Source organism: Acidithiobacillus concretivorus (assembly GCF_018853445.1).
Lineage (GTDB): Bacteria > Pseudomonadota > Gammaproteobacteria > Acidithiobacillales > Acidithiobacillaceae > Acidithiobacillus > Acidithiobacillus concretivorus.
On sequence record NZ_JABELD010000051.1, the window covers coordinates 1 to 48,800 of the forward strand.

The 48,800-nt window shown below is 53.3% G+C and carries 58 protein-coding genes; 47 read left to right on the forward strand and 11 right to left on the reverse strand.

Annotated elements, in window-relative coordinates; all coding sequences use genetic code 11:
• Positions 1-121: 121 nt before the first annotated feature.
• The 4 genes from mutS to HJG40_RS06955 form a co-directional block, all read right to left on the reverse strand.
• Positions 122-2,452 (reverse strand): DNA mismatch repair protein MutS, encoded by a 2,331-nt coding sequence (mutS, locus tag HJG40_RS06940; protein WP_215863506.1) that lies wholly within the window; start codon positions 2,450-2,452, stop codon positions 122-124.
• A gap of 46 nt (positions 2,453-2,498) precedes the next feature.
• On the reverse strand, positions 2,499-3,467 hold the full coding sequence (locus HJG40_RS06945) for a tyrosine-type recombinase/integrase (protein ID WP_215863507.1): 969 nt from the start codon (positions 3,465-3,467) through the stop codon (positions 2,499-2,501).
• Positions 3,442-3,666 carry a DUF4224 domain-containing protein gene (locus tag HJG40_RS15375; RefSeq protein WP_226857277.1) on the reverse strand — a complete coding sequence of 75 codons (225 nt, stop codon included), beginning with the start codon at positions 3,664-3,666 and terminating at the stop codon, positions 3,442-3,444. The genes HJG40_RS06945 and HJG40_RS15375 overlap by 26 nt, the downstream gene beginning before the upstream one ends.
• A 132-nt stretch (positions 3,667-3,798) precedes the next feature.
• Positions 3,799-4,338, reverse strand: coding sequence for a helix-turn-helix domain-containing protein (locus HJG40_RS06955; RefSeq protein ID WP_368355904.1), 540 nt, complete (start codon positions 4,336-4,338; stop codon positions 3,799-3,801).
• Between HJG40_RS06955 and HJG40_RS06960 the strand changes: the two genes are divergently transcribed.
• Genes HJG40_RS06960 through topA form a run of 6 tightly spaced genes read left to right on the forward strand, consistent with a single transcriptional unit; the run spans position 4,259 to position 9,269 of the window.
• On the forward strand, positions 4,259-4,522 hold the full coding sequence (locus HJG40_RS06960; RefSeq protein WP_215863510.1) for a helix-turn-helix domain-containing protein: 264 nt from the start codon (positions 4,259-4,261) through the stop codon (positions 4,520-4,522). The genes HJG40_RS06955 and HJG40_RS06960 overlap by 80 nt on opposite strands.
• 14 nt (positions 4,523-4,536) lie before the next feature.
• Complete coding sequence (locus HJG40_RS06965) at positions 4,537-4,770, forward strand: hypothetical protein (RefSeq protein WP_215863511.1); 234 nt, start codon at positions 4,537-4,539, stop codon at positions 4,768-4,770.
• Between the two features lie 7 nt (positions 4,771-4,777).
• The gene (locus HJG40_RS06970) at positions 4,778-4,966 is read left to right on the forward strand and encodes a hypothetical protein (RefSeq protein WP_215863512.1); all 189 of its coding nucleotides are present in this window, start codon (positions 4,778-4,780) and stop codon (positions 4,964-4,966) included.
• Positions 4,963-6,375, forward strand: coding sequence for a DnaT-like ssDNA-binding domain-containing protein (locus HJG40_RS15380; protein ID WP_215863513.1), 1,413 nt, complete (start codon positions 4,963-4,965; stop codon positions 6,373-6,375). Before HJG40_RS06970 ends, HJG40_RS15380 begins: the two co-directional genes overlap by 4 nt.
• Positions 6,375-7,187: an ATP-binding protein gene (locus HJG40_RS06980; RefSeq protein ID WP_226857279.1), complete on the forward strand. Its 813-nt coding sequence runs from the start codon at positions 6,375-6,377 to the stop codon at positions 7,185-7,187. Before HJG40_RS15380 ends, HJG40_RS06980 begins: the two co-directional genes overlap by 1 nt.
• A gap of 18 nt (positions 7,188-7,205) precedes the next feature.
• Positions 7,206-9,269: a type I DNA topoisomerase gene (gene topA, locus HJG40_RS06985; protein WP_215863515.1), complete on the forward strand. Its 2,064-nt coding sequence runs from the start codon at positions 7,206-7,208 to the stop codon at positions 9,267-9,269.
• A 1-nt stretch (position 9,270) separates the two neighbouring features.
• On the opposite strand, the gene HJG40_RS06990 is transcribed toward topA, so the two are convergent.
• Both HJG40_RS06990 and HJG40_RS06995 read right to left on the reverse strand, forming a co-directional pair.
• Positions 9,271-9,684 carry a type II toxin-antitoxin system MqsA family antitoxin gene (locus tag HJG40_RS06990; protein ID WP_215863516.1) on the reverse strand — a complete coding sequence of 138 codons (414 nt, stop codon included), beginning with the start codon at positions 9,682-9,684 and terminating at the stop codon, positions 9,271-9,273.
• A gap of 1 nt (position 9,685) precedes the next feature.
• Complete coding sequence (locus HJG40_RS06995) at positions 9,686-9,988, reverse strand: type II toxin-antitoxin system MqsR family toxin (RefSeq protein WP_215863517.1); 303 nt, start codon at positions 9,986-9,988, stop codon at positions 9,686-9,688.
• Between the two features lie 74 nt (positions 9,989-10,062).
• Between HJG40_RS06995 and HJG40_RS07000 the strand changes: the two genes are divergently transcribed.
• The 6 genes from HJG40_RS07000 (at position 10,063) to HJG40_RS07025 (ending at position 13,265) form a co-directional block, all read left to right on the forward strand.
• Complete coding sequence (locus HJG40_RS07000) at positions 10,063-10,326, forward strand: hypothetical protein (RefSeq protein WP_215863518.1); 264 nt, start codon at positions 10,063-10,065, stop codon at positions 10,324-10,326.
• 90 nt (positions 10,327-10,416) lie between these two features.
• Positions 10,417-10,986, forward strand: a complete 570-nt coding sequence (locus HJG40_RS07005) for a lytic transglycosylase domain-containing protein (RefSeq protein ID WP_215863519.1) — start codon at positions 10,417-10,419, stop codon at positions 10,984-10,986.
• A 14-nt stretch (positions 10,987-11,000) separates the two neighbouring features.
• The gene (locus HJG40_RS07010) at positions 11,001-11,540 is read left to right on the forward strand and encodes a hypothetical protein (protein ID WP_215863520.1); all 540 of its coding nucleotides are present in this window, start codon (positions 11,001-11,003) and stop codon (positions 11,538-11,540) included.
• Between the two features lie 157 nt (positions 11,541-11,697).
• Entirely contained in the window at positions 11,698-12,012 is a 315-nt protein-coding gene (locus HJG40_RS07015; protein WP_215863521.1) for a M48 family metalloprotease, read from the forward strand.
• A 50-nt stretch (positions 12,013-12,062) separates the two neighbouring features.
• A complete protein-coding gene (locus HJG40_RS07020) occupies positions 12,063-12,404 on the forward strand; it encodes a hypothetical protein (protein ID WP_215863522.1) in 342 nt (113 codons plus the stop codon).
• A 234-nt stretch (positions 12,405-12,638) separates the two neighbouring features.
• Positions 12,639-13,265: a hypothetical protein gene (locus HJG40_RS07025; RefSeq protein ID WP_215863523.1), complete on the forward strand. Its 627-nt coding sequence runs from the start codon at positions 12,639-12,641 to the stop codon at positions 13,263-13,265.
• A 65-nt stretch (positions 13,266-13,330) separates the two neighbouring features.
• Here the strand turns inward: HJG40_RS07025 and HJG40_RS07030 are convergent, their stop codons facing one another.
• The 3 genes from HJG40_RS07030 to HJG40_RS07040 all read right to left on the reverse strand — a co-directional run bounded on the left by HJG40_RS07030 (position 13,331) and on the right by HJG40_RS07040 (position 15,113).
• Positions 13,331-13,501 carry a hypothetical protein gene (locus tag HJG40_RS07030; protein ID WP_215863524.1) on the reverse strand — a complete coding sequence of 57 codons (171 nt, stop codon included), beginning with the start codon at positions 13,499-13,501 and terminating at the stop codon, positions 13,331-13,333.
• Between the two features lie 80 nt (positions 13,502-13,581).
• On the reverse strand, positions 13,582-14,058 hold the full coding sequence (locus HJG40_RS07035; RefSeq protein WP_215863525.1) for a hypothetical protein: 477 nt from the start codon (positions 14,056-14,058) through the stop codon (positions 13,582-13,584).
• Positions 14,059-14,183: 125 nt separating this feature from the next.
• Positions 14,184-15,113 carry an AAA family ATPase gene (locus HJG40_RS07040; protein WP_215863526.1) on the reverse strand — a complete coding sequence of 310 codons (930 nt, stop codon included), beginning with the start codon at positions 15,111-15,113 and terminating at the stop codon, positions 14,184-14,186.
• 150 nt (positions 15,114-15,263) lie between these two features.
• Here HJG40_RS07040 and HJG40_RS07045 point away from each other — a divergent pair, with 150 nt between their 5' ends.
• The 21 genes from HJG40_RS07045 to HJG40_RS07145 all read left to right on the forward strand — a co-directional run bounded on the left by HJG40_RS07045 (position 15,264) and on the right by HJG40_RS07145 (position 34,139).
• Entirely contained in the window at positions 15,264-16,286 is a 1,023-nt protein-coding gene (locus tag HJG40_RS07045; protein ID WP_215863527.1) for a hypothetical protein, read from the forward strand.
• A 66-nt stretch (positions 16,287-16,352) separates the two neighbouring features.
• Positions 16,353-16,751, forward strand: a complete 399-nt coding sequence (locus HJG40_RS07050) for a hypothetical protein (RefSeq protein ID WP_215863528.1) — start codon at positions 16,353-16,355, stop codon at positions 16,749-16,751.
• Entirely contained in the window at positions 16,751-17,959 is a 1,209-nt protein-coding gene (locus HJG40_RS07055) for a hypothetical protein (protein ID WP_215863529.1), read from the forward strand. Before HJG40_RS07050 ends, HJG40_RS07055 begins: the two co-directional genes overlap by 1 nt.
• The gene (locus tag HJG40_RS07060) at positions 17,956-18,294 is read left to right on the forward strand and encodes a hypothetical protein (RefSeq protein WP_226857272.1); all 339 of its coding nucleotides are present in this window, start codon (positions 17,956-17,958) and stop codon (positions 18,292-18,294) included. The genes HJG40_RS07055 and HJG40_RS07060 overlap by 4 nt, the downstream gene beginning before the upstream one ends.
• A gap of 354 nt (positions 18,295-18,648) precedes the next feature.
• Positions 18,649-19,224: a hypothetical protein gene (locus tag HJG40_RS07065; protein WP_215863530.1), complete on the forward strand. Its 576-nt coding sequence runs from the start codon at positions 18,649-18,651 to the stop codon at positions 19,222-19,224.
• Positions 19,221-19,499 carry a type IV conjugative transfer system protein TraL gene (gene traL / locus HJG40_RS07070; protein WP_215863531.1) on the forward strand — a complete coding sequence of 93 codons (279 nt, stop codon included), beginning with the start codon at positions 19,221-19,223 and terminating at the stop codon, positions 19,497-19,499. Before HJG40_RS07065 ends, traL begins: the two co-directional genes overlap by 4 nt.
• Positions 19,499-20,113 carry a type IV conjugative transfer system protein TraE gene (gene traE, locus HJG40_RS07075; protein ID WP_215863532.1) on the forward strand — a complete coding sequence of 205 codons (615 nt, stop codon included), beginning with the start codon at positions 19,499-19,501 and terminating at the stop codon, positions 20,111-20,113. The genes traL and traE overlap by 1 nt, the downstream gene beginning before the upstream one ends.
• Before the next feature lie 5 nt (positions 20,114-20,118).
• Positions 20,119-21,291 carry a type-F conjugative transfer system secretin TraK gene (locus HJG40_RS07080; protein WP_368355914.1) on the forward strand — a complete coding sequence of 391 codons (1,173 nt, stop codon included), beginning with the start codon at positions 20,119-20,121 and terminating at the stop codon, positions 21,289-21,291.
• Positions 21,282-22,850 (forward strand): TraB/TrbI/VirB10 family type IV secretion system protein, encoded by a 1,569-nt coding sequence (locus HJG40_RS07085; protein ID WP_215863533.1) that lies wholly within the window; start codon positions 21,282-21,284, stop codon positions 22,848-22,850. The genes HJG40_RS07080 and HJG40_RS07085 overlap by 10 nt, the downstream gene beginning before the upstream one ends.
• The gene (traV, locus tag HJG40_RS07090) at positions 22,847-23,362 is read left to right on the forward strand and encodes a type IV conjugative transfer system lipoprotein TraV (protein WP_226857274.1); all 516 of its coding nucleotides are present in this window, start codon (positions 22,847-22,849) and stop codon (positions 23,360-23,362) included. The genes HJG40_RS07085 and traV overlap by 4 nt, the downstream gene beginning before the upstream one ends.
• A gap of 94 nt (positions 23,363-23,456) precedes the next feature.
• Positions 23,457-23,822 (forward strand): conjugal transfer protein TraA, encoded by a 366-nt coding sequence (locus HJG40_RS07095; RefSeq protein WP_226857275.1) that lies wholly within the window; start codon positions 23,457-23,459, stop codon positions 23,820-23,822.
• On the forward strand, positions 23,823-24,653 hold the full coding sequence (gene dsbG, locus HJG40_RS07100) for a thiol:disulfide interchange protein DsbG (RefSeq protein ID WP_215863534.1): 831 nt from the start codon (positions 23,823-23,825) through the stop codon (positions 24,651-24,653).
• 3 nt (positions 24,654-24,656) lie between these two features.
• Complete coding sequence (locus HJG40_RS07105) at positions 24,657-25,859, forward strand: GspE/PulE family protein (protein WP_215863535.1); 1,203 nt, start codon at positions 24,657-24,659, stop codon at positions 25,857-25,859.
• Entirely contained in the window at positions 25,846-26,577 is a 732-nt protein-coding gene (locus HJG40_RS07110) for a thioredoxin domain-containing protein (protein WP_215863536.1), read from the forward strand. The genes HJG40_RS07105 and HJG40_RS07110 overlap by 14 nt, the downstream gene beginning before the upstream one ends.
• Entirely contained in the window at positions 26,574-29,237 is a 2,664-nt protein-coding gene (gene traC, locus HJG40_RS07115; protein ID WP_215863537.1) for a type IV secretion system protein TraC, read from the forward strand. The genes HJG40_RS07110 and traC overlap by 4 nt, the downstream gene beginning before the upstream one ends.
• On the forward strand, positions 29,222-29,749 hold the full coding sequence (locus tag HJG40_RS07120; RefSeq protein ID WP_215863538.1) for a hypothetical protein: 528 nt from the start codon (positions 29,222-29,224) through the stop codon (positions 29,747-29,749). Before traC ends, HJG40_RS07120 begins: the two co-directional genes overlap by 16 nt.
• Positions 29,742-30,302: a signal peptidase I gene (gene lepB, locus HJG40_RS07125; protein WP_368355908.1), complete on the forward strand. Its 561-nt coding sequence runs from the start codon at positions 29,742-29,744 to the stop codon at positions 30,300-30,302. Before HJG40_RS07120 ends, lepB begins: the two co-directional genes overlap by 8 nt.
• 9 nt (positions 30,303-30,311) lie before the next feature.
• The gene (locus tag HJG40_RS07130; protein WP_215863539.1) at positions 30,312-31,367 is read left to right on the forward strand and encodes a hypothetical protein; all 1,056 of its coding nucleotides are present in this window, start codon (positions 30,312-30,314) and stop codon (positions 31,365-31,367) included.
• A 131-nt stretch (positions 31,368-31,498) separates the two neighbouring features.
• A complete protein-coding gene (locus HJG40_RS07135; RefSeq protein WP_215863540.1) occupies positions 31,499-32,278 on the forward strand; it encodes a hypothetical protein in 780 nt (259 codons plus the stop codon).
• A complete protein-coding gene (locus tag HJG40_RS07140) occupies positions 32,278-33,537 on the forward strand; it encodes a TrbC family F-type conjugative pilus assembly protein (protein WP_226857276.1) in 1,260 nt (419 codons plus the stop codon). Before HJG40_RS07135 ends, HJG40_RS07140 begins: the two co-directional genes overlap by 1 nt.
• A complete protein-coding gene (locus tag HJG40_RS07145; protein WP_215863542.1) occupies positions 33,534-34,139 on the forward strand; it encodes a hypothetical protein in 606 nt (201 codons plus the stop codon). Before HJG40_RS07140 ends, HJG40_RS07145 begins: the two co-directional genes overlap by 4 nt.
• A gap of 10 nt (positions 34,140-34,149) precedes the next feature.
• Here HJG40_RS07145 and HJG40_RS07150 read toward each other — a convergent pair whose 3' ends face one another.
• Positions 34,150-34,428, reverse strand: a complete 279-nt coding sequence (locus tag HJG40_RS07150; RefSeq protein ID WP_215863543.1) for a helix-turn-helix domain-containing transcriptional regulator — start codon at positions 34,426-34,428, stop codon at positions 34,150-34,152.
• Positions 34,429-34,528: 100 nt separating this feature from the next.
• On the opposite strand from HJG40_RS07150, the gene HJG40_RS07155 reads away from it, so the two are divergent.
• A complete protein-coding gene (locus tag HJG40_RS07155) occupies positions 34,529-34,966 on the forward strand; it encodes a hypothetical protein (protein WP_215863544.1) in 438 nt (145 codons plus the stop codon).
• Here the strand turns inward: HJG40_RS07155 and HJG40_RS07160 are convergent.
• Positions 34,933-35,709 carry a hypothetical protein gene (locus HJG40_RS07160; protein WP_215863545.1) on the reverse strand — a complete coding sequence of 259 codons (777 nt, stop codon included), beginning with the start codon at positions 35,707-35,709 and terminating at the stop codon, positions 34,933-34,935. The genes HJG40_RS07155 and HJG40_RS07160 overlap by 34 nt on opposite strands.
• Positions 35,710-35,739: 30 nt before the next feature.
• On the opposite strand from HJG40_RS07160, the gene HJG40_RS07165 reads away from it, so the two are divergent.
• Genes HJG40_RS07165 through HJG40_RS07225 form a run of 13 tightly spaced genes read left to right on the forward strand, consistent with a single transcriptional unit; the run spans position 35,740 to position 48,483 of the window.
• Positions 35,740-37,068 carry a TraU family protein gene (locus HJG40_RS07165; RefSeq protein WP_368355911.1) on the forward strand — a complete coding sequence of 443 codons (1,329 nt, stop codon included), beginning with the start codon at positions 35,740-35,742 and terminating at the stop codon, positions 37,066-37,068.
• The gene (gene traN / locus HJG40_RS07170; RefSeq protein WP_215863546.1) at positions 37,068-40,070 is read left to right on the forward strand and encodes a conjugal transfer protein TraN; all 3,003 of its coding nucleotides are present in this window, start codon (positions 37,068-37,070) and stop codon (positions 40,068-40,070) included. The genes HJG40_RS07165 and traN overlap by 1 nt, the downstream gene beginning before the upstream one ends.
• 9 nt (positions 40,071-40,079) lie before the next feature.
• Entirely contained in the window at positions 40,080-41,081 is a 1,002-nt protein-coding gene (locus HJG40_RS07175; RefSeq protein WP_215863547.1) for a hypothetical protein, read from the forward strand.
• Complete coding sequence (locus tag HJG40_RS07180) at positions 41,078-42,196, forward strand: hypothetical protein (protein WP_215863548.1); 1,119 nt, start codon at positions 41,078-41,080, stop codon at positions 42,194-42,196. Before HJG40_RS07175 ends, HJG40_RS07180 begins: the two co-directional genes overlap by 4 nt.
• Complete coding sequence (locus HJG40_RS07185; RefSeq protein ID WP_215863549.1) at positions 42,193-43,476, forward strand: hypothetical protein; 1,284 nt, start codon at positions 42,193-42,195, stop codon at positions 43,474-43,476. The genes HJG40_RS07180 and HJG40_RS07185 overlap by 4 nt, the downstream gene beginning before the upstream one ends.
• Positions 43,473-44,351, forward strand: coding sequence for a disulfide bond formation protein B (locus HJG40_RS07190; protein WP_215863550.1), 879 nt, complete (start codon positions 43,473-43,475; stop codon positions 44,349-44,351). Before HJG40_RS07185 ends, HJG40_RS07190 begins: the two co-directional genes overlap by 4 nt.
• Complete coding sequence (locus HJG40_RS07195; RefSeq protein ID WP_215863551.1) at positions 44,348-45,334, forward strand: phosphatase PAP2 family protein; 987 nt, start codon at positions 44,348-44,350, stop codon at positions 45,332-45,334. Before HJG40_RS07190 ends, HJG40_RS07195 begins: the two co-directional genes overlap by 4 nt.
• Complete coding sequence (locus HJG40_RS07200; protein ID WP_215863552.1) at positions 45,327-45,689, forward strand: hypothetical protein; 363 nt, start codon at positions 45,327-45,329, stop codon at positions 45,687-45,689. The genes HJG40_RS07195 and HJG40_RS07200 overlap by 8 nt, the downstream gene beginning before the upstream one ends.
• Positions 45,686-46,183, forward strand: coding sequence for a hypothetical protein (locus tag HJG40_RS07205; RefSeq protein WP_215863553.1), 498 nt, complete (start codon positions 45,686-45,688; stop codon positions 46,181-46,183). The genes HJG40_RS07200 and HJG40_RS07205 overlap by 4 nt, the downstream gene beginning before the upstream one ends.
• Positions 46,180-46,713, forward strand: coding sequence for a hypothetical protein (locus tag HJG40_RS07210; protein WP_215863554.1), 534 nt, complete (start codon positions 46,180-46,182; stop codon positions 46,711-46,713). The genes HJG40_RS07205 and HJG40_RS07210 overlap by 4 nt, the downstream gene beginning before the upstream one ends.
• Positions 46,710-47,036: a hypothetical protein gene (locus HJG40_RS07215; protein ID WP_215863555.1), complete on the forward strand. Its 327-nt coding sequence runs from the start codon at positions 46,710-46,712 to the stop codon at positions 47,034-47,036. The genes HJG40_RS07210 and HJG40_RS07215 overlap by 4 nt, the downstream gene beginning before the upstream one ends.
• Positions 47,036-47,806 carry a hypothetical protein gene (locus tag HJG40_RS07220; protein ID WP_215863556.1) on the forward strand — a complete coding sequence of 257 codons (771 nt, stop codon included), beginning with the start codon at positions 47,036-47,038 and terminating at the stop codon, positions 47,804-47,806. Before HJG40_RS07215 ends, HJG40_RS07220 begins: the two co-directional genes overlap by 1 nt.
• Entirely contained in the window at positions 47,803-48,483 is a 681-nt protein-coding gene (locus HJG40_RS07225; RefSeq protein ID WP_215863557.1) for a nuclease-related domain-containing protein, read from the forward strand. Before HJG40_RS07220 ends, HJG40_RS07225 begins: the two co-directional genes overlap by 4 nt.
• Positions 48,484-48,800 lie beyond the last annotated feature (317 nt).

Sequence of the window (48,800 nt, forward strand, 5' to 3'; positions counted from 1 at the left end):
CGTGCTCGAAAAGCTCCCCACTTGGCCCAACAAGCGGCTCCACGAACTCTTGCCGTGGAACTGGAAAAAAACCGCATTACCCTGATGGGCGCCAATCCGCAAGGGTGGGTTGGCTGAACGTTTACATACCGGCCAGGCTGGCTACGGCCAGGCCGTAACTCTGGGCGGCTGGACCTTCTTCGACACGGTGCAGAAAAATAACCTGATCGTTCTGGGCGACAGCATCCAGATGCAGATTGCTGAGTTTCGGGTTTTCCAGCTCGGTCAGTTCAAAATAGTGGGTGGCAAAAAGTGTAAATGCCCCGCGCTCCAGCAGGGCTTCTGCGGTGGCCCAGGCAATGGCGAGGCCATCATAGGTGGCGGTGCCGCGCCCGATTTCATCGAGAATGACCAGACTCTGCGCTGTGGCCAGATGCAATATGCGGGCTGTTTCGCTCATTTCGACCATGAAGGTCGAGCGCCCGCCCGCCAGATCGTCGGCGGCACCAATGCGGGTGAATATCTGGTCGATAGGCCCGATAATGGCTTCACGAGCGGGCACCCAGCTGCCGATATGAGCGAGTAGTACGATCAGTGCGCTCTGACGCATGTAGGTAGATTTACCGCCCATGTTGGGGCCGGTAATCAGGTGCATCCGCTGTTGTTCATCAAAATGAAGGTCGTTAGGCACAAACTGACTGCCCATTTGCGCTTCGACGACCGGGTGTCTGCCATCAAGAATGTGCAGACTGTTTTCTGCCACCAGTTGCGGTGCAGACCAATTTAGCGATAAGGCGCGTTCAGCCAGGGTGCTCAGGACATCCAGCTCTGCCACTGCGGTCATGGTGTTCTGCAGGGCTGCAACTTCCGGTATCAGGGTGTCCAGAAGCGTTGTGAACAGCAGACGTTCCCGGCTGAGCGCCAGACTTTCGGCGGAAAGCGCCTGATCTTCGATAAGCTTGAGGGCGTCATTGATGTAGCGTTCGGCATTTTTGGTGGTCTGGCGGCGGCGGTAATCGTCGGGAATTGGTCCCAGATAACTGCGGCTGATTTCAATATAAAAGCCGTGAACCCGATTGTACTGAATTTTGAGCTGGCTGATGCCGGTGCGTTGACGTTCTTCTTGTTCCAGATTACGCAGGACATCCTGAAGATTGTGACTCAGGGCTTGTAAACGATCCAGTTCAGTGTCATGGCCCGTTTGGATATAACCCCCCTCTCTTTGGGTCATGGGGGGCTGGTCGACAATGGCTTTTTCCAGCAGCAGGCGAGTTTCTGCGAATAACCCGATGCGTTTTTGATAGTCATGAAGCGGACTTTGTGCGAAGCGGTGCAGGCTTTCGTGCAGGGCGGGCAGGGCCTGGAGGGTGCTGCGCAATTGCGCCAAATCACGAGGATTAGCGCTGCGTAAGGCAATACGGGTGAGAATGCGCTCGGCGTCGGCGATGCCCTGCAAAGCCTTTTGCAGCGGCTCCGGACCCTGGCCGACTACCAGTGCGCTGACATGCTGCTGGCGCTGCAGCAAATCGGGTCCCTGACGCAAAGGACGTAGCAACCAGCGCCGCAAAAGCCGGGCACCCATGGGCGTGCGGGTTTTTTGCAGCAGAGACAGCAGGGTAGGGCCCTGTTCGTGCAGACTTTCAACAACTTCCAACGCACGAAAAGCGGTGGCATCCAGATACAGCTCATCTTCGGCGCGTTCAGGCTGCAGATGCTGGATCTGAGCCAGACTGCCCCGTAGTTGGGATTCGGCATAATGGAGAAGCGCTCCTGCAGCACGCAGGGCCAGTGGCCAGTCATTGCAGCCAAAACTGTCCAGGCGTTCGCCAAAATAGCGCTCCAGTACGGCTTGACTGCGCCGGGTCTGGAACAGGGTTTTATCCAGACTTTGGGCATGCTTGTTGTTCAGGCTGGTTTTGAGTGGCGAATCTTCGGGAAGAATGATTTCCGCTACAGGACGACGGGCCAGCAGGTCGGCCAAGCCTGTCTGGGGGATTTCCCTGAGCATCAGCCGCCCTCCGGCTGCATCCAGCCAGGCGAGGCCGCAACGAGCGCCTTCTGGACAAATGGCCAGCAGCAGGGGCTCCTGGTGACTATCCAGCAAGGCCCCATCGACAATGGTGCCGGGGGTCAAGACCCGGACAATGGCTCTTTCGACAGGACCTTTGCTGGTGGCAGGGTCACCAATTTGTTCGCCGATGGCGATTTTTTCGCCAAGTGCGACCAGTTTACCCAAATAACCATCGACGCTATGCACCGGAACCCCGGCCATGGGGATGGGTTCTCCGGCGCTGTGCCCCCGACTGGTGAGGGTAATACCCAGCAAGGCCGATGCTTTTTGCGCATCTTCGTAAAACAGTTCGTAAAAATCACCCATGCGGTAAAACAGCAGCGCATCTGGACATTCTGCTTTCAGTCCAAAATATTGCTGCATCATGGGGGTGTGGTTTTTAACTTTTTTAGAATCAATCATTTGTGGTCTATTGTCTAAAACTTGTCTAATTTGGGAACGGGGCTGTCTAAAACTCCGCCAGCTTTGGCGGTACCGCAACCACTGTATCATGTTGCCGAATATAACGTGCGGTCATGCGTGGGTCTGCATGTCCAGCCAGCGCCACAGGATCCAATCCTTGTCTTTTGGCATCCGTCAGACTCTTTGCCCGGAGATCATGCAGATGAGCATCCGGGATACCTGACCGCTCCACGGCGGTGGCCCACATATCCTGTACCGTGGCGTAGGTATAAGGCCGACCACCGCGCTTGACGCTGAACAGGCTCATTGAAGCGACAGATCGGTGCAGAGAGCGAGCAGCTTTGATGGCCCGTTCTAGGTCCGGCGTCATGGCGACGAGAACGCGGCTACCGGTTTTCTCCTGCTCAAAATAAATGCCATCCGCAGACACGTCGGATAGCTTTATTTTCAGCACATCACCAATCCGCTGGCCGGTAAGATAGGCCACCATGATGATTGGTTTAAGGTTTTCCGACGCTGCTGTGTATATGGAATGAAACTCTGCGTCTGTCAGGTAGCGACGGCGCTTGGATTCGGCGTGGCGTTTAATCCCGACGCAGGGATTATAATCCACCATGCCACGCTCCAGCGCGTAGTTGAAGACCAGCCGCAGATAAGACAGCAGCCGGTTCCCCATACTGGGGCGGTCTGCGTAAGCCGACTTGACGGTAGCCACGTCCGCGCCTCGCACTTGTTCTGGAGCGAATTCGGCCAGCATTTCCTTGAGTACCCGGCGGCATTGGTCGTATTGGCTAACGGTATTGGGACGCTTGTTTCGGATGATTTCGACGTGTGCGATTTCAATCAATGCGGGCATCCCGGAATTTGTCGGGGCGGCAAGGGCTGCATAGCGTTGTAGAGCTGTGGGTAAATCAGGAGCCAGGCGCGTCCATTTGCCTTCTTTGACGTACCAGTAGGCACCGTGTTTGGAATAGACGCACGGCGGGAGGTTACGATGGGTTTTGCGCGGTCGCATGTCCTTTGGGGATCCTCACTTGAGGTCTGGAATGTTGTACCGGAGCACCCAGTTTGGCAAGTACCGTTGCTGTCAGTACACGCGGCCTGCCATCTGCGCCAATCTCAAAGGGATACCCATTGGCACGGAGCCACGCGATCTGCTGCGGGCGTCTTTGATAGCCGGTAAGTTCGTAGAGATGATCCTTGCTCAGAAACATTTTCTTTGTCTGCAAATCTGAGTTCTGTTTTTCTGGGTTTTCCAGAGACAGGGACGGGGCAAGGAAGAGTCCTCCAAGTGGCGCGACTTCCTTGATAGTAAACCACAAGAACCACCAAAAGACAATATAAATTTACTTTAGGCGTTTATTCTTCTCTAGCATTTCCTGCATGATCATGTCGAAGAATTGTTTTTTATCCTGAAGAGACTGGAAAAATTCTTTCTTTATAGAATCTGGTAGTCCTTCGTACAAATCCAGTACGGCTTTCTGGTGCGGGGTCATTACCCGGTAAGGGTTGTCTTCCTCGGACATCTCTCCTTTGCCGAGAATGAGCCAATCTATTGATACATTAAGGGCATCCCTTATGGCAATGACATATTCCGGTCTGGGGTCTTTGATTTTTCCGTTTTCCCAAGACCAGACGAGTTGCTTGGAAACATTGATCCTGTGGGCAAGCTCGGACATGGTTAGTCCTGCTTTCTCGCGAGCTAATCTGATTCTGTCACCGGTTGTGGTAGTCATGCCCCATATTGCAATAACCATAAAAAATGTGGTAAATAATAAATTACCAAGAAAGTACAGGAGCATCGAAATGAAAAAATCGACAGCAATTAGAATGTTCGGTACCGGCACGAAGCTGGGCATGGCTATAAACCTGTCAAAACAGGCCATTTCAAATTGGCCTGAAGTGCTGAATACCAGACGAAGCGATGAAATAATCGGCGCGGCACTGCGATTGGGCGTGTCTATTCATGAAATTGGAATAGCCATAGCCGAACCTACAGAACCTTACACTCATGGAAAAAGAATAAACGAACAAAGAGGAAAAGATCAGATCCAGTCCATGAGCTGCTAAGTCAGGGAATGCCAATGACAACACACGCAAAACAACCGCAGCAAAAAAAATCCGGTAAATCCAGACCTTATCACATCTATGGTGTATCAGACACTTACGGGATGCGGCGCTGGCCGGGCAAAAATTTTGCCACTCGTAAGGCCGCAGAGGACGAACGCGAAGACTTGGGGTACATGCGGATCCCAGGGACCGTAGATGACATTGAGCGTTTTATTGTGGTTGACAGCCGTGAACCCGATAAACACTGAAAATCTCTTGAAAAACAAAACCCCCGACGACTGGCGAAGTCTTCGGGGGCTACATCTTTTGGCTGGGCAGCCTTGGTACGATCAGCGTTATGAGAGCAAAAAGAAGATGCTCAACAACAAGCTCAAAAAGGAGCACAACACGGAGCACAACACGGAGCACAACACGGAGCACAACACGGAGCACAACACAACGTGACCGATCTTACCGACACCATTATAGATTCTGGTAAGAACCGTTGCAAGTCTGATTCGATTCCAGAAAGCACCCAGGTCACATTGGATATGGGATGCCCGGATGCGCTTCCGCGCAAACGCTGGGTGCTCAATGATCTAGGCCTATCCCCGGATCTGTATATCCCCAATATTTTATCCCAACCGATGCTTACCCTGTATAGGCTGACGCGCTTAAAAATGACGGAGCGCGTTGTTTTACAGGCACTTTTATTGCACGCCCATTACACCAATCTGGCCGAGCCGGTATTCCCCAGCCTGGAGCGCATTGGTACGATGATTGGCCGGGGCGTCTGCACCGTCAGTACAGCACTCCGTCATCTGCAGCAATCTGGATACATCGTCCGGCAGGTGCGCCGCAAGGCCCATGGCCGTTTCCGTGGCGTCACCCATACTTATTTTACTCCCATGCTGGCAGATCTGGTGCAGATGCCCTATGAACCGCACCATGTCCGCCAAAAAAGCCTGTTTGAGCAAGCGATGTCGGGGTTCAAACAGGTTTGTGGTGTTGTCGCTGAAAAAATAGACCTGAAAAAATGGAGCGCCGCATGGATTCGGCAATGCGAATCGGTGGTGAACAGCCAGTTGTTGAAGAAACTGTCCCTGCCCGCTGAACTCCTGTTTTTGCTGGAAAGAGGCGTGCTGGCCAGTGATCTTTTTCGCTGGCAGAAACAGCTACGGAAAAACCGGTCATCACTGGATCTCACTGGCATTGTCACCCGTAAACGATTTGCGCTGGAGAAAGCCAAAAATGTCGGTGGATACCTCAGAACACTGGTCAGAAAAGTCCTGAACGGCGAGAAGATTCAGGATGGCTGGGAGTGGGAAGCGGATCAGCAGAAAGAATCGGAAGAACCATTGAATATCAACAGATACTATTCAACACCTGTCGCTATTTCAGCGGATTGGGAGCCTTCAAAAGTCTTTGTTGGTATCGCAAAGCGGGCAGGACTGAATGTGGACAGTCCGGACTATCCGAAGGCCTTGCAGGATTTTATCACCTACTGGTCATTCAAGCCCGACGAAACCCGCAGCCAGCATCGCTGGGAGAAGTCGCTGGTGTTCTCCTGGAAACGCTATCTGGCGCAGGAACACGAACCCGAAAAGCCCGAAAGAAAAAAACAGGTGTCCACGCGGCATGACTGGGGAGTGAGCACGAATTATGAAGCATTCATGCACGATGACGGAACCATCAACGATGAAGCACTGGACGCTTCCACAGGTGCAGGAATGTCGCCACCAGGCCATCTGGATGAAGCGGTGCTGATGCCGGATGGCACTTTTTTGCATCGTTATGAGTTGTCTGACGATAGCGAAGTAACGGAAAAGGACAAGGAAAAGGACAAGGAATACGAAGAAAAGGAGGTTTTGTGATGCAGAAATTATGTGTTAGCGGATCCATTATCGAAACTGAAGAACGCACCTGTGAAGTCCACGGGGCGTACACTGCCAAAAAGCTCTGCTTCGGCACCCGTGAAATCTGGTCCGGATGTGCAAAGTGCATGGAGGATGAGGCGCGGAAACAAACGCAGGAATTGGGCGAGCGCCGAAAAAAAGCCAGCATGGATGGGCTTCTCCATCGCGCCGCCATTCCGCCGCGATTCCGAGATTGTTCCTTCGACAGTTATAAGGTGGATGTTACCAATCCCAAGCAGCAGCGGGCGCTGGATTTTACACGGGATTATGCTGCGAGCTTTGAAGAAGCCGTGCGCTCAGGGCGCTCCATGATTCTTTTCGGGGATACAGGGACTGGGAAAACGCATCTGTCCATAGCCATTGCCCACGACATCATCCAGCGCGGTTACACGGCGGTATTCACATCCGTCATGGAAGCCGTCCTGACCGTGCGGGAAACCTATCGGCGGGATTCGCACATGACTGAACGGGAGATCATTGATTCGTTTGTTCGTCCGGATTTGCTCATCCTCGATGAAGTGGGTACGCAGTACAACACAGATTCCGAGCGGGTGATTCTTTTCGAGATACTGAATGCCCGTTATCAACGGGAACGCCCGGTGATTCTCATCGGAAACGAAAACCTGGACGTGATTCGTGCAACAATCGGCAGAAGGATATTTGACCGTTTTCGTACCAATAAAGGCATTGCTGTTCAATTCGCCTGGAACAGCTACCGTACCAGAGTTGGCATCGAAGACCTCGATACGGCTAACGCTGTCGCTCACTAAACAGAAAAGGAAATATTCTTGGGAAACTTACTCATCGTCGAATCACCGAAGAAAGCCAGCCACATCCGGCACATGCTGGGGGATGGCTGGAGTGTGAAAGCCACCCTGGGGCACATCCGTGATCTGCCGTTGACCGGAGAAGCCGCTTATATCCGTCCGCCGGACTTTGCCATGCGCTACGAGATTCTGGATACGAAGCACAAGGAAATCGTATCCGGCCTACGCGCTGCGGCATCCAGTGCGGATACCATATTTATCGCCACTGACCCGGATCGTGAAGGCGAAGGCATCGCCTGGCACGTCTGCCAGGTGCTAAAAATCAAACCGGGTGAGGCTAAACGCATTTCCTATCAGGAAGTGACAGAAAGTGCGATCCGCAAAGCACTGGCCAAGCCCAGACCGGTCAATATGCGCCTGGTGGCCGCCCAGGAAGCCCGTCGCGCTCTGGATCGCATGGTCGGCTGGGAAGTCTCACCGATTTTGAGCCGGTCCATCGGTGCCAAAGCCTCCGCAGGCCGGGTCCAAAGCCCCGCTCTGCGGCTTATCGTTGAGCGCGAACGGGCAATCAAGGCTTTCAAACCTACGCCGTTTTATCAGGTAGTGGCGCACATGCCCGGAGCAAAAGGCGCATGGCGAGCGACCTGGCTGGATGGAACCAAAGAGGGAGAGTATTTCCAGGACAAGAGCTTCGCGCAAGCATTGGCCGATGCTATTCCCTCGATGCCGCTTGCGGTATCCAAGGCGGAATCGAAACCTACACGGAAATCACCCACACCGCCTTTTACGACCAGCTCCATGCAGATGGATGGTGCCCGCGCCCTCAAGATTGGGGTCGATGACATCATGAAAGCAGCGCAGGCGCTGTTTGAAGCGGGTGCCATCACCTATCACCGCACGGACTCCCCAAACCTGTCAGAAGAAGGGGAAACCATGCTGCGGGAAACGCTGAAAAAAATCGGACTACCCGTTGTGGAAACACCCCGGCGCTGGAAAGCCAAGGGGGACGCTCAGGAAGCCCACGAAGCTATCCGGCCCACAAAATCGGATCGGGAAAACGCCGGTGAGGATAAAAACCAGCAAGCTCTGTATGACCTGATTCGCAAGCGGGCGCTGGCCAGCCAGATGCCGGACGCCATTTATCAGCAGACTTCCTGCACGCTGGATGGCGGGGAATTTCAGAAAAAGCCCGCTATATTCCGCGCTGTCGGATCGGTTCTGACGGATCCTGGCTGGCAGGCGCTCTATCAGGAATCTGACGAGGATGCAGAAGACGACGCTAAGGGATCTGAGAAAGTGGCGGCCAATCCGGTACCGAAACTCTCTGTCGGCGACAAGCTCAGTGCAGATCGCGGCGAGATGCTGGCCAAGAAAACCAAGGCACCGCCCCGCTACACGGAATCCACGCTCATCAAGGCGCTGGAAGATCATGGCGTCGGCAGGCCTTCAACCTACGCCAGCATCATCAATGTGCTCTACAAGCGCGATTACATGAAGCGCCGGGGCAAAGCCCCGGCGCTCTATGCCACCGATCATGGTGAATCCGTATCGGATGCGTTGTTGCCCTTTGATTTTTCCGGGCTGGATTACACCCGGCTCATCGAGGACAGCCTGGATGACATCACCCAGGGAAAGATGCCGCCGCGTGATCTGCTCTCCAAATCCTATGCGGATTTGAAAAACACCCTCGATGCCATGCCCGGAGATCCGACCGCCCAGCCTTGCCCGGTGGACGGTTGTGATGGAACGGTCACGCGCCGGGAGAGCAAGAAAAAACCGGGTGCATTCTTCTGGGTCTGCTCCAATCGTGATGCACACGACTTGCTGACCGACAAAAACGGAAATCCCGGAGAACCTTTCGGGGAATCCGGATCAGGACCGGCCAACAGCAACACGGATGGTCCTGCTTGTCCGGAATGCGGGGATCTTACGGGGAAGTACGAAACAAAAAACGGCCATCCCTATTACCGCTGCAGCAAGGGCCACGGTACCTGGTGGGACGATAACGGCGCGATAGGCAAAGCCTGGGAACCATTGCCGGCAGGAAAGGGGAAGAAAACCGGGGCAAGGAGGAAAAAAACATGACTTACTCTGCCCGTCGAATTTCCTGCAACAGTTCAGGATGCTCCCCAAGCAGTTTCAGTAGCAGAACTGTGGACTTGTGGGGCTGGGTTTTGCCGTGCTCATATTCGGAGAAAGCAGATGCCCCCCCGCCAAAAAGTATCCCGGCTTCCTTCTGGCTAAGATGCAGGCGCTTTCGGGCATTACGCATATCTTCGCCTTGTCGGAGTGTGACATCCTTGCGTAATTTCTGCAGGGTATCGGCATACCGATGTGCCTCGCCCTCATCAAATTCGCATTCTCCACAGATGGGACAATGCCATCCTGAAACATCCGCGATGCTGGTGGACACCGCTTCAATGGAAACGCGCATGTCCCTGCGCTCGTGCACCAGTTCCGTACCATCATCGCACTGCAGGCAGAAGCGTTTTTCGGTCATATCAAAGCTCCTTAAACTGAATCACGACGGCTCCAGATCGCAGCGTGACTTTAATGTAGGCCATTTTCCCGTTTGGGCAGGGCGCATGGTACACATCCTGCCAAACCTGGTGATCTGCAAAAGTCGTCATGCTCTTAAACAGCCTTTCCGATTGCAGACCCAGTACAACCGCCATCCCCTCAGCAACAGAAAGCCCCATCTGATCTATTCCCCGCAAGGCCGTGGCAGTAAAAGCATCCAGGCCAAGCCGCGTGATGGTCGCTTTAATTTCCGCCAGGGGATAATGCGGTTTACGTTTTTCCATCGCTTAGAGTTTATGGATTCCATAAACATTTTTCAATGTGGTATATTAGTCACAAATCCAAAAGGAGCAACACCATGCAGATAGATACGAAGTCCAGAAAAGCCATCGAGGACGTGATTAACCGCAGAACTTCCATCGCTTCGATGCAGGAACAACTGAAAGAGGACGTGAAAGCCATCGCAGAATATCTGGATATTAAGCCCGCCAAGCTGAATAAAATCATCAGCTTGGTCGAAAAGGAGCGAGAATCCGGTGATGTCGTGGAAGAAGAACGGGATACGCTGGACACGGCGGCTGATCTCGCGGGGACCAACTCCTCGCAGGATGAAGATGATTAAAAGGTGTGCATCGCTGATTGCCCTGATCGGTCATCCGTTTGCGGCCTTATCCGGCAGGTTATCCACAGAAATTGTGGGTAACAGTTCATTATGAGCCGCTTATCCACAACGGTTGCTGGCGTATTCTCCTACGCGAGCCTGGGGCTGGCCATCCTGTTCGGAGCGCATTGCGCCATCGCGCAACAGACATCGCAGGCGGAAGCGGCAAAGCGGTCAGACCTATTGGCCCATGCCGCCCAGGTTCGGGCGCAACGCATCAGAAAGCTCGCAGGGCCATACGCGCAGCAGGTGGTGGCCGACGCCCGCTTCTTTCATCTGCAGCCGCAGCTCGTGGCTTCCGTGCTCTATGTAGAGAACGGCGGAGATTTTGCGGGTTCAGCGCACCGCATCAGCCAGGCCGGAGCCATTGGCCCCATGCAGCTCATGCCGGTCACGGCCACTCTGCTCAGTGTGAATCCGTACAAGCCCCGACAAAATATCCGGGGTGGAGTCCGGTTTCTCCGGAAGATGCTGAATCGTTTTCACGGAAATACTCAGTTGGCTTTATTGGCCTACAACGAAGGCCCGACGGCAGTATCGGAAGGCAATCGGTATGCACAGGCCGTAGCGTATGCGGAAAAAGTGGTGCGAGTCTGGAAAGGCGGGTCAGGCTTAAAATGAGCAAGGAGATTGTTATGGAAAAAATAGCAAAAAAGCAGGTGTCACCGGAACAAAAAATACCGTTTCACCCGGATCCAAAACACCGGGGCATTCTTTACACCATTCGCGCCGCGCAGATGCAGAGCGTTTTCAAGCCCGTCAACTACATCATGCCTTGTCGCGTGGGCGTTGTGGGTGGCGTATCCGCTGCGGATGTGTACATCGTGGAACCCACGGAAGACAAAACGCCCATATTCCTGAATGTGGGTAACGATCCGGACAAAATGGCAAAGGCAGGGCAAGGCGATCCGCTTTTCCTGGGCCTTATCCAAGCGTTTGTCAGAACCGCCGTGGACCTGGAAACGGAATATCCGTGCATTCCCGAAGATGAGAATATGGTGTGCCTGTTCGTGCGAAACGAAGCCGTGTACGGGCATGATCAGGAATGGGACGGGTGCGGATTTAGATGCGCCATTGGAAAAGCATCCCACAAGGAATTTGCAATGCGATTCCAGAAAGCATTTCCGGCAGGGGCAGCGTCGAACATGCCGGGTGCCGGGCAGACACGGCATTAAGGACAAGTCGAGATATTTTTGACGAAGGGGAAAGGCAATGCGAACAGTTAATGACTTAGAAAATATGATTCATGGCGAGGCCAAGGTGCGGATTTGGTCCAAGGCTGGCCCAGGGAATGCCACAATCAGCGCGTGGCCATCGGCTAAGGTGATCTATATGCACCCGGATTGGCTCGACGAGCGGAAAGCCACAGATGCAGAAGTGAAGGCATGTCTGCTGCACGAACTGGGACACCGCAAAGACTGGGTTTTTACAGCTATCGGCCTATTCCTTGCAGCGGGTTTTTATCTCATGCTGGCTGCCGCACTTTGGGATCTTTTTGTGGCACCGATCCTTAATGCCAATCTGGGTACAGACTTGCCCATAGACCGAGACTGGATCGCTTATGGCATGGTAATGGTAGTGCTGGGTGTGTTGTTGCGCTTGGCTTTGTACGACCATTTGGAACGCAGGGCGGATTTGGCGCAATAGTTAAGCTCCCGCTGAATACTATAGATTTGTTAAAAACTAGGAGATTTAAGATGTTAAAGAGAAGTTTGTTATTGGGTGCTGCATTGGCTTTTTCTACCACGGCTTTTGCGGGGACACCGTTCGCAGGTAAGTGGGAAGCAAGGTTCACCGGAGGAGATCAGGGGCACTGTGCTATTCACATCAAGGCATCTGGCCAGCTTAACGGGGTATGCCACGGACGCAATGAGGGCAAAACACCGTTCCATGTGGCTGGGTTTGTACGCGGTACAATCATCCACTTTGGAATCGCCGGAACGGGCGCAGAGTTTGAGGGATCCCTGAAAGGCGATCATGGAAAAGGTGTCTGGCGCAACACAGGAGATGGCGGGACTTGGGTTCTGAAAAAGGATTGATTACAGGCAGAGATTATCAATCTGGCACGAAGAGGGACGCGAAAGCGGCCCGCACGTTCCCGGACGTGCCCCTCGCCCGTTAGGGCGTGACCCGGCTCGAAGAGCCTGAACTGGCCCGAATGGGCCTGATACGGTCCCGGCGCAAGCCGGGAACCTGTACCCGCCCCGATAGGGGCTGTTAAAACCAATATCCTGCGGTCTTTGGGTGGCGGAGGCTTTAATTAGGAGGCACAAATGGGTGAATCGGAAGTACAACCAAGAAACCTGAATCAAAAACGGATTTCTCGTGCAGAAAAGTATTTCAATACCCGGCGGGAGTGGATGTCGCCCGATCTGCTGATCAATCCCGTTGGGACAATCATTCTTTGGGACGGGAAAGGATGGCAGACCGCGCCATGGCTGTATGATTTCATGGAGATATTACGCAGTGACTTTCTGGATTATGAGGATTTGAGAACGATGATCTCTCTGCCAATACGACAGAATGCCGCAGAATACTGGGATATGGTCATGCTGACTTCTGGGTTAAGTGGAAACTTTGGAAACAAAAAAAGGGCGACATTATGGCCGCAGGAGCCGCCCGTATCCAGTATTTTAGCGATGGATCAGATGGCTTATCCACCAAAAATCATACCTGAAATCTACATAGACTGTATTCCTGAAAGGATGATCAACACGCTGAAGCAGTGTATGGACATGCCCGAAAAGGTCATTTATTGGCGGCCCTCGCAAGCAAATATTGTTGCTATGGAAGCCTTTGATGTGATCTGGGAGGATATGGAAGATGATCTGATTCGATTCCCGGAAGTGCAGTTTGCGGGGCAACCTGAAGATGTAATCGCAATTCTTGGGAAAAAATAGGCAAAGAAAAACCCCAAAGCCGAAGCGTTGGGGTGGAGTAGGGTAGGATCGAAACGTCTGAAGACTCAGGAAATCTCGCCAGTCGTATGCGATACAGGCGAATGGGCGCTGCTGCTTTTCTGGGCTTTACTTGCCTGCTCTGATTTTGCATGGGCATAATCCAAAAATAGATAGAAAGCACCGATAAAAAGAGCTATCCCGATGGCTGTTAGAGCAAAAACGGTAATACCATTCATACAGAACCTGTTCCTATAAACCTGTACAAAGCTGTACAGAGGATTTATCCGCACTTGGTTGACGGGACGAATCCCCCAACTCAAGCCGTTTGACGCTCAGTTGCGCCGGAGAACCGAATCCATACCTTTGAATCGGTTCCATCCACGATAGGTAGTGTGCATTCAGGCTCGTTTCCGATAAAATTCTCAAAAGGATGATGTTGCCATCCCTTCAATCCTTTGCCCTGATGCCCCCTGCCTATAGTGCATCGCAAGACAAACTCCGTCTTGCTCATAACGAATGAGTATAAATATATCTGGATAAGAATCAAGCATCTGTTAATTGATCCTTTTTCTGAGGGCGCAACAATCACTGCGATAATCACCAATGTAGCCCAAACCACGGCTGCCAGGAACAATTCTTCCAGCTTGTTCTGAGCCAGAGATGCTACCGCTATGTACATGGATGCGCCTCTTGCTGCCAAAGAAAGTTCGTGTGACAAAATTCGCCGACGATGTGACGCATAGAAAAACCTGGAAAATATGGATCGACAAAACCTTTCCCAAAAATTATACATGAAAATCCTCCTCGATAACGAATTGCATTAGCAGTTCCAAATGCAAGGGGCTGGACAAAAAGTGTGGAAAGGCAGCCGATAGGCAAAGAAAAACCCCAAAGCCGAAGCGTTGGGGTAGGGGTAGGTTAGTCCGAAGCAGGAAGTTTTAGGGCTTCAAGAATCTGTTTGACGCCCTCACTTTCGTCAGGGCCAAGGCCGTCGGCAAAGCCGAAGGCAATGCTCTCCCAAAGAACATCTCCGCCAATCTTGGCGAAAACACCTGCTTCCAGGATCGAAGCAATACGGACTAAACCCCGCGTCGAAATTGGAGCCGAAAGGTTGCCTGACTCAAAAGCCGAGCGAGTTTCGCCTGCGAGATGAACCAGAATATCGACAATATCTTCAGGCAGATTCGGGCATTTGCCTTTTAACAGATTGGTTTCCTCTTCTGATGTGGGATAGCCCACGTCCACAAAGAGAAATCTATCCAGAACCGCTGCGTCCTGGACATTACGCGACCGATACTGCCCCGTACTGTCACCACGTCCACGAGTATTTCCCGTGAACGCCACCCGAAAATCAGGATGGGGATGAATCACCGCACCCGTTTCAGGAATGGCAAGGGGTGAGCCTTCCAGAACCCTGTTCAGAGTGATGGTGACAGATGGTGGAAGCGCGTCCCCTTCGTCGAAGACTATCCACTCGCCCTCACGCATAGCGCGAACCAGTGGCCCCTCAATAAAGGAGGTCCGACCATCTTCCAAACCGATATAACCAACAATATCGGCTTTCTCGGTCCGCGCATTACAAGACAGCGTTGTGCAACCGTGCCCTAAACGAGCGGCCACTTGTTCGACCAAACTGGTCTTGCCTGATCCGGCTGGTCCGGAGAGGAAAAGACTGGTAGTGATGCTTCCACTGGCCCAGGCGAGCATTTTTCTCAACAAGTCCATGCGAAAAATGTACTCAAATGATGGGCTTGGTGTTCTTTCACCAGCTTTTTTGGCGGGGAAATTCCTGCCAGAAAGCTCCTGAATGCCAAAAGCTGCGCCCAAATCAACCATAATGTTGTCCATAACAATCTCCTTTTGAGTTAAAAACCGAAGCAAATGCTCGGAAGAGTTCCGGAGATAAGTGGGCGGACAAAAAGTGTGGATAGGCGGATAGGGACTTGTCGTTATAGTGTGTTAGGATTACAAAGGAAACGAAAAGCGAGATTTTGTTGGATGCACAGAACATATAAGTATAAGGCGTGGATTGTCAGCCCGGATGAAGAGGTGGCCCTTGAAGCCGCGCAGCGGGTGTTTTACGAGTTTGAAAAGGCGGCGCATCTGGATGAGATCGTTGCTGCACGCAATCACGTCTATGAAAGCCTCGCAGATTTGTGGACACCGAACCGGCAGGATCCTATACGATGGCTGCAAACCGAGCAGCGCCGGGTCATGGCCAGGCGGAAAAAGTCCAAACCGTTAAAAACGCTGGAAGAACGGAAAAAAACGGGAGATAAGGGCGTCATTTTCGGAGTGTTTCATACCAGAGCCGTACAAAAAAACTGGAAGGAAGTCATTGAACACAGCCAGAAAAAAGGTAATACCGTACTGGTAACAACAAACCTCGTCGGAGAAAAACACGGCCATCCGGTCTATGAAGTGCAAATGCCGCTTTGGATGGATCGGGAAAAAGAACCCATGAAATTCCGATTTATCATGCACAGGCCGTTCCCGGATGACGGAACCATCTATCGGTTCTTTCTGGTGGCATGGCCCAAGATTCGACGGGGGAAAAGGATAGGATGCCGCTGGGAAATGGGCGTGCGGGTCGAAATGCCGGAGCCGGAACAGCGTCAGCCGCGTAGAGTAGGGACATGGCAACCACGTTGGCACGCGGAGCCGGATGGTCGTGTTCTGGTTGGTGAGTTACATATCGAATATCTCGACCGGACATCCAAAGTCATCCCATATCATCTACCGGCAGGTGTCATCAGCCGTGCCAGAAAAGCCCATCACCTATCCATAACCGGGGCGGATACCGAGATATACCACCATTTTGTGAACTGGCGGCAGGATCAGTATTTCAAGATAGCCAAAGACATTACACATCGGGTGGATCTGATAAAGGCGATCAATGCGAACACCAATCTGGCCACCCGCGACGATCAGCCGCAGTATCGGGCTTTTGTGTCGTCAGGAAAGCTGTCTGCGATGATCGTGGCTACTTGCAGGAGAGAGGGATTGATCATTTCACGCTAAAGCGGGCAGGGCTTGCCTTGCTATGGCTTTAACTTTATAGTGTATTCATAAATAATTTTTCAGGTGTTGGGCCGTGGAAACAATCCATCATCAAATCCCGGAGAAGGCGAGAAAGCATCATCACTACGGGCTGGTTTTGTTGGGTTTTGGTGGTGTAAGCCTGCTCATTTCCGTTGGGCTTTTCTGGGCACTTCAGACGGGGATACTCTATTGGATCATGATGTTGATCAAAAGCATTTAGAAGAGGAAGCGCAAAAACTGGTGGACCTTCCGCCAGTCCAGTTTGCCGGATTTATCATGACCATGATGTTTAGCAAGATCCTGCATCCCAGGGGGATTCGCAATATGACGGTCATTGTAGATGGTAGTGTAATCTCTATGGGCGAAAAAGATTTTATGCAAAACATCCGCGACGCAAGAACAGCGTTGAATGGAGAAATTGCAAAAAATAAGGGGAAATCCTGATGTTCGGAAAAAAGAAAGTGCCAGAGAAAGCTCCGGCTCAACCGCAAACGGAAAACACCTCTGAAGATAACGAATCCCAAAAGGCACCCGCACGAGCACCTATCAGCGGAATCGCTGGCGGAAACAGTAAGGTGAAAGCCAGCAAGAAAAAGGTGATCTGGGGAAGCCTCGCCGTTCTAGTGGTAGCTATCATGATCGCCAACAAGGTGATGGTGCCCAAGCATCCCGATGACGGCGTGGTAAACGGGCAAACATCACAGGGTTCGGCCCTACCGCATCTCCATACGGACGCAAAGCCGCAGGCTGAAAAAACAAAACAAAACGCCCTGCCAGCGGCTCCTGCCAATGGCGCATTGATGGCAATGAAGCCATTGGCAAAGGCAGCGACACCAGAAACCGCGCCTGAAACTGATCCTGTTCAGGCCATACAAAATATTTTAAGTGCCGCCAGCAACGGATCCGCTACCGTGGTTCAGGTGTGGCAAGGACCGGGAAACCTCAAAGGTGTCGTTTACAAAGACGCCAATCAGGAAGAGGGCGTGGCCTGGGTGAATGTGGCGCACAAACTGGTTTTGATCGGCACGCTCGTCGGTGCAGATGGCAAAAATTACAACACCTCAGCCGATTTCGCATTGGCTGCACAAAAGCCCTCGATGCAGGTGTCGCCAGCATTAGGCTCTAAAGCCACATCTGACACATCATCAAAGGCAAAGCCGGTAAATACTTTGATGAAACTCAAAAATGGCGGACAAGGCATCCTCGTAGGATCCACCGGACCCGTCATTACCGCTTACATAGATCCCAACAGCGAAATAAGTCATCGACTCTATAAAGCCCTGGAATCTGCCGTGGATACGGGAAAAGTACGGGCGCGATATGTCCTGGTCGCCCTCAAAAATCAAGGGAGCATCAAAAAAGCCGAAGCTATCCTGTCCGCACCCTCTCCGGAGAAGGTTTTAAGCCAAGACGAGAGGCTGGGGAAGAAACGGGCAAATAGTAGCTGGTCCGGCGGCATTCGCGGCATTCAAGGCAGCATCTATATGGCGCAGGAAGTCAACAGTAATACCGCATTACTGGCAGATGCAGGTTATATCGGGGATCCCGTGGTGATCTGGTGTGATAAAGCCGGGAAAGCACAGGTTTCCACCAATGATGGAGCCGTGGGTGACATCGCCGCCATTCTCAGCGCAGCAGGAAATTGCCGTTGAAAAAGCTGGTTGAGTTCTTCGCCGGAACCCTCGTCGCCGTGTTGGTGTTGTTCGTGGCGTGGGTTTTCTTGGCGGGAGCACCCGATGAGCGCATTGATCGGGCCTGCCGGCCAACCGTGTGGGTTGGCAAGATATTCAGCTCGGCTTCAATGGCTGCCGATACTGATTACAGCGGTGGCATCAGCTGCGGATTCAGTAACTTTGACAAGGGGTGCCAGCTCACTATCTGGGATTATTTCTACGCGCAGAAGTGGTGCCTGTCCCATCCCGGAAAATTGATACCTGGAGATCAGTATGACCGTTGCCCGGTGGCAAATAATGAGGAGGATCGTTAAGTGGCGCTGGATCGTTTTGCTCCTGGCCGCAGGCTTCGCCTGGCACACCTGGGAAAGCGCCTGGGTGCCCGGTGCTATGTTGCCCTGTTATCAACAATATCAGAAAGATCCTTACAAAGAGGCGCTGGACTGGCAGATGAGTCATCCACTTTGGACGGGCATCTATTCCGGAATGGCGTTGGGCTTCTGGCCAGACGGTTACGCAATCCCAAAGGGATGCAGCTATGTGAACGAAGGAGCAGGGGTTCCACCGTGGGCCTATACACCCTTCGCTCATGCGGCTTTTCCGGCTTTCCGGGTGTACGCCACAGCATTCACATTCTTTTTCGTGTGGCTCTATGGGGTGGTCTTGGCATGGGTCTTTCGGCCTGCGCCCAATTACAGCATAAGCTCGAATTGGCAGCAGGCGACCAACAAGCTACGGTCCAAAAGAGCGGCGGATACGCCGGGGAAAATATCCCCATCCACTACACCGCCCAGCCCAGACTCGGAAACAGTTGGCAGGGAAGCGTCGGCAAAAGAGGACTCGCCCGCGTGATCGTGCAGAAAAATCCCGCTATCGTGGTTTCACCAACGCCGAAGCCCCTTTGGTTGCAGGCCTATCCGAAAGGCTATCACCCGAATCAGGAAGCGACAAAGGTGACGCTGCACAAAGCACATCCGTTCAAGATTCCTGAAACCTGGTTTGACAATGGACAGAAGCACGCAGCAAAGCAGCCGTCTGTTGTTCAGACAGCGACTCATGCAAACCCCTGGCACTGCCAGCCCGCGCATTTACCCTGCGGAAAAGCTCGCACCGATTACTGGGCCTGCAAGAAGCAGGATCTCGGTACGAAAGGGGCCGAGACAATAGAAAACGTAATCAAGCATTGTAAGGGCAATCTCAAGGAATCCTGGGGAAGCATTACTTCCCAAGGCGGTGCCCATTGAAAACCGTACAGATTCCCGGCCATGTGGACGATCAACCGATGATTCTCTTCTGGGAAATGGACGAAGTGGCCGTCGGCGCAATGTTCTTCATTATTGGATACGTCATGCGCGAACTGACCATCTGTATCGTGCTGGCGTTCATCATGGTCAAGCTGTTTCAGGGCTGGAAAAACAATCAGCTTAATGGGGTGTTGATTCACATGAGTTATAAGTTCGGCTGGTGGCGACTCAATGAGGTCTTCAAGAACGGCAACATCAAGGAGTGGATTTCTTAATGAATTTTGATCTGTTCCGTAAGAATCTCGACGATCTCGCGTCCAAGTCACGGATACTGGTCGGATTGGTTGTCTTGCTGGCCGTAATTATCGGGTTTGAAGGCTGGGTCATTGCCACCCAAAGCACGCGGATCGTCATTGTCCCGCCTTACCTCAACCAGTCCGTCAAGGTCGGATATGCCACTGCAGATGATGCCTACTACGAAAGTTTCGGCCTTTATGTGGCGGAATTGGTCGGCAATCTTACGCCCGGTGACGCCCAATATGTTGCTAAAGCATTGGGAAAGCTGTTTGGCGCGAATGCTTATGAAGATGTCAGAAGCAAGGTGATGACTTCAGCGGCAGAAGAAAAAGCAGATGATGCCAATTTTACTTTTTCCGCCCGCAAAACCATCTGGCAGGCTGCAAATCACACGGTTTTTGTGGAGGGCGTACTGCATCAGATCAATTCCAGCGGGGAAACGGTAGAGAAGTTGCCGTACACCTTCCAGATGCAGGTACGCATCGAAGCCGGACAGCCGGTGCTATCCAGCTTTGAACCCTATCCCGGATCCGCTCATACGATTGCGTGGGAGATCAAACATCAGCCCAAGAAAGCAGGGGGTAAAAGTTGAAGAAAGTGCTCGTTCTCGCGGTGCTGGCCACATGCCCCGCTTTGGCCTGGGCAGGCGTAGTTCCGCCGCCACCCGGTCAAACACCCGAATCTGCGATGGATGCAGGGGCCGTCATGGGGCAGCATACGCAATCCCAGTTGAATCATTTTTCCGGGCAAGAGGCGTTTGCTCAAGGAGCCAATAACGGTTCCGGACAATTTCATCTGCCGACCAGCCCCATTCACGGGGCCGCACCGGTCAGTCCGGCTTTCAGGGGAGAGGGACGCATCCCGGAATCCGCGCCACCTCCGCCGACCAGCTCGCATTTCAATCAGGCGAGCAGGGGACAGCCGGTAATCCCTGGAAATCCGCCAGCCACTTATCCGCATAACGGATATGCGCCCCCTCCGAGCGGGGCTAACCCTGAACAAATCCATCAGGCGGCCATGAACGTCAACGGGTATAGCATTGACAGCGGGATGGTCCCGCACATGAGTTTTGCCCAGGCTAAAAAGGACAGCACACCCGTCGTCGGCAAAACCATCCGGGTGCAAAACGGCGTGACTTATGGGGTACCAGTATCCGGGGTGTCGCCGAATCTGTTTATTACACCGTTCCGAGATCCGCAGATTATTGTGGGCAGCACCCGATATGCCAAGCGTATCCGGCATGGCCGGGATCTGATTATCAGCTCCACCTTGAGTTTTCCGGTGAGCGTCTATATTACCGGAAAGAACCCACATGATCCGGTGGTGTCATTAACACTGATTCCGAGTAAAAGGCCCGCAAAAACCTATCATCTGGTCATTCCCGGATTTGTGCCCGCACAGGCTCCGACGGCCCCAGAACATTCTTCACACGCCAGCCAGATGGTCGCCCTCATGCGGGATGCCGTCATGAAACAGGTGCCCGAAGATTATCGACAGTCTCATCGGATTCCACCTCTGGCCGCTGCCATTCCCTTATCATGGTCAGCACGGATGCGCTGGGTCGGTAATCATCATCAGATTGTGGAATACCGGATCACTAACCACCTGAAGAATAAAGTCACGCTGACAGAAAACGACTTTTACACGAAGGGGGTGCTCGCGGTTTCACTCTACCCGCATCATCTTCTGTATCCCGGTGAGAGCACCAAGCTCTTTCTGATAGAAACATTACCGCCGTCCAAGCATGGCCTGGGGGCCGTATGGCGCTGACACCGAAAGACCGTTTACGCCTCTGGTGGAAAACCCAACCGCCCAAGCGTAAGCAACAACTCAAGTTTACAGGTCTGGCGGCGGGCGTCATGGGGGCCGTCATTGTGGGTTCACAAATGTCCGGTACCGGCGATCATGCTGCCCAGGAAGCGGCGCTCAAAAAGGCCGAAGCCACCAGTAATCAGGTGTATATCGAGCATCCCAAGTCCATGAGTCCGAAGGAAATGCAAAGCGAGATCAACAACCTGAGCAACCAGATGAAAAAACTGGTGAAGTTGGATGAAAACATGACTGGGCTGAAGAAATCCGAGATCAATGATTTGAGTCAGCACGTCAGTAAAAAGCTGTTAGAGCAAATCGCCAAGGATCGCGGAATAGCCGTGGCGACCACAAACAGCAATCCCGACATGGTTGGTATGAAAAATGATATTTCTGCCCTTCAGAACGAGATTTCCGAATTGAAGTTTGAAAGGCGGCAAGCGCCTTACACACCAACCACACACGCGCAGGTCTTTTATCCGGCCCAGATGCCACAAGTGTTGGGAGCGAATACGCCATCAGAGAACGAAACCAGTAACGGACCTGCTGTACCCAGTAATGGGGTACCCAAAGCCCCTGCAGCACCCAGCAAGACCGCTTTGCAGTTTCATCACGTCAGCAAGCTGAAGCATGTGAGCCATGTCGTGACGGTGAAAAGCAAAGAAGGCGTGTATTTGCCCGCAGGGACGATTCTTTCTGGCGTGTTGCTGACCGGCTTGCAGGCGGGAACCGGGCCACAGGCCCATTCCAACCCACAGATCGTGGATATTCGCGTCAAGCGTCGCGCCGTTTTGCCGAATGGCATTCGGGCCAACTTCTCCAGTTGCTTCATCATCGCATCCGGATACGGGGATATGTCCACACGAAGAGTGTATTTGCGTGCAAACATGCTCTCTTGCGTGCGTAGGCGGGGCGGCAAGGTGATTACTGCGCCGATCAAGGCGGAGGTCGAAAGCGGCGGTTTGCTCGGCGTGCCCGGCAAGGTCATTTCTCATCAGGGACCAGTGATCCTGAAGTCTCTGTTAGCCGGGATTTTCTCCGGACTCGGCAATGCCGTGCAGCCGACCAGCGTACAGGGTTTGAACCTTAATCCGACCAGCGGATCGGCGGCAGGTTTTCAGGCGTTCAATCCGTCCTATATGGGCGAAAGCGCCCTTGCGGGGGGTATCAGCACACCGGCAGGCGAGATCTCCAAGTTCTATCTGCATGAGGCAGAATCTCTCCTGCCCACCATTCAGATCAATCCCGGCGTAGCGGTCGATCTGTTCCTGGTGTCGGGAGCCAAAATACATACCGATGGCGAAACCCCCGGACAATTAGCAGAAGCCAGTTATGCCGCTGCATCGTCGATGAATAACCAGGCGATGCCGCAGCAACAGACATCTGCGGCGGATACGGAAACCTCTCCCTATGCGGGGACGGGGCAATCCAGCGCCGTCAGCGCGGCTTTTCCGAATCGAGAAACCGTGCAGCGTGAAGAGCAGAACGGACAGACACCGAATCTGAGGGGGCAGCCTTGAAAACACAAAATATGTTATTGAATCGTGCCTGGATATTGCTGGGTGTGACGGCAATGCTGGCAGGTTGTGCGGCTGCACATCCCTGTATCCACGGCAAGGGCGGGGTCTGCCTCAATGCGCGGACCATGTACGGCGTGACCAACCATCGGGATCAGGTCAACCCCGATAAAGAAACCCTGCACGAAGATGCGCTGGCAAGAAAGCTCCTGCGCGAGCCACCTTCTTTGGCCGATAAAACCCCGAATTTACACCCCGAATCCACCATGGATTCCGGGTCCGTAGTGCATACATCCAACGCGGGTGTACCGGGTGGAACCCCCGGATCGTTGTTGGCTCCCCTGCAGTACCCCAGGCCGCTGATCACGCAGCCCAGGGTGTTGCGGGTGTGGGTCGCACCCTACCGTGGTCCGGAAGGCAATCTGCATTTTCCGGGCATGGTGTATTCCATTCTCCATCCACAAAGCTGGAATTTCCAGGCGGGTTCTGCCCGTGTGCCAGTACCTGTGGACTGAGGTGGGTTTCGTTGGCTTCCTTTACTTTCAGGAGGATTTTATGGAAGCAGCAATGCAGTCAACCGCAATGCGGAATTCGTTGTTCATGGAGAAGATGAATGGTCTTCTGAGCAACAAAAAAGTCGCCATCGCAGCCGTGGTCATGCTGGTCACGGCACTGTCTATGCTCGTCATGGCCCACGCTGGTACGGGTGGTAGTTCTTTCAAATCCGTAGCGACCCGAATTGAAGGCTGGGCGCAGGGTGATCTGGGTCTGGCCATTGTCGCCGGTGGTCTGATCTTCGGTGTGGCGTCCATGGTCTTTACGGGCCGTGGTACGGTTCTGGCCATCGTCGTCGGTGGTGCCGTGGCGCTGTATTACGGCATCCCAGTGTTGGTCAGCATCTTCGCCGCAACCGGTGGTAACAGTGTGGCCAAAACCCTCGTGGTTCACGGCGCACACATGGCCGGCGTGCTCTAAATGCGGTCTGGACCAACGCGGTCCCTGGTCGGCGGCCTTGCCGCTGGCCTGCTTCTCACCTCGTCTGCCTGGGCGATGGCGGGAACCATACCGCAAAGTTATCAGGCCGGAGCCAAAACCATTGTGGCCATGAGCCACGGTCAGGCTAAAATTCTTCGCACGTTCCGCGCAAAAGCCGGACTCAACGGCTATGCCGTGCAGCTTTCACTGGGACATGCGCTGGTGATGTTCACCAGTCCGGACGGTAAATACGTCTTCATGGGCGGCATCTTCGACAAGGCGGGCCATAACCTATCGGTTTCCTATGCCCATCAATATTTGCCGAAAGCGGATCTACCCCAAAAAATCTCCCCATCAGTCATGGGTAAGGCGGTCACACAAACCACGAATTTCCTGATTGGAAACCCAAAGGCCACAAAACAAGTGTGGTTCGTCGGAGATCCCAACTGCATTTTCTGCCATTTGACCTATGAGCATTTGCTGCCCTATGTCAAAAAAGGGGAACTGAAAATCCATCTGATCCCCGTAGGATTCCTGAAGCCTTCATCAGCACCCAAGGCGGAAACCATCCTGGCCGCCAAGGATCCCGCAAAGGCCTGGGCGTATGACGAAGCGCACTTCAACGCCACAGAGGAAGAAGGCGGTACCGTGCCATTGGCCAAGATTCCGGCGGATGATCAGCGTGATATTCAGGCAAATAACGCCTGGATGAATCACCACGGCATCCACGGCACACCGTTCCTGGTGTACCAGAATGCTCAGGGACAATGGGCCGTCAATCCGGGTATGCCGGAAGATACGGACGCCTTTATCAAAGGCATCGAGGGCTGATTCGTGGCACAGGAATCCCAGGCTTTTCTCTCCACCAGTGATCGGGATGGCCCGGTCACTGATCTGCTGAATGATCTGTTTCATCAGGGGGCGGAGGATGGTTGGTCGGATCTGCATTTTGAAACGCAACTGGATCAGTCCATGCGGATTCGGGCGCGGATTCGCGGGACACTGACAGAACTTGAAGTCATCTCCCCGCACAAAGCCATATTGCTCCTGGCGAAACTGCGGTACCGGTCCAAACTCCCCGTCGATGAAACACGGAAGGAGCAGGACGGTAGATTCGTGCAGGAAATCGAAGGCAGACGGGTGGAAGTCCGGCTGAATATCGTCCCGACCGTGAATGGCGTTTCTGCGGTGTGCCGATTGCTGGATTCCAAAAATGCGGGACTGCCCATTGAAAAACTCGGTATGCCGCCAGCGGTAGAGGCATTGTATCGCTGGGCGCTGCAACAGAAAGAAGGGGCCATCATTGCCGGTGGACCAACAGGGTCCGGCAAAACGACCACACTCTATGCCGGTATCGGCGCGATTAGCCGTCCCGACAACAAATTCATTACCGCTGAAGATCCCGTGGAGTTTGTCTTGCCCGGAATCCAGCAAATCCCCGTAGGATCCGGAACCGGAAGATCTTTCGCCAGCGCGATTCGCGCCATGATGCGACAGGATCCTGACGATATTCTCATCGGCGAAATACGCGACGAAGAAACCGCACAAATGGCGGTCCGTGCAGCCATTACCGGGCACAAGGTGCTGGCGTCCATTCATGCCAATTCCGCCAATGGCGTTTATGCGCGTTTGCATGATCTGGGTCTGCCCATCCATTTAATGAAAGCGGCGATTCGCGTCGTTTTCGCGCAAAGAATCATCAAGTGCGTCTGTCCGCATTGCGCCCATGCACAGCCTGTTCAATATCCGGAAATTTTTGAAGGTAGCGGTGTGCCCGTGCCGGATACCGAAATGATCGGGAATGGTTGCGAACATTGCCACGCTACACCGGGTTACGCCTCGCGCCGGGTGCTCTTTGAAGCAATCCGGTATGACAAAGCCTATAGAGAGGCGCTGGGCGATGAGGAGGCCATGCTTGCGGCGGCACAAAAACAGCCACAATTCGCGCCCCTGATTACCTGGGGCGGTCGCCTGGTACATGAGGGGATCACTAACAGCAGGGCATTGTTCGAGGGGCTTTCTGATGTGGAAGATTAAAAGCCGTCGCAAAATCGGCACAATCATCCTGAGCCTTGGCTTATTATGCGCGACACCAGCATGGGCCATGGACAGTCTGGATGGTCTGGGTTCATCGTCAGATCTGGGCGGAGCCGGCATGGGGATGTCGGGAGAGAGCGCGGATTCCATGCCACACTTCCAGCCCTATCGCACCGTGCATCTTCCGGGGATGCAAAGTGCCGTGATCGAGGCGATGGCTTATGAGTGCCCGTTCTGCCGGGCGCTGAATGGTGAAATTTTGCGGTGGGCGCAAACCTTGCCCGGTGATGTGCATTTTCAGCAAATGCCAGCGGCAGTAGGCAAGGCGTGGATCCCCATGACCCGTGCTTTTTTTACGGTTGAGGGTTACAACCCCGCTTTGCTGCCGCGTTTTGACCAGGCGGCCTTTGCCGAAGTCCAGGACCGCCATTCGCCCTACTGGAGCCTCGATACCTACCGGATTGCGGCTGAAGATGCCGGAGTGCCTGCAAAAATTTTTGCCATTGGTATCCACCTGGAACCCGTCAAACACATGGTTTTCAGGGATGTGAAAATCATGGCCAAAGCCAAAATCAGAAAGACACCCTCACTGATTATTTGCGGCCATTACGTCCTGAATCCCGGTGACGTACAGGGTAATTACAGCGAGTTCTTCCAGATGGCCAATGCGCTGGTGTCGCGTTGCATCACCGAAAACAAATTAGGAGGCCATGCTTGAGTGCGCTCAATGACCAACTGTACCGACTGCTGGACAGACACAGCCTCGATACGATGTTCCCCTGGTATGCCTGGGACGAAAATCTCAAGCTGGTATTTATGGCGCATGGATATGTCGGGTGCGTGTTGGCCTGTAATCTGTTCTCCGGAATGGATGACAGCATCACCGAAGAACTGGAATCAGCCTGGTCGATGAATCTGCCCCCGGATACATTTATCCAGATTATCGGGATGAACATACCCGATGTGCAGCAACAAATGCTGCAGTACCAGTTTGCTCGCAGCGAAATCGCTAATGATGCCGGGTTGAGCGATGAACAGCGCAGTCTGTTGAGTGGAATCACCAGGAAGACGGTCGAATACTACGACCAATTCCACGCGGCTGAAGAACCGATTTTCCGGGATTCGGGTGTGCCGCTGACTGAGAGCCATGTTTATATCGCCATCAAGATGCCGGTTGCGGAGTATCCCACCGATGACGAAATTCAGATGGTTCACGAGCGCATTACGTCCTTTCAGTCGAGCATGAACAGTTTTGCCCCGCAGCGCCTTTCCAGAGAGCGGACGCTGGCCCTGTGGCGGAGATTCGTCCATATCCGGGGAAGCTGGTTTGACGGGGCGGATCCGCATCAGCTTTTGCGCGATCAGATTCTGGGGCCAGGGGATGCCGTAGATGATCGCTCCGACCTGTTCTCCATTGAACATGGGGACGGAATGCGTGATGTCATCAAAATACTGTCGATCAAGAGTTTTACCCGACCCATCAGTGTGGCGTCCACAAACTTTCTGATGGGAGATCCCTTGGGGAAGGGGGGGCAATTACTCACGCCCGCCGCCGTGGTCTTGACGGTTCGGCTTCCGGATCAGGTCAAAAAAAGAAATGAATTGAACAGTAAGCAGGTGATCACCAACATGCAGGCACGGGGCCGCATGGCTAAATGGTCGCCTCGGTTGGGAATGCGGAAACAGGGGATAGACTTCCTGATTCATACGTTGGATAGCGGCGAACATGCGCTGGAAATGAATCTGACGGGAGTTATCTGGGGTAAAACAAAGGAGGAAGCCGACAAAGCTGCCAAAGCATTTATTACCAATGGTGCCAAAGGCGGTTTCACTTTTTTGGAAGACAATTTTCTGGCGTTGCCCATGTTCCTCAACGCACTCCCGCTTTTCCCGGATGAACAAAGCCTGTTCATGACTAAGCGGATGCTATCTGGAACAACCGCGCAGGCTGCCGTTTGTGCGCCTTTGTTGGTGGACTGGACGGGAAACGTCCAGGATAACCAGCGCATGACGGTCCCCGGTGCAGGAACCATCTTCATAACGCGCCGTGGGCACCCGCTGTTCTTTGATCTCTACGCCTCCGAGTCCGGTTATAACTTTGTACTGGCTGGACGCACGCGCTCCGGCAAGTCCGTGACCGCGCAGCAGATCATTACCGATCAACTCAGTCTGGGTGCCCAGGCCTGGGTAATCGAAATAGGCCGGTCTTTTGAAAAGCTCTGCACCATGTTCGGCGGCGATCATATTGATCTGCGGCCCGACATGGAAATCGGTCTAAATCCGTTTTCCGTGGTGGACAATCTACATGATGAAATGGACGAGCTGGTTGGCATCTTCGGCACCATGATCTCCCCCAGTGGTCAGTTGAGCGACCGCGATCTGAATATTATCGAGCTGGCCATCGAGTCCATCTTCGGCAATATGGGCAAAGACGCGACCCCAACGCACATGGCCGAGTATCTGGTGGCCCAGGACAACGATAATCGTGCCATCGAGATGGGTAAAATGCTCCATCGCTTCACCGACCACGGTGCTTATGGGCACTGGTTCAACCTGCCGATGAGCGTCGATCTTCGTGGCCGCTTTGTGAACCTGGAACTCAAGGAACTGGAAAATCGCAAACATCTGCTCATGGTGGTGCTCATGCAGATGATGTTCGCCATTGGCCGTGAAATCGGTCGGGGCGATGCCGACGGAGCACATAGACGCCGCGTGCTGTTCGTGGACGAAGCCAGCGTCCTGCTCCAGATACCGACAGCGGCAAAGTTCCTCGAAGGGCTTTCCCGTCGCGTTGCCAAGAATCGCGGATCACTGGGCTTGGGACTGCAGGGGCTTCGGGATCTGTATATGAATGATTATACGCGGGTGATTGCCTCGCAGACCGCACATTTTTTGGTGATGAAACAGCATCGGGATGTGCTGGCACAGCTTGAGAAAGATCAGCTTTTCGCAGTTGGCGCATCTGCCTATGAAATGATGCGAAGCCTGAGAAAAACCGGCGAGTATGCAGAATGCTTCATCATGAGCGAAGACCAAGTGGGTGTCGGGCGGCTGAAGCTCGATCCTTACCGCCGAGTGCTGTACGCAACAGACGGCCCGGAAAAAGAGGATGTGATTGCTGATATGCGTCATGGTATCTCTCCAGATCAGGCTATTCTGAATTTTCTGGAAAGCCAGAAGACGTATATCGCTCAACAAGAGCTGGCCCCGGAAGAAAATGATCCGGAAGACGCCAAAGGCGAGGATCTGGATTATCTGCAATCCATCACGGACATAGAGCACCTGGCGGAACAGGAAAAAGCCGAACAGGAAAAACACGCATCTCAAGCGGATACGACTAAATCTGGCAGAAAGAGGCACAAATGGAAGATTTTTTAGACAGGCCTGAAGCACCCGAATCCTCTGAGGGATCTAAAATCAGTACAGACCGGACAGAGGGCGCTGGCGGGAAGGTCGGCGGCGATTCAACAAAGCCCACATTACGGGATCGCTTTGCTTACCCGTTGATGTTGGTTGTCGGAGTTGTGGCCGCCGGAGGGATCTCTTTTCTGGTGCAGTCGGGAACCTTGCCGTGGTTCTCTGGGCAGACGCATAAAATCGCCGCAAGCAGTGCGCCACGCAATGTGCCGGTGGTGTATATCAATACCGGAAAGATCATGGCCGATGTCATTAAAACGCAGGTGGATAGCGGAACCATGACCCGTCATGAAGCCGCAGAAATGGGGCATGTGATTGGTCAAACCATACAGGAAGTCGCCGCCCATTATGCCCGTCAGGGTGATCTGGTACTTTCCCGCAACGTGCTGGCCGCCCCGCAGGGGAATAACGTGACGGCCATTGCCGAAAAGATCGTGAAAGCGCGTCTGGCGGAGGAGTTTGGTCGTGGCTGACGGATCCATGCCTGCCGGCTGCAAGCCTGCTGGACTGACGCTGAAATCGAAGTTTGTCCTGATTATGGGGATGGGGGCCGTTGCCCTGTTTTTCGGTATGTTTCTGGGACCGGGTATTGCCATGCACTACGGCATATCCATGGATCCGCAATACCAATCCTGTCTGCCCTGGTCAAATTTTCTGGTGCAGTATGGACAAACAGATCCGAAGCCGGGTGAACTGGTCCTGTTTCATGACCGAAAAATAGACATTATCTCCGGTGGAAAGCGGATTGAGGTCGTCAAGATGGTCGCTGGGGTTCCGGGGGATCGTGTGAAGATCACACCGGACAGAATTTGGATTGCCGGTCCATCCGGCCCGTATCGCTACTGGGGAAAACGCTGGTTGATGCCTTGGGTGCATTACCGGCACCTGAAGGTCTTGCCGCCGGAAACCATGACCATTCCCAAAGGGAAATATCTGTTGATGGGGGTAACGCCCGGTTCCTATGACGGGCGTTACTGGGGACTGGTGCCCGCGAAAAACATTACTGGCAGGGCCTGGGCCTTATAGGAGTTTCTCATGCTGGGTTTCCCACCGATGATCTGCGAGTTCCAGGGCTGGGCACAGGGCGGCCTGGGGATGGCTATTCTCGGCGCAGGTCTGGTTTTCGCCATTGGTCTTATGGTGTATTTACGCTGGACTGGGAACATTCCATACGTCATCGGCGGGGCGCTGCTCATGTATTACGGTATCCCGGTTATCGAGGATATGTTCCACTGGGATCAGGACTGTGCCGTGATCCGGACGCAATTCGCGCAGCAAGAGCAGTATGCGGCGAATACGAGGGTCTGTGAAAACAATCTGTTTAATACCGAAGCACAAACAGGCGAGGACTGTTCGTGTAACGGGGAATCGGTTACGCCGGACTGTGAGAGCTATTACGCAGCCTGCGAAAACCAGGTGAGTTATACAGATACACAAACAAGTCAGTGCTCTTGTGCTTTTTCTGATCAGACGCAAAGCGCATCACCATACTGCAGTGCTATTCCGAATAATGCGAGGCCACCCGCACAATCTTCTAAAGGGGTTGCGTGTAATCGGAGTAATGGCGGCTGGGATGGGGTTGCACAAGCATGTGCGGATCCACAGTATCAGGCTGCCATGAGTCAATCTGAATGGATAGCACCGACAACGAATTTCTATGACGGCGACATTAACGGCGCAGCCTTCTATAGCTACCAAACAGAGATAGATAATCCCACAGGGGAACCCAAGACCGTCTATTGGTATGGAGAAAGTGATAACGAGGGATGGTACGACCTAAACGGACAACAGGTAGGCAACGATAATAATTGGGCTGGGGTGGATGAAATGCCCATCGTGCTGCAACCGGGTGAAAATAAACTTACAGTCACCGTGCAAAATTTTGATCAATCTTCATCAGCACAGAATGACTATGGGGCGAATCCGAGTGGGACGATAGATCAGATAGATGGTCCAAACGGAACAGTTTACTCATCCACGGGAGGAGATTCCTGGTATCAGATTCCAACCGTTCCGCCCTCTGCTTTGTCGCCACCACCCTCCGGTCCTACCGTAAACTGCTACACACAAAGCTGCGCCGCCACACCATAAGCATGGGCAGTCGGTAGCTTGGCGAGTCAACAGCTTTGTCGTATAGTCGCATGTAAATACACTAGAACTTTGGGGTTATTTTTGTGCATATTCCGGGCAGAAAAGCGTTATCTGGGTTGCTTGCAGCAGGGATGCTGGCAGTAGCCAGCCCCGCGATAGCCGCGCCAACGGCGTTGCTCGCGCATGTGCTCGCCGCGCATCACGCCGGGAAAATCATTAAAACCTTTCCGGGGCCGGCAGGATTGACCGGGGTAGTCATGGACTATAACGGCAGCAAGGCCATTGCCTATCTGACGCCGAACGGGAAGTACCTGATCAGCGGCCTGGTGGCCAATCTGGACAACGGCCATAACATGACCAATGAGTATGGGCTGAAATACATCGGCAAGATGGATATTCTGAAAGGCCCGGCAGCATCCCGCATTGCATTCCAGTGTGCTTCACTTTCCGGTATCACCGTAGGAAACCACGCAGCTAAAAACTACATGATTGCCGTGTTCAACCCCTCATCGCCACTCGGTTATAAAGTCATGGGTGCGATGATGGGAGAAGCAGGACAGATGCAGAAAAAAGGCGCACTCAACGTGATGGCCTTAAAACTCGTACCGATTGGTCCTCTTGCTCCGTCTATCCTTTCGGCGGGCAACAGAGGCCGGGAGGACAGACTTCTGAATGTGCTTCACCATCAGTCTGCCGGGGTTACCATTTCACTCGGATCCCGATTCGCGGCCAGAAATAACACGGTATTGAGCCAAATCCCGATGAAGCCACCGTTTCTGGTGATTTACTTTCCCCAGGCAAATATGGAAGCCGCTATCCCCATACATAATCTGATGCGCGTAGGGTCTGCTGTAGGGTCTGCTGAAGTGCTTGCTAAGGGAATGCAAAACCCCGTCGGTGAACCTCGTTGATGACCCCGCCCGTCAATATGGCCCAGGTGCAATCCATCGTGCAGCGTTCCGATGGCATCATGGAGGCAGCGGGCAAGAAAAAAGCCCCGGATTGGGAAACCGGCGCGAAACTTTCCGCGCAAGACACCCCGACAAAAAAAATCTTCATGCAGCCCGCAAAAAACGAACTTCAGCAATACGCTGCGGAGTATGCAGCGGAGTCCAACGCCCAGGCGCAGGAATTTCTCCGTAAGCGGGTCAACGGCGTGCCCGTGATTCCAGCTAATCTTCACGGCAAAGCCCTCCAAGAGTATGTGGATCATACCCTGATGAAAAAAGAGGAAATGCAGGCGAAAACGCTGGTTTTCATCTCCATGAACATGCCGCACAGCCTATTAAGAAAGTGGTTCAAGGTCGTAGCAGATAATAAAAAACTCTTTGAGAACACGGTCTTTGTCCTGCGGGGTTGGCCCAATAAGCCCGAAGGCCTGCCGGATATGATCAGCCAGGTCAACGGCCTGATGCCGTCTTACAAAAAAACCGCGAACGTCGAGATCAATCCGATCCAGTTCACGGATCATCATGTGAATCTGGCTCCGGTGATTATTCACGAGGCTCCGGACGGAAAATGGGGGGCCATAGTCGGGGATGGCGATGGGTTACGCGGGGCGATCAAGGCCATCAACCACGGCAAAGGGAATCCGCATAAGATCCACGGCCAGACCTGGAAGATTGCCGAACCCAACATGATTTCGATCTTCGAGAAGAAGATCAAAACCTTCAACTGGCAAAAGGCCGAAGCGCAGGCCAAGGATCGGGACTGGCAGGAAGTCCGGTCGCGGATCGGGGACAACCTGCCGGATTCCAGTAATGGGCGTCACTACACTTACAATCCCAGCATCATCGCCACCGCAACGATTCGCCTGCCGTCCGGCAAGATTCTGGTCCACAAGGGCCAGACGCTCGATCCGTTGACTGCCATGCCGTTCGGCTGGAGCCAAAGCTACATCGTGTTCAATCCCGCCCAGCCATGGCAGGTCGCCCAGGTGGAAGCCTGGGAGAGCACCTATCCCAATGTTGTGATGATGGCCAGCGAGCTGCCCGATTCCTGGCAGGCAGAAAATGCGCTGGTGGATCGTCTGCAGCACCCCGTCTATGGCATTACCCCACACCTGGCGCAAAGACTCGGCATCAACCGGGTACCGGCGCTGATTCGGCCCGATGGGAAGGTTTTGTCGATTACGGTTCCGAAAGAGCCTTTGGAAAGGAGGAGGAAATGACCAGTCAGAAACACGAGTTTTATTTCGATTTTCATTGCAATGCGGGAAACCATCAGCAGCAGGTAGTTCTTGGAAAAACGGGGCAAGGGATGTCCCTGGCTGATGCTTTAAGCGTGCTGCAAAACGCCAAAGGCAAAATCATTTTTGAAATGGATGCAGAAGATAAACAGGTTCCTGTAAGCAAAGCACATACAGAGGAAGAAATTTTGGCGATGTTTCCAACTTTGACCAGGGGAAGCAATCCCGGTGCTGATTATTATCTGAACAAGATGCTTTCTGGTTACAGGCTGCTTTGTGCTGCCCTGGAAAAAGGCGGTTATTCGGTCGCAGACGAAGACGTAGTAAACATCTTGACTCATGCTGAAGTAATGGAAAACGTGCCCGTCTGGAAGGGTATATCGGGCACTCAGGAAGGACATGATCTGGATGCCTTTCTGGACAAGTTCAGAGCCGAGACAGGCGCAGGATTCCGAGTAACGGAAGGCAAACTAAAGGATTGTTTTGGGGGATTAACTGCGCGATTGGCTTTAAATAGATTGGCTTTGCATTCTGCTTCGCTTGATGGGAAGGCAGAACAACAGTCGGTTGTGGGCGCGGAGTAGCGGCAGAATGTCAGGGATGCAAAACTTCCGTATGCAACCGCAGGCCCAGGCTGTTTATAATTCTGAGCACGGCGGCGAACGACGCATTTTCGCTTGCGGAAAGCGCATTCACCTGCTCTTCGTTCAGATGGCTCAAACCTTGAGCGCGGGCGATGTTTTGCAAACCCAGTCGAATCAGCGAGCCATCACCGGGATCGTCTTCAAGGCAGGCATCGAAATAGGCCGCTATATCTTCGTCTGTTTCAAGGTAATCGGCGCTATTCCAAGGGGTAAATGCTTCACTCATCATTTAGTTACTCCACTGTTTCGCAATAACTATAGCACGTTTAATGGGTCATTAGGGCTGTGAGGAAATGACTATGCTTCCCTGGAAAATTCAAGAAAAAGCGGTGTTTATTGCGGCCATAAATGTATTTCCGCTTCTGGAAATAAGAGAAGCCGAAATGACCTTGTTTTCAGGATTGAAGCATCTAAATCCTGCGGAGTTGCGGAGATTGCAGGCGAAGGAAATCCGCCATCATGTTCCCTATGGCCCTGATGGATATTGGGCACGATGGTATCAGCGCCACATTCCGTACCGTCCTCATCGTTTGGATGAAGTTTTTGTGGAATGGATGTCCGCAGTATGGGTTGGGAAAAATGCGCCAGGGTATCTGACAGTGATCTCTTCCGGGCCATACGGCGGATTGTGCGCGGTGTTCTGGAACGACATGCCCGTTTGCCAAGAAAAGATGATGCCGTTCCAGACTTTGGCAGAGGCGAAAGCCTGGGCCATGAGCCGCCCTGAGATTTGTCAGGGTGCTTCAACTTCATTGGGGAAGGCCTGATGCAATTTCGTGACGACATAATCTACGGCGGGACGATAATTGGCCTGAAGGAAGTTTCGGTCGATATAGAGAATTCTTGTATCTTCCAGGTGTTGCAGAGAGGGAATTCTGGCACGAGCTGGATTCTGGTAAGTGGCTTTTATGATTCTCGGATCACCCTCAGTGCGAATCCATATATCTTCAAACGTCCTCACCCTGGAGTCGAACCAGAAACGCAACCATTCCGCACGCAATATCTCATCCCTATTGTTTCTGACTGGGGGCCACTCTTTCCATGCGAGAAAAATATAGGTGATTTCCCATTCCTCGATTTGGTTACGGCTCCAAAGGCGATCAGCGTCTGCTTCTCTGATCAGCGCTATAAAATCGTCAACGTCCATGTATCCATTGAGAAGACGGCGCATGTGCCCGTAGTGAGCTTGCCAGTGCGCGAAAAAATCAGCACGCAAAAGGCGTCCACGTTGCGTGTCCGCTGGGACTGGCTGCAGGAATGCGTATCGGTGATCGGCCATGTTACGCAATGGGCACGACGGTGGATTTTCGTTTCTGTTATGCGAAAAAATCTGATCCTGAAGTGGACGATCGTTCCCTCTGATAATCAAAGGCTCAAGACAGCCAGGACAGCGAGCGTTGGGTCGCTCTCTATGGCGACCATGAGAATCCAATTTTGGTCCAAATTCTGCAGTATATGCTTGAACAGTAACTTCTTTTCTGTCGTTGTAAGGATGAAGAGCCGTTTTCATGGGAGTAACTCCTTTCTTGAGTATCAGGACGTGGAAATCCAAAGATACAAGGGGTTGGGGTCTCCCGCCATTTTCTTGCCTGCTGATAAGCCCAAGAAAACCAGCAATCCACTACGTCGCTGGCTACAGGGCGCATCGCTGGCCCTGGGGCTGCTTTGTTCCGTCCCCGCCTTTGCGACGGGCGCACAGGTTGCAACCATGTGCCCGGATGCCGGGGTTTTTAAGGAGCTGATCGGCGGCGTGTGCTGGTCGGCCATGTTCCCGCTGCGTGTGGCCGGTATGACCTGGTTCGGTGGTAATTCCGGCGTGCCTAATGGTGCGGCTTCAGGGGCCACCTGCATCTGCGGCGGAAGTTTGCGGCATCTGCAGCTCCCGACTATCGGTATCCAGATTGGATACTGGCAGCCATCCATGCTGATCGAGGCCGTTTCGCATCCTTTTTGCTCGCCGGTTCTGGGCGGTGTCAGTCTGGATCCGAGTTCTACGGTGGGGAACCAGTGGACCGGTTCCTGGGGCGGCGATGTCGGAAACGGAGTAACAACAGCGCAGCACAACAGTACCTTTTTCAACGTCCAGCTCTGGACTTTTCCGCTGATCACCATGATGCAGCTCGCAGACATTCCGGATTGCAATACCGGCTACCACGGGATGAATCTCATGTTGATGAGCGAAGTGTTCCCGACCTGGAATAACGATCTGCTTTCTTTCCTGGCCTCTCCGGAAGAGTTGCTTTACGACAACCCTGTAGGACTACTCGGAGCAACCGAAGAGTGCGCTCAGGAAAGTGTCGGCGCACAGCCCATTGACGATGAGTACTGGACCGCCGGGTGTTGGGGATTGCTCTACCCCATGGTCGGATCCAATCTCGGCGGCGATGATCCTATTCAGACATCCAGTCTCGATGTAGCCCGGATGCTGGCTATGGGATTCCGCTTAGGATTTCTGGAGCGCACAACCGGCAACAGCGTGGTTTGCGGTCCCCGGCGGACCTATGTGCTGCCCAAGGCCCAGTATCGCTTCCAGATCATGTTCCCGAATGACGAAACCAATCAGGAGCCCAATGCCAGCGTTACGGCCCCGGATCTCAACAACTCGCAACAACAGGGTGGCAGTATGCCTCCTGCTAACTATGTAACCCCAGCGGCGAGCAATCAGGGTACCGTCGCGCAAAATGGCGGCGTGAACATTCAGGCTCCACCGACCCAATCGGGTGAATGCACGCACTGGATGGGTCAGACGCCTTTTCAGTGGGGTGAGTGGGACAGTCAGCCAGCAACGGGCAGCAACTATGTGTACCTGGTCTGGCAATGGACCAACTGTTGCCTGGGCGTCATTGGCCACACAGGAATGACTGGGTAATGGGCTTCTTTTGCTGGATGGCGCATCCCACAAGGCGCAGGCCGATTGCCTCGGCCTTCATCGCTGCCATGATCGGGATAGGCATCTATTACGAATCCACGGCAACGGCCATGGCCGGGCAGTTCGTGAGTCAGGCCCAAGGTGGCGTGAACTTCGGGAATAGCCTGCTGCTGGGGGGGCAGGACGATGCTGCTACGGGTGTTGGATCGAAAGAAATGCAGGGCTTTGCGGGAAGTAATCCCACACCCGGAGAATCGGGCGCGTCCAGCTATTACCTACCGGATAATGTGGGATTGACGCAAGGCAATGCCATCAACCAGGCCGACAGTGCCAATGCCGCCCTGATGAGCGATCCGACTTGTCCGAATGGCTGGCCGGGGCCGCTGAACAGCTTTGACAGCGCCGGGCTAGGGGCCGTCACCCATGTTCAAACCGTCTGCCAGACGGCACTCAATGCGGAATCTGCATCCATTGAGGAAGCAGAAAGTAGTGGAAGCAGCCCACTCTACACCGATGCCCTGGAAAGCATCCATAATTTTGGGACATCCCTTGCTGATGTACATTCTGCCGGCAATGCCCTACTGACGACCTGTGCGCCAGATATAAACAACCAGTACCAATACGCCCCGGCCTGCAATCTTTTAAGCCGTTCCGGGGTTCCCAGTCTGAACAGCCTGGGCGATACCTGGGCGGGTACGCTGAATAACGTCGCTGACGAATGTAGTGCCCTGCCCACGAGTATTACGTCACCGACAGTTGCCGGTACCCTGGTGGAAAAACTGGCGCCCATGACTTTGAGCGTGGACGGGCTGATTGGAAAGACCATACAGACAGGGGCAGTGGGTGATAACGGTTCGATGACCCTGCCTGGTTATTATGCCAATATGACAACAGCCTCCCAGCAGTACCAGGAGATCTACGGGCAATGTAACGAGGCTCAATCCTATCTGGAGAATATCTCTACCTATCCGGGCGGAATGAACAGCTACACCACGGATCCCATGTTGAATAATTTTCTGGCGAACCCAGCGAATCAGGGCATGATCAACAAGATGATGCCGTTTATCGAGAGCAATCCATCGGTATTCAGCCAGTATTATCAGAACGTCGCCTGTACGAACAATAATCTTGATATTGCCAATGGAGGATCCTCTTCCACGTCCGTATCGACAACCAGTACCAGTGCGCCCAGCATCCAGTCGAATCCAGTGGCTTGTGATGAGCCTTTGAGCACCTACACGAGTACAGGATGGATCAATGGGGCTGACTGGCCAGACCCAAACGCCAAATGGATCTACGGGACTACAGGCGGTTGCGGTGGGGGTGTTCCTAACGGACAAACCGACATGATGGAGGGGACGTATTCCAATACAACAGGGGCTACCATCAACGCGACGCTGTATTTTGCCGCTGATGATCAAGGCGTGGTGGACATCAACGGGACACAGGTAGCGAGCTATGACGATCAGGGAGAAAGCGGTTCGGTGGCTTATCCCTCAACGGGCGGGGTAGTTTCGGTACCCGTAACGCTGGCCCCTGGCCCGGACGAAATTCTGTTTTACATTACCAATGATGATGGCGGCCCGACGGCGGCGGCAAACCCTTCTGCCGGGATACTCAGCATCATCGGTGATGTAAACGCTACCAATCAGGTCTTGATCGACACGAATAGCAACTGGCTCTACACACCGACCAATGGATCCTCTTCAAGCGGGACCGTGACCGTAAACCCCGGTCAGACAGTGACCGGCACCAATCCCAATACGCACGCGCAGAGCATTCTTTGCAATAGCCCCATTCAGTGTATGGGTACGCAATGCCATGCGCTTTTTGGCAATCAGGATTTGCACTTCTCGGAGGCTTTGACTGCGCTCTCGGCGTTGCAGCAGATGGAGCAGAACATGCAGTGCGCTACGGGTACCAGTGTTTCTGCCGGAAACTGCCAGCCGATTATTTTTCAGGGGACGGCCAGTTATTGTCGAACCTGGCCGTTTGGTGGCGTGTTTACCAATAATTGCTGTAAGGAGGGGCTGGAAGCTGGAGCAAACGGGCCGAACATTGGACAGTATCTGGAAGCTGGTATGGATGCCTGGAGTATTGCCAACAACTCGCAATTTGATGCGATGGTATTTGGATCCAAGGCGATTAGTCCAGATGGCTTTCTTTTTGGTAAGGGAAGCTGGGCAGAATCGGCTTATAACCAGTTTGATACCTGGGCGGGCGATGCTTGGAGCGACGTAACCGTACCGTTCAAAGGGGCAGCAGAAGCCGTCGAGAATGCCTTTGGTGCGGGTGGAGCCAGTGCGGGAGCGCAACTTGGTGGAGACGTGGCGAAAGTAGCTCATGGTGCGGCTAGTGCATCCGGGGCTGCTTCAAAAGGTTTGCTATCTGGTGTGGAAGACGAAGTGAAGGGCTGGCTGAAATCCATGCTCAAGCATGTGCTTAATCATATTGTGGGCCATACAATAACCAGGAAGATCATGGGTTTTATAGGCAGCAAAATGTTTGGAGAGGCCTTTGGTGACATCATGCTGGCCTATGAAGTCTTCCAGATTATCCAGATGATCACCATGATCATGACATCTTGCAAAAAAGAAGAGTTCCAACTGGGTGAGGGGCGCAAGGAGCATGAGTGTCAGAATCTAGGTACTTATTGCAGCGAAAAGTTCATGGGATTCTGCCTGGAACACAAGGACATTTTCTGCTGCTACGAATCGCCACTGGATCGGATTATCGCGTCACAAATCAAGATCGGTCAGCCCAATGTGGCAGGTGGATATGGCACACCCAAGCACCCCGATTGCAACGGCTTCACGCCGCAACAACTTGCCGATGTGGATTGGAGCGATGTATCTCTATCGGCCTGGACTGCGATGCTCCAGAAAGCGGGGCTGGTCGCCGGTAGTAACGCGGCAGGAAGTGCCAAATATACGCCGGGGCAGATTGACCACCCCAATGGGGATGTAAATGCTGATTTGGCTCCACAACCGGTAGAAGAATAGGAGATAACTATGCAGAAAGAAAACTGGAAAATTGTATTACGCGCTGGCGTGTTATTGGGCTGTGTAAGTTTGTTGGCCGGATGTTCTGTAAGAAGTATGAATTTAAGCGATGGGCCAACACATAATCGGCCAAAGGCAGGTTTGAAATCTGTCGAGCTGGCTGCGCTGTTCAAAAAAGACGATGCGAATGTAAATGGAACATCAGACAACAAGCAGGCCACACAATACAACCTGGAATATGTTGGTCCCTGCGCGATTGTCGCCCATGAAGTCTTTACGCATGAATCTCCGACATCCATTGCGGAAAAGAAAGAAATTTCCGGTAACGGATTAGGCGGCGAGGCGATGACCGCTTTTGGTCCTGGGGTCGCTGTTCCCGTCCTAGGGCTGTTGTTCCAGGCTGCTTCCCGGACGCCTCACGCCAATCCCGTGGTCGTCGGGTACGAGCATTTACGCCAGGAGTTCCAACACGGAAAAATCTTCTGGGTCGCTCGTTACGTCCCCGATGGGCATAACGTCGATAATCGCATCGACAATCTGGCGCATAGGGCGATTCTCTGGGCCGGAGATCTGGAACAGGCGGGCTGGGCAAGTGGAACGTCGCCCAAAGCCGGAGATGCGATTTACAGAATACATGGCGGGGTTTGGCAAAACTGGGCAGATGCGAATGTTGATTGGGCTTGGGAAGGCTACGACGGTGTTGTTGCTCCGACTATTCCCATCGTGCCCGCACGCATGGACTGGATCGTGCAGTCCTGGAAGAACGCCAAGAAGGATCCTTTCTATGTGGTGAATCCCCACAAAGCGGCCTATCCCTTCATGGATCTGACCAGCATTGAATACCGCATCCAACCCGGATTCAGTATTCCCAAGTGGATTCAGGCGCACGAAGCGGATCTCACTTCTGGCGGCTGGATGGTGATCTATCACCAGGGCGATCACGCAATGGTTTGGAAAGACGGCAAAACACAAGCCTATCCAGAACCCAAGGATCTGGTACTCAAAAAATGAGTAAGCCCGTCGCCCGGATTAGATTTATTCGCTTTGCATGGCTTGTCGCCGGAATCCTCTTGGGATTCTCGGTGCAGGCCTGGGCATACTCCGGCGACACCATTCAGGACGATATAGCCCGTGAGTTTAACGGAGCTACGTCCTACACCATTCCTTTGTCGGCTCCAACCCAGTCGGTACCGACAACCCCTCCCGCGAATAACTGCGAAACCACTTTGCAGCAGGAAATGGGAACGGGTGAGATTCCTACAGATGAGGCGTGCTATTGTCCGGTCGGGGCCACGCAACCCGTCTGCACGGCACTACCTGAATCGGATTGCCCGTCTTTGCTGACCGATGAAGAACAGCGATTAGGAACAGATTTACAGTATTACGACTGCACCTGCCCGCCTGGGGCAAACAGCCCGCAATGTACGAGTTATTACAATCTCTGCGAAGCGGCCCTACCCAGTTATCAGAACAGCACCAATGAATGCTCTTGTTCGCAGACGGCAACCAGTGCGGTGCCTTCCTGCGAGAGTGATTACGATATTTGTGAAAGTTCAGTCGGTAATTACGACAATTCCACTACATCCTGCTCATGCGGGCAGAACAGCCCTGATCCGCTATGTTGTGAAAAATCACCGATCACGGGAAGTATCAGCTATAGTGGATCGGGTAATCCATGGACCATAACAGGAGGATCAAGCTGGTCCTTTACAGATCCGCAGGCGGCAACTCATGGAGGGGAGTACGCGCAGACGATTCAATACGATCCGGCGAATAACACCTTTTCAGGATCTATAAATATTACAGGGACCGTAGAGGTCGGGAATTATTGTGGTGGAAATTCAGGTCTGATTGGATCAGGAAATAGTATCGGAGCAATGAATAGTCCACAAAGTTCCTGTGGCACATCGAACAGTAACCAGACTGCAACGGGGTCAGCCATCACCCTTGCTTCTGCTCAAGATGGCGGAACCTTCAGTGGCGGGCCTATTACCGTAAACACTATTTATGGCTCTTTTACCTTTTCCGTGAACTCAGGAAATCCTCGTTGTGTTAATGGTTATTTCAATGGTGGTTATTTAGGTCAGTTGTGCGCGGATAACCAATGCACCCAGGAGCCGGGATGAGAACGCGCCATACCGTACTGCCTATGGCTCTGCTGATAGCGTCAGCAGGCATCATCCTGCCCGCCACGGCTCTGGCCGCATCGGTCTATGGTATTACCGGCGATGACCTGCAGATGAATACATTGGGCAGTCAGTACATTCACTCCCGGCATACGGGACTCATGCCATATTGGGGGCCGTGTTACCGGTGTACGACCCAGATTGAATCGGAGCCAACCTGCACGCCGGGGACACAGAATCATGTTCTCGCCCAATGGACCAATACGGGTAACAGCTCTTGTGGCGGCTATGAAAGTGATTCCTTCGAGGCTTACACCCAATGCACGACCAGCGGCATTGTTCAGATCGTCTTGCAGAATAATTCCTATGATCCAGATGCCAGCGTTGGCCAGAAAAACTATGGCGCAACGGTACCTATCGCTGTTCCGCAAGGAGGTAACTACGGGCAAAATCTGAACATGAGCAGCGTGTTCGGAGGCGGAAACAGTTGCTCCCAGAACTTCGACTGGTACCCCACTTATGGCATTACGGGTGAGGATGTTAATGGCACATTCAATGGTTCAGTGACCTTTGGTAACTACCTGTCCCCTGGCCAATACGAGCAAAGTCCTACTTTCCCGGTTGTTTTTCAAAACTACAAGCTGGTATCGGTGCGAACCTGCCAGCAGTACGCACCGACATCCACGGAATGCAAAACACCACCGCCAGCCAGCCAGACCAATCAGCCGACGTATGCCTGGGCTTGTGATACATCGGAAAACGGCTGGCAGCCGGGATCCGTCTGCACCAATTCAGCCATCCAAAGCAGTGGGGCAGAATGGATCTTCGGATCCAACACCGGCATATCGGGTACAGCGCAATCGGGGTACGCCGTGATGCAGGCACAATATGACAATCCCACGTCCAGTACGATGCCAGCGACACTTAATTTTGCAGCGGACAACTTTGGCTGGGTCTGGATCAATGGCGAACAGGTGGGTTATACGGCCACTTACACCGCATTGACGACAGAGGCCATCTCTCTTCCACCGGGAGAGGATACGGTAGATTTCATGGTGATGAATGAGCCGAGTTCTCCAGCCAGTGACCCCAACGAATTTGAAAATCCTGCAGCGGGTATTCTGTCCATAACCAATAGTGCCGGACAGACCATTCTTTCGACGAACGATACAGACTGGACAGAGATAGATAATCCACCGACGAATCCCGATCCCACTCCCCAAAGCCTGCTACCGGCAGGCTATACCCCGCAGAATTGTGCGGCTGGAGGGTGTGGATGAATACACGGAACCTTGCGGGCAGTGCTACCAGCCTGGGGAGTACCCTGGCAGCCGTATTCTCCGCCAGCGCCGGAGCTTGCGCGGGTGGCGTGTGCCTGGCCGGTGCCCAGGCGGGGATCTCGGCATTTTCTGCATCGTCCACAAGTTTTGCAGCCATGGCCGCCGCCAGTAGCGCAGCAGAGGGGGTTTCTGCATCCGGAGTGGATACGGTTTTCCCCTGGTGGATGAAGCTCGCTATTGTCGCCCTCATGCTCTCGACGATATACACCACGGCCATTTTATTCAGTCATCGGAAATGGGCAGTATTCGCTGCATTGGGCGGTGTGTTCGCGGTTATTGCCGAGCTACATTGGTTGCCGGTAGGCAAGCGTGGCGAGCTGTTGGCCATTGCTATCGGTGTGACGCCGTTGGTTTTGGGGCCGTTATTGCTTCGCTGGGAAAGATTTTTCTCCCGTGACCGTATCCAGAATGGAATCCGCATAGCTTCTGGTATCCTCGCCGGAATCGCTTTTATCTGGGTGTTTTACCTGCAAATCTCCCAAGGTTGGGAACCTTGTGCTTTGTGCTGGATTGAGCGTATCGCTTTGGCCGGCGTGATCTATGCCGCTTTTGCCGGGCGTCCAGATGTTGCATTCGTATCCAGCATTCTCGGCATCGGCGCGGTCTTTCTGCAGCTCGCCGAGATCCACCATGCCGCACATGCCCTCACCGGGTTTTGTAGTCTATTTTCACACACATCCTGCGCGGTCGCCGGATCTCAAAGCCTTGGACCTTGGCCGATAGCCCTCGATGCGGGTGTGCTCTTTGCCGTGCTGCTCATGCTCTCCATGGCGGCCTGGCCACAGCGCCATGAAAAATCCGGGAGGGAAGGTTGAAAGCACTCAAATCCATGCGCCTGCCGCAACCCGCGTTCCAGTTCCAGCCCCGTGTATGGGCCGGAGACTTTCAACGCGGAATAAAAACGCTACTGACCTGGCCAGAGGTGCAGATAGGTTTAGTCTTGGCTTTCATCACGCTGGTTTTGCTTCAGGTGACGAAATACACCCTCACCGGGATGCCGATGATGGTCAATCTGTTGGTGCTTATTGCCTACTGTTTTTTGGGATATGCGTCCTATGCCGGACAGGTGCCTACACCGGAAAACCGCAGAAGACGGGCCATCGGGATGCAAACGCATCTGGGATTGGGTGCTTTTGTGCTCATTAACGCCTCGCTTGCGGTGATGGATTACATCCTGACCGGATCCATTGTTCTGCCAGAGTGGGACAAAACCTTTGCATCCTGGGATCTGGCTCTGGGCTTCCACTGGCTATATTGGTACCACGTTGTCCAGGCTACCCCCGATTTGCATCTGCTGCTGAAAACTGTTTACGGACTGCTCGCCATAGAGATTGCCGCGCTGATCGTTGTTTTGCCCTTGAGCGGTCATGTGCGTGCAGGTCGTTGGTTGGTGCTCTGGTACGCAGCCGTTGCGACAATCTGCATCACCATTGGCCTGCTTATGCCCGCCAGAGGCGCATTTGTTTTTTACCATCTGCCCGTCATGAAGCACACGGCTTATGTGCCCGTCATGGCGGATCTTCGCAATGGATCATTACAAAACATCAACCTATCGAAACTGCAAGGGCTTGTAGTATTCCCGTCGTTTCATGCAGCACTCGCCGTGATTTGCGCTGCCGGTGCCTGGTCCTGGAAGTATCTCCGGTATCCACTCCTGATACTGAATCTGCTCATCATTCTTTCAGCACCCTCGCAGGGCGGGCACTATGGCGTGGATGTGCTGGCGGGTATCGCCATCGCTCTGGTCACGATCTACTTTGTGCGGCCACAAAGATCAACGGCGGTGGCTGATGTCTGAAAACATAGAGAAAAACGGTTTACCTGCGATTCCCGCCCTCGATGCCGGACAGGATGCGTGGATACTGGCCTGGCGAAAAACTTTGGGTGCCTATGCGGTGATGGCGGGTTATTCAGACCATCTGGCCGAACGCTGGGCGCAGGAAATGGCAGAGGTTTATTTGGGACCGGCTTGCCATCGCACCGCTGAAAATTTGACCAACATCCGGGCTACCGCGCAACGTCTTGGCCCCATATATCCGGCCCGTGAGGAAATAGAGGAATCAAATATGGATACCAAATTCTCTCCCGTAGTCCATGCGGAATCGAAGCAGGATGCAGAAGCGCAGATCGATATGTTTGAGGATTTGCTATGAGAAATTCACGGAACCAAAAAATAGACGCCTATACGGACGCAGCAGTGCGCGTGGCGCAAATACGAATCCATGCCAGCATCGCAGGCGTTTCTCCGGATAATTATCTGGATTCCATGTGTGATGATTCTTTACAGGTCATAGAGCGACTTGCTCGCTATTACTGGAGGCGGGACATGGCCAAAGAACTCAATATGCCGGAGAGGTTGGCAACCGCCTTTGAAAACCGGCGTCGGGTAATCGCCGCCCCGGAAAAACTCATTCGGGAGATCGAAAGCCATGTAGGTTCTTGTGGGCAGCATTACGAGATCTGGCATCCGCGCATGATGAAAGCGGTAGAGCGTTGCATTGCTTTCTATGATCTGGACGAACCCATGTGCGCCGCACTTTGGAGACACTTAGATTATCCCGCGACCGGCCCGACAGAACGGGACTGGCAAGCCGCATCCGATATGGAATCGGATACCTGGGAAGAAATTAGAGAGGCTTCGATATGAGACTGATTAGCCTGGATCTCGATGTAAGTATCGTTATTTTCTGGCGTTATTTCTGGCGTATGTCGCTGTTCACTATTTTGGGCCTGGTGGTTTCCAATGAAGCCACAAAAGGCTGGATCAGTCTGCATCACTACGATCCGGCTCAGGCGCTCATGGCGGCGCGGATATTCACGCTGATCTTTCTGTTCATTCTGCTGCTCTACGGCATCGGTATCTGGGCAGGACACCTGATCACCAAACCCATTAAAATCCGTAAGGAAAATATCCGCATCGAGATCGTTCAGAAAGACGGGCAGCCACTATCCATCTGGCGCAGAGCATTTTCGTGCTGGTGGGGCTTCAACTGGCGCAATAGCTTGTTGTTTGTCCTGTTGGTGATGTTGCTGTCCACTTTGCCGGTGAACCCCATGGCGATGGGCGTTGTATATCTGCCCATGATGTTCATCATTGGGATTTTCTCGATGTGGTGGTGGATCTTTCATCCCATCGGAACGGTTCATCTCGTTTTGCACAAGGAGAAAACGTCTTGACGACCTTGAAATCCGTGAGGGATTCCATCATTCGGCAGGTGCTCTACAGTGTGGCGGCTTCTGTGCTGGTCTGGCTTCTGGCCTGTGCCATCGTGATTTATCGAGATCACTTCATGGGCTTTCATCCGGCACATATCGCCTGGTTAGCGGCGCAACCAGATTCCTGGTCAGTAACCATGCACCACGCCTTGCATGTCGCCGGTATCTGGGCCGTGATTGCGCTGGGTGCGGGGCTGGCATTGATTCTGGTGGCTAACCTGATCAGCGGGATCATCGCGTTGTTGGGAATAGCCATAGCCAAAAATAGCAGAGGAGGCGTCTGATGGCGTCAGTACATACTCTTGCTCCGAACCTGAATCCGGAAGGGCGCACAAAAGAAGTACAACTGGCGGCTATGGACTGGATTTATCGCTTCGGCAGTACAACGCGGGCATTTTTGCTGAATGATCTGTTTTCTCCAGAGGAATCGCAAGGTCTGGACCGGACGCTTTTCACTCAGGGATGGGTCAGGAGCCTGCCTTGTGGAATCCGTGAAGGAAAAAACAAGCCGGAGGCCGTCCTGGTGCTTACCGAAAAGGGGCTGGAGAAGGTTGTGGATCGCTACGCGCAGCCATTCCCGTATCCTGAGTTGAATTGGGAAGAATGCAGAGATCCGCGTGTCAACGAGCGAATATGGACACAAAAGCTGACCGCAGCCAATTACCATTCTGGAGGCATCGCCCAATTCTGGACCCGTCGAATGTTTCCGGAGGATGGTTATCCCTACCCGGAAATGGAATGGGCCATGCGGGATGGCAGAATCCTCGCCATCAACGTGGACAACGGAGACTGCTTTGCGGCAAGACACAAAAACTGTGTTGGCCTCTGCGAGCGGGAAAGGCTCGAACGTCGCTATGATCGAGAGGTGCTGATAGCGGATCAATATGAAATCATTGACGACTACCATAAACGTCTGAAGCCGGGGGATTTGTTGCCTGTTTGGGAGAATGACCCCAAAGATTTTGTCCCTGTGGAGCATATATCGGTGCCGGACCTGCATCACCGCTTGGTTGTTTTTCTGTCGGACCCTTGGGGGGAGGTGCTCGTGTCGTGATTTTCGATGCAATTATTCCTGGCGCGATTCTGTTCAGCATCGGCGGGCGCTTTCTGCGTCGCCAACTGAAAGGCGACATGGGCGAACAATCTGTGTCACTGACCATTCGGGGTATGGGCTTGCCCATCCAGAACAATGTCACGATTCCGGGGAAAAGGGGGCTAACCCAGATAGACCATCTGGTACTCACCCGTTCGGCTATCGTGGTACTGGAAACCAAGAACTACAGTGGCTCTCTTTACGATAATGGCAGAGGGAAGGGCGGTAGCTGGATCCAGAAGTTCCCCAGCGGGAAGCAAAACAACCTGCATAACCCACTGGACCAGAACTATGGGCACATCAAGTCGGTAGGAACGATAGTGCCGGGGGTTCCCGTGACCGGATTTGTGGTCCTCGCTGGATCCGCATCTTTTCCCAACGGGGTGCCGGACGGCGTGCTCATGCTTCGTGATCTGAAGCGGAAGCTGAAAGAAATGGATCGAGGGGAAGGCCCGAATCCAGCATCCATACAGGATGCCTGGAACAAGCTACAGCAGGTAGATCAGCGTGATAGTGCTTCGCATCGAGAGCAGATGCGGCAAGTCACCGGTGGCGGGATGACTTATTGGCTGCAGGCAGGAGCACCATGGCTTACCGGGGCGGGGGTGGCTTTGGTACTGGGCGGATTTTTCCTGTGACCCGCTTAATCTGGTTGGCCGAGATCGTTTCTTCTTTATTCGCGCTCCTTGGCGCTATAGTTTGTCTGGGCATCGGCATATATCTCCTTTGGGCGGGCGGCGAATCAATCCGCCTTGCAGAACTGGTTGTAGCCTTAATGCTTTTTGCGATGGCTTTTATGGAGGTGTTCATCTCACGATCTCTGTCAACCACTCCCCCTAACCGATGTCGGTATAGGCGGAGCTTGCAAGGCGGTACGCAGGCTCATGGTTGACCAGGCTCAGTGAACGGAGTGATCCGTGAACTACGTTATTGGGGTCATGACACCCTGGAATGC

What these genes read in the sequence shown, in the direction of transcription:
- mutS (WP_215863506.1), bottom strand. Translation starts at nt 2,452, where the DNA reads ATGATTGATTCTAAAAAAGTTAAAAACCACACCCCCATGATGCAGCAA.
- HJG40_RS06945 (WP_215863507.1), bottom strand. Translation starts at nt 3,467, where the DNA reads ATGCGACCGCGCAAAACCCATCGTAACCTCCCGCCGTGCGTCTATTCC.
- HJG40_RS15375 (WP_226857277.1), bottom strand. Translation starts at nt 3,666, where the DNA reads ATGTTTCTGAGCAAGGATCATCTCTACGAACTTACCGGCTATCAAAGA.
- HJG40_RS06960 (WP_215863510.1), top strand. Translation starts at nt 4,259, where the DNA reads ATGAAAAAATCGACAGCAATTAGAATGTTCGGTACCGGCACGAAGCTG.
- HJG40_RS06955 (WP_368355904.1), bottom strand. Translation starts at nt 4,338, where the DNA reads ATGGCCTGTTTTGACAGGTTTATAGCCATGCCCAGCTTCGTGCCGGTA.
- HJG40_RS06965 (WP_215863511.1), top strand. Translation starts at nt 4,537, where the DNA reads ATGACAACACACGCAAAACAACCGCAGCAAAAAAAATCCGGTAAATCC.
- HJG40_RS06980 (WP_226857279.1), top strand. Translation starts at nt 6,375, where the DNA reads ATGCAGAAATTATGTGTTAGCGGATCCATTATCGAAACTGAAGAACGC.
- HJG40_RS06990 (WP_215863516.1), bottom strand. Translation starts at nt 9,684, where the DNA reads ATGACCGAAAAACGCTTCTGCCTGCAGTGCGATGATGGTACGGAACTG.
- HJG40_RS06995 (WP_215863517.1), bottom strand. Translation starts at nt 9,988, where the DNA reads ATGGAAAAACGTAAACCGCATTATCCCCTGGCGGAAATTAAAGCGACC.
- HJG40_RS07000 (WP_215863518.1), top strand. Translation starts at nt 10,063, where the DNA reads ATGCAGATAGATACGAAGTCCAGAAAAGCCATCGAGGACGTGATTAAC.
- HJG40_RS07005 (WP_215863519.1), top strand. Translation starts at nt 10,417, where the DNA reads ATGAGCCGCTTATCCACAACGGTTGCTGGCGTATTCTCCTACGCGAGC.
- HJG40_RS07010 (WP_215863520.1), top strand. Translation starts at nt 11,001, where the DNA reads ATGGAAAAAATAGCAAAAAAGCAGGTGTCACCGGAACAAAAAATACCG.
- HJG40_RS07015 (WP_215863521.1), top strand. Translation starts at nt 11,698, where the DNA reads ATGCACCCGGATTGGCTCGACGAGCGGAAAGCCACAGATGCAGAAGTG.
- HJG40_RS07020 (WP_215863522.1), top strand. Translation starts at nt 12,063, where the DNA reads ATGTTAAAGAGAAGTTTGTTATTGGGTGCTGCATTGGCTTTTTCTACC.
- HJG40_RS07025 (WP_215863523.1), top strand. Translation starts at nt 12,639, where the DNA reads ATGGGTGAATCGGAAGTACAACCAAGAAACCTGAATCAAAAACGGATT.
- HJG40_RS07030 (WP_215863524.1), bottom strand. Translation starts at nt 13,501, where the DNA reads ATGAATGGTATTACCGTTTTTGCTCTAACAGCCATCGGGATAGCTCTT.
- HJG40_RS07035 (WP_215863525.1), bottom strand. Translation starts at nt 14,058, where the DNA reads ATGTATAATTTTTGGGAAAGGTTTTGTCGATCCATATTTTCCAGGTTT.
- HJG40_RS07040 (WP_215863526.1), bottom strand. Translation starts at nt 15,113, where the DNA reads ATGGACAACATTATGGTTGATTTGGGCGCAGCTTTTGGCATTCAGGAG.
- HJG40_RS07045 (WP_215863527.1), top strand. Translation starts at nt 15,264, where the DNA reads ATGCACAGAACATATAAGTATAAGGCGTGGATTGTCAGCCCGGATGAA.
- HJG40_RS07055 (WP_215863529.1), top strand. Translation starts at nt 16,751, where the DNA reads ATGTTCGGAAAAAAGAAAGTGCCAGAGAAAGCTCCGGCTCAACCGCAA.
- HJG40_RS07065 (WP_215863530.1), top strand. Translation starts at nt 18,649, where the DNA reads ATGGGTCTTTCGGCCTGCGCCCAATTACAGCATAAGCTCGAATTGGCA.
- traE (WP_215863532.1), top strand. Translation starts at nt 19,499, where the DNA reads ATGAATTTTGATCTGTTCCGTAAGAATCTCGACGATCTCGCGTCCAAG.
- HJG40_RS07085 (WP_215863533.1), top strand. Translation starts at nt 21,282, where the DNA reads ATGGCGCTGACACCGAAAGACCGTTTACGCCTCTGGTGGAAAACCCAA.
- HJG40_RS07095 (WP_226857275.1), top strand. Translation starts at nt 23,457, where the DNA reads ATGAATGGTCTTCTGAGCAACAAAAAAGTCGCCATCGCAGCCGTGGTC.
- dsbG (WP_215863534.1), top strand. Translation starts at nt 23,823, where the DNA reads ATGCGGTCTGGACCAACGCGGTCCCTGGTCGGCGGCCTTGCCGCTGGC.
- HJG40_RS07110 (WP_215863536.1), top strand. Translation starts at nt 25,846, where the DNA reads ATGTGGAAGATTAAAAGCCGTCGCAAAATCGGCACAATCATCCTGAGC.
- HJG40_RS07120 (WP_215863538.1), top strand. Translation starts at nt 29,222, where the DNA reads ATGGAAGATTTTTTAGACAGGCCTGAAGCACCCGAATCCTCTGAGGGA.
- HJG40_RS07130 (WP_215863539.1), top strand. Translation starts at nt 30,312, where the DNA reads ATGCTGGGTTTCCCACCGATGATCTGCGAGTTCCAGGGCTGGGCACAG.
- HJG40_RS07135 (WP_215863540.1), top strand. Translation starts at nt 31,499, where the DNA reads ATGCTGGCAGTAGCCAGCCCCGCGATAGCCGCGCCAACGGCGTTGCTC.
- HJG40_RS07140 (WP_226857276.1), top strand. Translation starts at nt 32,278, where the DNA reads ATGACCCCGCCCGTCAATATGGCCCAGGTGCAATCCATCGTGCAGCGT.
- HJG40_RS07145 (WP_215863542.1), top strand. Translation starts at nt 33,534, where the DNA reads ATGACCAGTCAGAAACACGAGTTTTATTTCGATTTTCATTGCAATGCG.
- HJG40_RS07150 (WP_215863543.1), bottom strand. Translation starts at nt 34,428, where the DNA reads ATGATGAGTGAAGCATTTACCCCTTGGAATAGCGCCGATTACCTTGAA.
- HJG40_RS07160 (WP_215863545.1), bottom strand. Translation starts at nt 35,709, where the DNA reads ATGAAAACGGCTCTTCATCCTTACAACGACAGAAAAGAAGTTACTGTT.
- traN (WP_215863546.1), top strand. Translation starts at nt 37,068, where the DNA reads ATGGGCTTCTTTTGCTGGATGGCGCATCCCACAAGGCGCAGGCCGATT.
- HJG40_RS07175 (WP_215863547.1), top strand. Translation starts at nt 40,080, where the DNA reads ATGCAGAAAGAAAACTGGAAAATTGTATTACGCGCTGGCGTGTTATTG.
- HJG40_RS07180 (WP_215863548.1), top strand. Translation starts at nt 41,078, where the DNA reads ATGAGTAAGCCCGTCGCCCGGATTAGATTTATTCGCTTTGCATGGCTT.
- HJG40_RS07185 (WP_215863549.1), top strand. Translation starts at nt 42,193, where the DNA reads ATGAGAACGCGCCATACCGTACTGCCTATGGCTCTGCTGATAGCGTCA.
- HJG40_RS07190 (WP_215863550.1), top strand. Translation starts at nt 43,473, where the DNA reads ATGAATACACGGAACCTTGCGGGCAGTGCTACCAGCCTGGGGAGTACC.
- HJG40_RS07200 (WP_215863552.1), top strand. Translation starts at nt 45,327, where the DNA reads ATGTCTGAAAACATAGAGAAAAACGGTTTACCTGCGATTCCCGCCCTC.
- HJG40_RS07205 (WP_215863553.1), top strand. Translation starts at nt 45,686, where the DNA reads ATGAGAAATTCACGGAACCAAAAAATAGACGCCTATACGGACGCAGCA.
- HJG40_RS07210 (WP_215863554.1), top strand. Translation starts at nt 46,180, where the DNA reads ATGAGACTGATTAGCCTGGATCTCGATGTAAGTATCGTTATTTTCTGG.
- HJG40_RS07220 (WP_215863556.1), top strand. Translation starts at nt 47,036, where the DNA reads ATGGCGTCAGTACATACTCTTGCTCCGAACCTGAATCCGGAAGGGCGC.